Source organism: Streptomyces sp. NPDC055103 (assembly GCF_053607625.1).
In genome coordinates this window covers 1-57671 of the sequence record NZ_JBSGTX010000010.1, presented here as the reverse complement: position 1 = coordinate 57671, position 57671 = coordinate 1, and the positions used below count along the sequence as shown (strand labels likewise).

General features: G+C 71.2%; 51 protein-coding genes, 1 tRNA gene and 1 pseudogene (1 of these 53 running past the window's edge). 39 read left to right on the top strand and 14 right to left on the bottom strand.

The window, feature by feature from the left end; all coding sequences use genetic code 11:
• The 8 genes and pseudogenes from ACWFR1_RS09265 to ACWFR1_RS09230 all read left to right on the top strand — a co-directional run.
• Window positions 1-2585: the 3' portion of a nitrate- and nitrite sensing domain-containing protein gene (locus tag ACWFR1_RS09265; RefSeq protein WP_453548324.1), read on the top strand. Its footprint begins 562 nt before the window's first position; the window shows 2585 of its 3147 coding nt (coding positions 563-3147); its start codon lies beyond the left edge, outside the window; its stop codon occupies window positions 2583-2585.
• Entirely contained in the window at window positions 2582-3076 is a 495-nt protein-coding gene (locus ACWFR1_RS09260; RefSeq protein WP_453548323.1) for a roadblock/LC7 domain-containing protein, read from the top strand. Before ACWFR1_RS09265 ends, ACWFR1_RS09260 begins: the two co-directional genes overlap by 4 nt.
• A gap of 13 nt (window positions 3077-3089) precedes the next feature.
• The gene (locus tag ACWFR1_RS09255) at window positions 3090-3512 is read left to right on the top strand and encodes a DUF742 domain-containing protein (RefSeq protein ID WP_453548321.1); all 423 of its coding nucleotides are present in this window, start codon (window positions 3090-3092) and stop codon (window positions 3510-3512) included.
• Complete coding sequence (locus tag ACWFR1_RS09250) at window positions 3493-4188, top strand: GTP-binding protein (RefSeq protein WP_453548319.1); 696 nt, start codon at window positions 3493-3495, stop codon at window positions 4186-4188. The genes ACWFR1_RS09255 and ACWFR1_RS09250 overlap by 20 nt, the downstream gene beginning before the upstream one ends.
• Window positions 4189-4280: 92 nt before the next feature.
• A complete protein-coding gene (locus ACWFR1_RS09245) occupies window positions 4281-5528 on the top strand; it encodes a styrene monooxygenase/indole monooxygenase family protein (RefSeq protein ID WP_453548317.1) in 1248 nt (415 codons plus the stop codon).
• Window positions 5529-5576: 48 nt separating this feature from the next.
• A pseudogene (locus tag ACWFR1_RS09240) lies at window positions 5577-5929 on the top strand (DUF6584 family protein); the annotation flags it as partial.
• A 71-nt stretch (window positions 5930-6000) separates the two neighbouring features.
• Window positions 6001-6453, top strand: a complete 453-nt coding sequence (locus tag ACWFR1_RS09235) for a helix-turn-helix domain-containing protein (RefSeq protein WP_453548315.1) — start codon at window positions 6001-6003, stop codon at window positions 6451-6453.
• Window positions 6450-7718 (top strand): MFS transporter, encoded by a 1269-nt coding sequence (locus ACWFR1_RS09230; RefSeq protein WP_453548312.1) that lies wholly within the window; start codon window positions 6450-6452, stop codon window positions 7716-7718. The genes ACWFR1_RS09235 and ACWFR1_RS09230 overlap by 4 nt, the downstream gene beginning before the upstream one ends.
• Before the next feature lie 350 nt (window positions 7719-8068).
• On the opposite strand, the gene ACWFR1_RS09225 is transcribed toward ACWFR1_RS09230, so the two are convergent.
• The 5 genes from ACWFR1_RS09225 to ACWFR1_RS09205 form a co-directional block, all read right to left on the bottom strand.
• Window positions 8069-8524 (bottom strand): hypothetical protein, encoded by a 456-nt coding sequence (locus tag ACWFR1_RS09225; protein WP_453548309.1) that lies wholly within the window; start codon window positions 8522-8524, stop codon window positions 8069-8071.
• Between the two features lie 332 nt (window positions 8525-8856).
• Window positions 8857-10299: an NlpC/P60 family protein gene (locus ACWFR1_RS09220; RefSeq protein ID WP_453548307.1), complete on the bottom strand. Its 1443-nt coding sequence runs from the start codon at window positions 10297-10299 to the stop codon at window positions 8857-8859.
• Window positions 10300-10373: 74 nt separating this feature from the next.
• Complete coding sequence (locus ACWFR1_RS09215; protein WP_453548305.1) at window positions 10374-10712, bottom strand: hypothetical protein; 339 nt, start codon at window positions 10710-10712, stop codon at window positions 10374-10376.
• Between the two features lie 27 nt (window positions 10713-10739).
• Window positions 10740-11462: a TetR/AcrR family transcriptional regulator gene (locus ACWFR1_RS09210; RefSeq protein WP_453548302.1), complete on the bottom strand. Its 723-nt coding sequence runs from the start codon at window positions 11460-11462 to the stop codon at window positions 10740-10742.
• Between the two features lie 91 nt (window positions 11463-11553).
• Window positions 11554-12489: an AurF N-oxygenase family protein gene (locus tag ACWFR1_RS09205; protein ID WP_453548299.1), complete on the bottom strand. Its 936-nt coding sequence runs from the start codon at window positions 12487-12489 to the stop codon at window positions 11554-11556.
• 210 nt (window positions 12490-12699) lie between these two features.
• On the opposite strand from ACWFR1_RS09205, the gene ACWFR1_RS09200 reads away from it, so the two are divergent.
• A complete protein-coding gene (locus tag ACWFR1_RS09200) occupies window positions 12700-13821 on the top strand; it encodes a ferritin-like domain-containing protein (protein ID WP_453548296.1) in 1122 nt (373 codons plus the stop codon).
• 150 nt (window positions 13822-13971) lie between these two features.
• Here ACWFR1_RS09200 and ACWFR1_RS09195 read toward each other — a convergent pair whose 3' ends face one another.
• The 7 genes from ACWFR1_RS09195 to ligD form a co-directional block, all read right to left on the bottom strand.
• On the bottom strand, window positions 13972-15447 hold the full coding sequence (locus ACWFR1_RS09195) for a penicillin-binding transpeptidase domain-containing protein (protein WP_453548294.1): 1476 nt from the start codon (window positions 15445-15447) through the stop codon (window positions 13972-13974).
• Window positions 15448-15510: 63 nt separating this feature from the next.
• Entirely contained in the window at window positions 15511-16890 is a 1380-nt protein-coding gene (locus tag ACWFR1_RS09190; RefSeq protein WP_453548292.1) for an FtsW/RodA/SpoVE family cell cycle protein, read from the bottom strand.
• Between the two features lie 81 nt (window positions 16891-16971).
• Entirely contained in the window at window positions 16972-18249 is a 1278-nt protein-coding gene (locus ACWFR1_RS09185) for an ATP-binding protein (RefSeq protein WP_453548290.1), read from the bottom strand.
• A complete protein-coding gene (locus tag ACWFR1_RS09180) occupies window positions 18246-19037 on the bottom strand; it encodes a hypothetical protein (protein ID WP_453548288.1) in 792 nt (263 codons plus the stop codon). The genes ACWFR1_RS09185 and ACWFR1_RS09180 overlap by 4 nt, the downstream gene beginning before the upstream one ends.
• Before the next feature lie 446 nt (window positions 19038-19483).
• Window positions 19484-21703: a PBS lyase gene (locus ACWFR1_RS09175; RefSeq protein WP_453548285.1), complete on the bottom strand. Its 2220-nt coding sequence runs from the start codon at window positions 21701-21703 to the stop codon at window positions 19484-19486.
• 188 nt (window positions 21704-21891) lie between these two features.
• A complete protein-coding gene (locus ACWFR1_RS09170) occupies window positions 21892-22773 on the bottom strand; it encodes an ATP-dependent DNA ligase (protein ID WP_453548283.1) in 882 nt (293 codons plus the stop codon).
• Between the two features lie 154 nt (window positions 22774-22927).
• Window positions 22928-23824: a non-homologous end-joining DNA ligase gene (ligD, locus tag ACWFR1_RS09165; protein WP_453548281.1), complete on the bottom strand. Its 897-nt coding sequence runs from the start codon at window positions 23822-23824 to the stop codon at window positions 22928-22930.
• Between the two features lie 60 nt (window positions 23825-23884).
• On the opposite strand from ligD, the gene ku reads away from it, so the two are divergent.
• Both ku and ACWFR1_RS09155 read left to right on the top strand, forming a co-directional pair.
• Entirely contained in the window at window positions 23885-24847 is a 963-nt protein-coding gene (gene ku, locus ACWFR1_RS09160) for a non-homologous end joining protein Ku (protein ID WP_453548279.1), read from the top strand.
• Window positions 24848-25097: 250 nt separating this feature from the next.
• Window positions 25098-26660 carry a M4 family metallopeptidase gene (locus ACWFR1_RS09155; protein ID WP_453548506.1) on the top strand — a complete coding sequence of 521 codons (1563 nt, stop codon included), beginning with the start codon at window positions 25098-25100 and terminating at the stop codon, window positions 26658-26660.
• Between the two features lie 85 nt (window positions 26661-26745).
• Here the strand turns inward: ACWFR1_RS09155 and ACWFR1_RS09150 are convergent, their stop codons facing one another.
• Complete coding sequence (locus ACWFR1_RS09150; protein WP_453548277.1) at window positions 26746-27339, bottom strand: thermonuclease family protein; 594 nt, start codon at window positions 27337-27339, stop codon at window positions 26746-26748.
• A gap of 599 nt (window positions 27340-27938) precedes the next feature.
• Here ACWFR1_RS09150 and ACWFR1_RS09145 point away from each other — a divergent pair.
• The 4 genes from ACWFR1_RS09145 to ACWFR1_RS09130 all read left to right on the top strand — a co-directional run bounded on the left by ACWFR1_RS09145 (window position 27939) and on the right by ACWFR1_RS09130 (window position 31871).
• Window positions 27939-29111 carry a DUF262 domain-containing protein gene (locus ACWFR1_RS09145; protein ID WP_453548275.1) on the top strand — a complete coding sequence of 391 codons (1173 nt, stop codon included), beginning with the start codon at window positions 27939-27941 and terminating at the stop codon, window positions 29109-29111.
• Window positions 29108-30268, top strand: a complete 1161-nt coding sequence (locus tag ACWFR1_RS09140; RefSeq protein WP_453548272.1) for a DUF3696 domain-containing protein — start codon at window positions 29108-29110, stop codon at window positions 30266-30268. Before ACWFR1_RS09145 ends, ACWFR1_RS09140 begins: the two co-directional genes overlap by 4 nt.
• Window positions 30246-31235, top strand: coding sequence for a hypothetical protein (locus ACWFR1_RS09135; protein WP_453548269.1), 990 nt, complete (start codon window positions 30246-30248; stop codon window positions 31233-31235). Before ACWFR1_RS09140 ends, ACWFR1_RS09135 begins: the two co-directional genes overlap by 23 nt.
• Before the next feature lie 213 nt (window positions 31236-31448).
• Entirely contained in the window at window positions 31449-31871 is a 423-nt protein-coding gene (locus tag ACWFR1_RS09130) for a hypothetical protein (protein WP_453548267.1), read from the top strand.
• Window positions 31872-32081: 210 nt separating this feature from the next.
• Here the strand turns inward: ACWFR1_RS09130 and ACWFR1_RS09125 are convergent.
• Window positions 32082-32153, bottom strand: a tRNA-Arg gene (locus tag ACWFR1_RS09125).
• A gap of 49 nt (window positions 32154-32202) precedes the next feature.
• On the opposite strand from ACWFR1_RS09125, the gene ACWFR1_RS09120 reads away from it, so the two are divergent.
• The 24 genes from ACWFR1_RS09120 to ACWFR1_RS09005 all read left to right on the top strand — a co-directional run bounded on the left by ACWFR1_RS09120 (window position 32203) and on the right by ACWFR1_RS09005 (window position 57613).
• Complete coding sequence (locus tag ACWFR1_RS09120; RefSeq protein WP_453548265.1) at window positions 32203-32892, top strand: response regulator; 690 nt, start codon at window positions 32203-32205, stop codon at window positions 32890-32892.
• Window positions 32893-32973: 81 nt separating this feature from the next.
• A complete protein-coding gene (gene nrtL / locus ACWFR1_RS09115) occupies window positions 32974-33936 on the top strand; it encodes an ArgS-related anticodon-binding protein NrtL (protein WP_453548263.1) in 963 nt (320 codons plus the stop codon).
• Window positions 33937-33954: 18 nt separating this feature from the next.
• Entirely contained in the window at window positions 33955-35346 is a 1392-nt protein-coding gene (lysA, locus tag ACWFR1_RS09110; RefSeq protein ID WP_453548261.1) for a diaminopimelate decarboxylase, read from the top strand.
• Between the two features lie 150 nt (window positions 35347-35496).
• Window positions 35497-36795 (top strand): homoserine dehydrogenase, encoded by a 1299-nt coding sequence (locus ACWFR1_RS09105; protein WP_453548504.1) that lies wholly within the window; start codon window positions 35497-35499, stop codon window positions 36793-36795.
• A 6-nt stretch (window positions 36796-36801) separates the two neighbouring features.
• Window positions 36802-37872 carry a threonine synthase gene (thrC, locus tag ACWFR1_RS09100; protein ID WP_383375590.1) on the top strand — a complete coding sequence of 357 codons (1071 nt, stop codon included), beginning with the start codon at window positions 36802-36804 and terminating at the stop codon, window positions 37870-37872.
• 296 nt (window positions 37873-38168) lie between these two features.
• Entirely contained in the window at window positions 38169-39086 is a 918-nt protein-coding gene (thrB, locus tag ACWFR1_RS09095; protein WP_453548259.1) for a homoserine kinase, read from the top strand.
• Between the two features lie 426 nt (window positions 39087-39512).
• Window positions 39513-41585, top strand: a complete 2073-nt coding sequence (rho, locus tag ACWFR1_RS09090; RefSeq protein ID WP_453548257.1) for a transcription termination factor Rho — start codon at window positions 39513-39515, stop codon at window positions 41583-41585.
• 206 nt (window positions 41586-41791) lie between these two features.
• On the top strand, window positions 41792-42889 hold the full coding sequence (locus tag ACWFR1_RS09085; protein ID WP_453548255.1) for an LCP family protein: 1098 nt from the start codon (window positions 41792-41794) through the stop codon (window positions 42887-42889).
• Window positions 42890-43048: 159 nt separating this feature from the next.
• Window positions 43049-43270, top strand: a complete 222-nt coding sequence (rpmE, locus tag ACWFR1_RS09080; protein ID WP_453548253.1) for a 50S ribosomal protein L31 — start codon at window positions 43049-43051, stop codon at window positions 43268-43270.
• Window positions 43271-43366: 96 nt separating this feature from the next.
• Window positions 43367-44443 carry a peptide chain release factor 1 gene (prfA, locus tag ACWFR1_RS09075; protein ID WP_453548251.1) on the top strand — a complete coding sequence of 359 codons (1077 nt, stop codon included), beginning with the start codon at window positions 43367-43369 and terminating at the stop codon, window positions 44441-44443.
• A 53-nt stretch (window positions 44444-44496) separates the two neighbouring features.
• Entirely contained in the window at window positions 44497-45342 is an 846-nt protein-coding gene (prmC, locus tag ACWFR1_RS09070; RefSeq protein WP_024761922.1) for a peptide chain release factor N(5)-glutamine methyltransferase, read from the top strand.
• 49 nt (window positions 45343-45391) lie between these two features.
• Window positions 45392-46039, top strand: coding sequence for an L-threonylcarbamoyladenylate synthase (locus tag ACWFR1_RS09065; RefSeq protein ID WP_453548248.1), 648 nt, complete (start codon window positions 45392-45394; stop codon window positions 46037-46039).
• A complete protein-coding gene (locus tag ACWFR1_RS09060; protein WP_376400044.1) occupies window positions 46036-46683 on the top strand; it encodes an arsenate reductase/protein-tyrosine-phosphatase family protein in 648 nt (215 codons plus the stop codon). Before ACWFR1_RS09065 ends, ACWFR1_RS09060 begins: the two co-directional genes overlap by 4 nt.
• Window positions 46684-46842: 159 nt before the next feature.
• Complete coding sequence (locus ACWFR1_RS09055; RefSeq protein WP_453548245.1) at window positions 46843-48090, top strand: serine hydroxymethyltransferase; 1248 nt, start codon at window positions 46843-46845, stop codon at window positions 48088-48090.
• A 107-nt stretch (window positions 48091-48197) separates the two neighbouring features.
• A complete protein-coding gene (locus tag ACWFR1_RS09050) occupies window positions 48198-49541 on the top strand; it encodes an MraY family glycosyltransferase (protein ID WP_453548243.1) in 1344 nt (447 codons plus the stop codon).
• 262 nt (window positions 49542-49803) lie between these two features.
• Complete coding sequence (locus ACWFR1_RS09045) at window positions 49804-50217, top strand: hypothetical protein (RefSeq protein WP_024761917.1); 414 nt, start codon at window positions 49804-49806, stop codon at window positions 50215-50217.
• 222 nt (window positions 50218-50439) lie between these two features.
• Window positions 50440-51249 (top strand): F0F1 ATP synthase subunit A, encoded by an 810-nt coding sequence (gene atpB / locus ACWFR1_RS09040; protein WP_453548241.1) that lies wholly within the window; start codon window positions 50440-50442, stop codon window positions 51247-51249.
• A gap of 91 nt (window positions 51250-51340) precedes the next feature.
• Complete coding sequence (gene atpE / locus ACWFR1_RS09035) at window positions 51341-51607, top strand: ATP synthase F0 subunit C (RefSeq protein WP_024761915.1); 267 nt, start codon at window positions 51341-51343, stop codon at window positions 51605-51607.
• A 40-nt stretch (window positions 51608-51647) separates the two neighbouring features.
• Window positions 51648-52193, top strand: a complete 546-nt coding sequence (locus ACWFR1_RS09030) for a F0F1 ATP synthase subunit B (protein WP_024761914.1) — start codon at window positions 51648-51650, stop codon at window positions 52191-52193.
• Window positions 52190-53005: a F0F1 ATP synthase subunit delta gene (locus tag ACWFR1_RS09025; RefSeq protein ID WP_453548237.1), complete on the top strand. Its 816-nt coding sequence runs from the start codon at window positions 52190-52192 to the stop codon at window positions 53003-53005. The genes ACWFR1_RS09030 and ACWFR1_RS09025 overlap by 4 nt, the downstream gene beginning before the upstream one ends.
• A gap of 143 nt (window positions 53006-53148) precedes the next feature.
• Window positions 53149-54747 carry a F0F1 ATP synthase subunit alpha gene (gene atpA / locus ACWFR1_RS09020; protein ID WP_024761912.1) on the top strand — a complete coding sequence of 533 codons (1599 nt, stop codon included), beginning with the start codon at window positions 53149-53151 and terminating at the stop codon, window positions 54745-54747.
• 20 nt (window positions 54748-54767) lie between these two features.
• On the top strand, window positions 54768-55685 hold the full coding sequence (locus ACWFR1_RS09015; RefSeq protein WP_453548234.1) for a F0F1 ATP synthase subunit gamma: 918 nt from the start codon (window positions 54768-54770) through the stop codon (window positions 55683-55685).
• Complete coding sequence (atpD, locus tag ACWFR1_RS09010) at window positions 55685-57127, top strand: F0F1 ATP synthase subunit beta (RefSeq protein ID WP_453548232.1); 1443 nt, start codon at window positions 55685-55687, stop codon at window positions 57125-57127. Before ACWFR1_RS09015 ends, atpD begins: the two co-directional genes overlap by 1 nt.
• A 111-nt stretch (window positions 57128-57238) precedes the next feature.
• Window positions 57239-57613, top strand: coding sequence for a F0F1 ATP synthase subunit epsilon (locus ACWFR1_RS09005; protein WP_453548230.1), 375 nt, complete (start codon window positions 57239-57241; stop codon window positions 57611-57613).
• Window positions 57614-57671: the final 58 nt, after the last annotated feature.

Genomic DNA, 57671 nt, shown 5'->3' with positions numbered 1-57671 from the left:
CGGACGTCATCACCAAACTCCAGGCCCTCTCCGACGAACTCGCCGAGAGGACCCCGCCCCGCGCCGCCGACACCGCGCTCACCGAGGCCACCCGCGCCCCCGCAGCCCTCGGCCGCGCCGTCGAACAGGCCTCCGCCACCCGCGGCCTGCTCCTCGCCGCGCTCGCCGTGCCGCAGCCCGAGCCCACCGGGGACGTCCACTACGACCCCGACACCGGCACCTACGTCCCCGACGTGCCCAAGGGCGCCGACGAGGCCCGGCAGGCCCGCGACACCCTCACCGCCGCCGCCCAACAGGCCCGCGTCCGCGAACTCGCCGCCCTCGGCGACTTCGACCAGGCCGCCGGCGCCACCGCCCGCGACGCGATCGCCGCGACCGTCACGGGACCCGACGTCAAGAGCGCCGAACGCTCCCTCGCCGGCCTCACCGACCAGCCCCGGCTGACCGAGTCCGAGCGCGCGACCGACCCGGCCGCCCTGGATGCCGCGCTGTCCGCCCGTATCGAGCAGATGCGCGGCGTCGAGTCACGGCTCGCCGCCGAGCGGGTCGAGCGGCTGGCCGCCCTCCGGGACGACGACGTCACCGCCCTCGAACTGCGCATCGCCTTCCTCGGCGGCTGCCTCCTCGTCGCGATCGGCATCTCCACCTACGTCGCCCGCACCCTCACCCGGCCGCTCGCCGTGCTCCGCATCGGCGCCGCCCGGCTCGCCGCCGCACCCGGGCCGCACGCCGAGGAGCCGATCCGCTTCACCGGCCGCAACGACGAGTTCGCCCAGGTCGTCCGCTCCCTCAACACCCTCCACGGCAAGCTCTCCGGCCTTGCCGCGCGCAGCGAGCGGCTCAGCGGCGAGCACGCCGAACTCGCCGCCGCCAAGGAGACCCTCGGCGCGGAGATCGCCGCCCAGCGCGCCGATCTCCAGGGCCGGGTCGCTCTCCTCACCGCCGACCTGGAACGCCTCAAGGGCACCGTCCACCACACCTTCGTCAACCTCTCGCTGCGCAGCCTCGGGCTCGTCGAGCGGCAGCTCAGCGTCATCGAGAAGCTGGAGGAGCGCGAGCAGGACCCGGACCGCCTGGCGACGCTCTTCAAGCTCGACCACCTGGCGACCGTCATGCGCCGCCACAGCGAGAACCTCCTCGTCCTCGCCGGCCACGAGCACGTCCACGGTCACGCCGGGCCCGTCCCGCTCGTCGACGTGCTGCGCGCCGCCGTCAGCGAGATCGAGCGGTACGAGCGGGTCACCATCCAGTCCCTGCCGCCGCACGCCCAGATCGCCGGCTTCGCCGCCGACGACCTGAGCCACCTGATCGCCGAGCTCCTGGAGAACGCCACGTCGTTCTCGCCGCCCGACGCCGAGGTCCAGCTCTCCGGCTGGCTCCTGGAGACCGGCGAGGTCATGCTCTCCGTCCAGGACGCGGGCATCGGCATGACCGACTCCCGGCTCACCGAGCTCAACGCCCGCCTCGCCGAGGCCGACCCGGACGCCTTCGAGGGCGAGGGGCTCGGCATGCGGGTGACCGCCCTGCTCGCCGCCCGCCACGGCGTCCGCGTCCAGCTGCGCGAGCAGAAGCCCGGCGGCATCGCGGCCGTCGTGGTCCTTCCGCTGCCCCTGCTGCCCAAGGCCCCGCCGACCGTGGTGTCGCAGCCGGTACGGGTCGCGGGCTCGGCCCCCGCGCTGCACCTGCCCGGCTCGGCGGCGGAGGCCAACTCCAACACCCTGCCGTCCCGGAACCGCGACCCGCTGGTGGAGGCCGCGGAGCGCGCGTTCCGCGCGGCCGAGGAGACGGTCACGACGGACGCCGGGGCGCCGGCGGGGGCGTACGAGCCCGCGCCTGCGGAGGCGTACGAGCCTGCGGAGGCGTACGAGGCGTCGGAGGCGTACGAGCCCACGGAGGCGTACGGGCCCACGGAGGCGTACGAGGCGTCGGAGGCGTACGAGCCCACGGAGGCGTACGAGGTGTCGGAGGCCTACGGGCCCACGGAGACCTACGAGCCGGCCGAGGCGCACGAGCCCGCAGAGGTGTACGCGCAGGCCGAGCCCTACGAGCCGGCCGAGGCCTACGAGCCCGCCGGGTTCGTGGAGTCCGTGTCCGAGACCACGCTCCAGGTCCGGCTGCCCGACCCGCAGCCCGAGCCGGACGCCCACGAGCGCGCCGCCGACGGGGATGCCTTCGCCGCCGGTCACGCCGAGCCCCCGGCCCCGTCGGCTCCCGAACAGACCCCCGTACCGACCCCTGATCCGACCCCTGAACCGGCCGCCGGGTCCGCCCCCGAGCCGGGCGCCGACCAGCCGGTCCCCGGCCCCCGCACCGCCCAGTGGGAGCGGGTCACCGACAAGGGTCTCCCCAAGCGCACCCCGCAGGTCGTCCGCCAGCCCGGCGCCGCCACCACCCCCCGTAAGGGGGGCGTGGACGCCGAGGCCCTGCGCCGCCGGCTCGGCGGGTTCCACCAGGGCGCCAAGGCCGGACGCCGGGACGTGGAGGCGGAGATGGAGAAGGACACGGACACGGGGCGGATAGACGCCGTAGGGCCTGCACGTACAGCGGAGATGACGGGGGACACAGTCGAGGAGGCACGCAGTTGACTGCGACGGGAACGTTCGGACTGAGCACGGAGGCCCGCAACCTGCAATGGCTGCTGGGCAATCTCGTGGAGGAGGTACCGGGAGTCCGCTCGGTCACCGTCGTCTCCTCCGACGGGCTGATGCTGCTCTCGTCCGACCCGGCCACCCAGCAGGCGGCCACGACGGCCGACGCCGACGCCGGCCGTTCCGGCGGCCCGCGCGGCTCCACCGCCGATCTGGCGACCATCGTCTCGGGCATCGGCAGCCTCACCATCGGCGCGGCCCGGCTGATGGACGGCGGCGGCGTCAAGCAGACCATGGTGGCGATGGAGGACGGCAGCGTCTTCGTCATGTCGATCAGCGACGGCTCGCTGCTCGGCGTGCACGCCACCCCCGACTGCGACATGAGCGTCGTGGCGTACCACATGGCGCTCTTCGTGGGCCGCGCCGGACACGTACTCACCCCCGAAGTCCGCAGTGAGCTGCGTAAATCGATGGAGAGCACCCAGTGATGGAGAGCACCCAGTGACGTCTGCGTCGGCGGCCTTTCACGCCCACAAACTGCCGGTACGCGGGGACGGGCGGCGCCCCTCGCGCGTACGCCCGTACTCGCTGACCGGCGGCCGGACCCGCTTCGGTCACGTCCTGCTCGTCGAGACCTTCGTGGCCGCGCTCGAAGCGGCCCCCGCGCGCAAGGTCCTGACGGACGGCGGGCCCGGCGCCCGCGGACTGATGCCGGAGATGCGGGCCATCGTCGAGATCTGCCGTCGGATGCGGACGGTCGCGGAGATCTCGGCACTCCTGAAGATGCCGTTGGGAGTCGTCCGGGTGCTGCTCAGTGACCTGGCCGACCAGGGAAAGATCCGTGTGTACGGGACCGGTCACGGCACCGGCCAGCCCGACCGCGCGCTCCTCGAAAGGGTGCTGAGTGGACTCCGTCGTCTCTGACGCCACCGCCGTCTCCGAATCACCGGTGGATGCTCCGGCGGCCGCCGGCATCCCCGCCCAGCCGCGGTCCGGGGGTCCCCTGCCCGATACCGAGGACGGCGCCCAGGACTGGCAGCTCGACCACACCCGGGCCCCGATCGCGACGAAGATCGTCGTCGCGGGCGGCTTCGGCGTCGGCAAGACCACCTTCGTCCGCGCGGTCTCGGAGATCACCCCGCTCCAGACCGAGGCGCTGATGACCCGGGCGAGCGAGGACACCGACGACCTCACGTCCACGCCGGACAAGCTCACCACCACGGTGGCGATGGACTTCGGCCGGATCACCCTCGACAACGACCTCGTGCTGTACGTCTTCGGTACGCCGGGACAGCAGCGCTTCTGGTTCATGTGGGACGACCTGGTGCGCGGCGCGATCGGGGCGGTCGTGCTCGCCGACACGCGCCGGCTGACCGACTGCTTCCCCGCCCTGGACTACTTCGAGAGCTGCGGCCTGCCGTACATCGTGGCCGTCAACCACTTCGAGGGCACCGAGCGCTTCGAGCCGGAGGACGTCAGGGAGGCCCTGACGGTCTCCCCGGACGTGCCGGTGGTGATCATGGACGCGCGCAAGCGCTACAGCGTCGTCGAGACCCTGCTCTCCATGGTCGCGCACGCGCTCGAAGCCACCCCCGAATAGTTCACGCGTGCAGCTCACGCGAGTAATTCGTGCGTGCGGTTCGCGCGAGTAGTTCTCACGAGAAGTCCTCACAGTCGCCAGGAGCACCACCCATGCGGAAGATACTCATAGTCGGCGCCGGTCAGTCCGGTCTGCAGCTCGCCCTCGGACTGCAGACGCAGGGGTACGAGGTCACCCTCATGTCGAACCGGACGGCGGACGAGATCCGCGCCGGGCGCGTCATGTCCACGCAGTGCATGTTCGACACGGCGCTCCAGCACGAGCGGGACCTCGGTCTCAACTTCTGGGAGTCCCAGGCCCCCCGCATCGAGGGCGTCGGCGTGTCCGTCGCCGCCCCCGACGCGGGCCGCGCGATCGACTGGGTCGGCAGGCTCGACGGCTACGCCCAGTCCGTCGACCAGCGCGTGAAGATGGCCGGCTGGATGGAGACCTTCGCGCAGCGCGGCGGTCAGCTCGTCATACACGGCGCGGCCGTGGGCGACCTCGACTACTTCTCCCGCAACTACGACCTGGTGCTCGTCGCGGCGGGCAAGGGCGAGCTGGTCTCCATGTTCGGCCGGGACGCGTCCCGTTCGCCGTACGCGCAGCCGCAGCGCGCCCTGGCCGTCGCGTACGTCCACGGCCTCGGCCCGCGCCCCGAGCACCCCGACTTCGACGCGGTCCGCTGCAACCTCGTCCCGGGCGTCGGCGAGCTCTTCGTCATGCCGACCCTGACGACCGGCGGTCGCGCCGACATCCTCTTCTGGGAGGGTGTCCCCGGCGGCCCGCTCGACGTCTTCCAGGGCATCAAGGACCCCTCCGAGCACCTGGCGCTGACGCTGGAGCTGATGGAGAGGTTCACGCCCTGGGAGTACGCGCGGGCCACGAAGGTCGAGCTGACCGACGCGGGCGGCACCCTCGCCGGCCGATACGCGCCGACCGTCCGGAACCCGATCGGCCGGCTGCCCGGCGGCGGCCTCGTCCTCGGTGTCGCCGACGTCGTCGTCGCCAACGACCCGATCACGGGTCAGGGTTCCAACTCGGCGTCCAAGTGCGCCGCCGCGTACCTCGCGGCCATCGTCGAGAACGGCGACAAGCCCTTCGACGAGGCCTGGATGCAGGCCACGTTCGACCGCTACTGGGACACCGCGCAGCACGTCACCAAGTGGACGAACGCCATGCTGGGCGTCCCGCCGGAGCACGTCCTCCAGCTGATCGGCGCGGCGGGCGAACTCCCCCCGGTCGCCGACCGCTTCGCGAACGGCTTCAACGACCCGGCCGACTTCGACAACTTCTTCTTCGAGCCGGAGAAGACGTCCGCGTACCTGGCCGAGGTCGCGGGGAGCCAGGCAGGCGCCTGACGCCGAAAAGCGTTCGAGGTTCCGGCCAGGGCGTTCGATGATCGGGCCATGTCCCTCTCGAACACCCTGGCCCGCGTCGACGCCGACCCAGGGCCTGTCCGGCGGATCAGGGCCTGCGCGGCCTCGTCTCGTCCTTCCCGTACGACCTGACCCTCCGCCGCCGCCTGGTCGAGGTGTACCGGCTGTACGGTGACGCGGCGGAGGCGGGGCGCTGGATGTACCTCGAAGAGGACCGGGACGCCGACGAGACCGCCGCCTTCGAGAAGCGGTACGGGTCTCCCTGGCGGCGGATGAGGGCTCTCGCCTGGTGGGGGCCCGAGGCGCTGGCCGCCACCGCCGTGGCCGAGGAGAGGCTGGTGGCGGTGCGGTCCGCCTGCGCCGAGGAGCTGGGGCACCCGGTCTTCTTCCCGAGGCGTTCCACGTCACCACGGACCAACTGCGCGCCGTCTCCAATCTCACCCGTCACCGGATCATGTCCGTGCTCCGCTTCCAGCCCGCGACGATCACGCAGGTCGCCGAACGGGTGGGTCTCGCGAAGGGGAGTTCCAGCTACCACGTACGGCTGCTCGAACGGGCCGGCCTGGTGAAGGTGGTGCGCACGCGGAAGGTCCGCGGCGTCACCGAGCGGTACTACGCCATGGCCGCGCGTTCGATCGTGCTGCCGGATCCGGGCGAGGGCGGGCCGGACGTGCTGATGCGGCACGCGGTGGCCGACCTGGAGGCGTCGCCGGCGGATGGCGAGCGGCACGTGGGCATGGTCCATCTGCGGCTCACCGAGCAACAGTTCGCGGAGCTGGGGGCGCGGCTGGAGGCGCTGGCGAAGGAGTACCGGCAGCTGTCCGACCCGTCGTTGCCGGACGCGTCGCTCGTCTTCGCGTTGTTCCACCCCACGTCGGGCGAGCGGGCCGAGGAGGGCGCCAAGTGACCTCACCCGTAAGAAAGTTGCCGACCGGGTTCGGACGGCTGTGGACCGCGCAGACGGTGTCCTCGCTCGGCGACGGCGTCTCGCACGCCGCGCTGCCGCTGCTCGCGCTGACGCTGACGCGGGACCCGATGGCGCTCGCCGTCGTCACGGCCGCCGGAACGCTCCCGTGGCTGCTCTTCGGGGTGCTCGGCGGTGCGCTGGTCGACCGCTGGGACCGCCGGCGCACGATGTGGGTCACGGACGCGGCGCGTGCGGCGCTGCTCGCGATACCGGCGGCCGCGGCCGCGCTCGACATGCTGAGCATTCCCCTGCTCGCGGCCGTCGCCTTCCTGCTCGGCATCGGCGGACTCTTCTTCGACACGGCCGCCACGGCCTATCTGCCGGATCTGCTCGGCCGTGACGCGGCCCTCCTGGAGCGCGCCAACTCCCGCCTGCGTGGCGCCCAGACCGCCGCGTCCGGCTTCGCCGGGCCGCCTGCGGGCAGCGCCCTGCTCGCGCTCGGGCGGGCGGTTCCGCTGCTTGCCGACGCGCTGTCGTTCGCGCTCTCCGCACTGCTCGTGCGGTCGCTGCCCGCCACGCCCCGGCCCGTACCGCAGGCCCGTGAGTCGCTGCTGCGGCAGGCGCGGGCCGGTGCCTCGTACGTCTTCCGGAACAAGCTGCTGCTCGGACTCGCACTGCGTCCGGCGGTCGGGAACATCGCCTTCGTCGCCGTCGAGACCGTACTCGCCCTCTTCGCGCACGAACGCCTCGGCATCGGCGCCTTCGGCTTCGGCCTGCTCCTCACGGCGGAGGCCACCGGCGGTCTGCTCGGCGCCGCCATCGCCTCCTTCCTCGGCCGGCGACTCGGCACCGGCGCCGCGCTGACCTGCACGGCCGCGGCCGAGGGACTCGCCGTCCTGGGCCTCGCCGTCGCCCCGAACCCGTACGTCGCCGGCCTCGCGCTCGCCGTCTGCGGAGCGGGCATGGGCGCCACGATGGTGCTCGCCCCCTCCCTCCGGCAGACGATCGTCCCCGCCCACCTGATGGGCCGGGTCGCCTCCACCTCCCGCATGCTCGGCATGTGCGCCGCCCCGTTCGGCGCCTTCCTCGGTGGCTGGCTGGCCACCGCCTACGACGTACACACCCCGCTCTACGCCGCCGCCGGCCTGCTCCTCACCATGACCGCCGTCACCGCGACCATGACCAGCAACCGCCAGGTCGAGGCGGCGCTGCGTGCCGCCGCCCCGGCGGAAGGGCTGCCGGAGCCGGTTCAGGAGCGGTCGTAACCCTCGCCCGGGCACCCGTCCAGCGTGGCGCGCCCCCGAGACGCCGGCGGCCGGGGCGACCGGTCGACCGGGACGACCGCGCCTCCTAGGACGAGGACACCGACGACGAGGACACCGGCGACGAGTACGTGCCGGACGGCGAGCCGTGGACGGTCGGCGGGGTGCTCGCGGGCACCGGCCGGGCCGTGGGCGTCATGGCCTTCGTCGCCGTCGCCGTCGCCGCAGCCGCAGCCGCAGCCGCCGTCGCGGCCTCCGCCCGGCGCACCGCGAGGGGGGCAGGAGTCCGGCGACCGCGAAGAGGCCGCCGACGACGAACCAGCCGGGGGTGCCCCAGGTGATGCGGAGGGTGATCAGGAGCCCCGGTCCGAGCGCCTCGGAGAGGCCCGCTCCCAGACCGAAGGCGCCCAGGTACTGGCCGGTGGCATGGGGTGGGGCGAGGGCGAAGGACACCTCGACACCTCGAAGCCTCCTGCGGAGTGCCACAGTTCGCCGACCGTGTGGACCACCACAGCGGTCAGGAGCAGGGCGACGGCCGCCCATGCCGGGACCCCGGCGGAGAGCGAGACCAGACCGCACGAGGCCAGGAAGGCGGCTCCGGCGCGCCGGTAGGCACGGCCGCCGGCCCGGGGCGAGTCGATGCCACGGCTCGCCCGGACCTGGAGTCCGACGACGATGACGGTGTTGACGAGCATCGCGCCCGGCACCAGCCAGTGCGGGGCGGTCGTGGACCCGACCAGCCAGAGCGGGATGGCGACGGTGAGCACCTTGAACTGGATGGCCATGACGCCGTCGAGCGCGGTGACCACGAGGTACGGCCGGTCCCGCAGGGCGATCCAGCGGGGTCCTCCGGCGGCGGGCGCGGGGGCGACGGGCGGCAGGAGGAGCAGGACGGCCGCCGCGGCGGCGAACGCGAGCGCGTTGGTGCACGGCCTGGGTGAAGTACAGGACCCCGGCGGTCAGGAAGAGGCCGCTGTCGACGGTGTAGACGAAGTTCGAGGCGGCCAGGGTGCGTTGGGGTCCAGTGTCCGGCAGCAGCGCGGGCATGGCGGGGCGCCGAGTCCAGACGGAGGAATGTAAGGATCCTAATAGCTTTGCGCTTATTACGTGAGAGGGCAAGGGGTCGACAGGGAGTGGGAGTTCACGAGCGGTCGTACCCTTCGTCCTCTCCGTCCTTCGCCCCCGCCGGCAGCGTCGGCGGGGCGTACGTCTTCAGGGCCTCCCCGCCCGGATCGGGCCGGACGGCCCCGAGCAGCGGGTTCGCCGCGACGGGGGAGACCTTCACCTTCCCGCCGGGCCGCGGCGCCTGCACCACCAGGCCCTCGCCGAGATAGAGCGCCACATGGGTGGCGCCGGGGAAGTAGACCACCAGGTCGCCCGGGCGGAGCTCGGCCAGCGACACCCGCGGCAGCGTCGCCCACTGCTCCTGGCTCGTCCGCGGGATCTCCCGCCCCGCCGCCGCCCACGCCCGCTGGGTCAGCCCCGAGCAGTCGTACGAATCCGGGCCCTCGGCCCCCCACACGTACGGCTTGCCGATCTGCCCCACCGCGAAGCGCAGGGCCTCCGCGCCGGCTCCGGACGGGGTGCGGAGGCCGTCCAGGACGCCGGAGTCGAGGAGTTCGCGCTGGGCACCCGCGGTCTGGACGCGCTCCAGCTCGGTGAGCCGGGTGACCTGCTCGGGCGAGAGGGACGCGAGCAGTTTCTCGACCTCGCGCAGCTTCGCCGTCACCTCGTCACGCCGCTCGCGCTGCCCGGCGGCGAGGGACTGCTGCCGGTCGAGGGCCTTGCGGGACGCGCCCGCGAGCGCGTCGGCCTTCCGCTCGGCCCCTTCGAGCCGCGAGACGGTGCCGGCCCGGTCGCGGGCGGCGCGGGCCAGCAGTCGCCCCTGGTCCAGGGCCGACTGGGGGTCCTGCGCGAAGAGCACCTGGAGGTACGAGGAGAACTCGTTCCGGCCTTGGTACTGCTCCCTGGCGAGCCGCCCGGCCTCGGCCCGGCCCCGGGCGAGATCGGTCCGGGCGGCGCTGAGCCGCGCGGTGACCTTCTTGGTGTCGGCGGCCTGGAGCTTGAGCGCCTCCTCGGCTGCGTTGAACCGCTCGGTGGCCTCCTCGGCCTGCTGGTAGAGCGTCCGCAGCCGGGCGAGGAGCCCGGCGACGGAGTCGCCTCCGGGCGGCGGCATGGCGGCGGCGTCGTCGGCGGGGGTGACGGAGGGGTCGGGGAGGGCGGAGGAGGCAGAGGGATCGACTGGATCTGCTGGATCCGCTGGATCCACGGGATCCGTTCCGGCGGTCGGCTCCACTGGGCCCACTGGGCCCACCGGATCCACCGGATCCACCGGATCCACCGGATCCACCGGATCCACCGGATCCACCGGATCCACTCGGCCCGCCACCGGATCCGCCCCGGCCTCCGGATCCACCGGGCCGACCGGTTCGGCCGCCGGGTCCGCCCAGGCGATCGGGGCCTCCGCCGCCGGGTCCACGGGCGGGTCCGTCGGCCCCGCGCCCGCGGCCGGGACCACCCCCGTGAGGGCCGTCGCCGCGGCCAGCGCCCCCGTGCAGACCGTACGCAGCAGCCTTCGCGACACGTCACCACCTCCAGGGGGATGATGACGCGTCACTTCATCCGATTACCGTACGAATCGGTGCACGCTCGGCGTGGTCACTCGTTCGGCCCAGCGCCCTCTGGCCGCGCCCCGCCGCCCGCCCCGCCGCTCGTCCCGTCGCCCGCCCCGCCGCCCGGCTTGGACCACGGCCACTTCAGCTCGCGCCGCTCGCGGCCCTCGGGGGCGTACGCGTAGACCCAACCGCGCTGGAGCCCGAGCCGTTTCGTGTACCCCGCGGGCTCACGCCGGTACGTGTGCAGCATCGGCGGGCGTCCGTCATGGGCCGGGACCGGCACCTCGTACCACTTCGGCGGGTGGCCGGTCGGACCGACCAGGATCGGGAGGACCCGGCCGTCGAGGGGGCCGCCGCGGAAGGGCGTGTTCTCGCTTCTCACCCCTCCAGTCTCTCCCGGCTTCCCGGTTCACAGCAGGTGGGCCGCCTCGCCCACCACCGGGATCACCTTGCGGGCGAGCGCCGCCACCGGCCCGTCGGCCGTCTCCTGCGCGAGGAGACGGCCGACGACCGCCGCCGTCTCCTCGTCGCTCGCCGTGGTCGCCGCGAGGAGGGCGACGAGGTGGTCGACCAGCCACTCCCGCAGTTCGCGCACCGGGGGCCGCTTCTCCTCGTCGAGCCAGATGAGCGAGGCGGCCTCCACGGCCGCGATCCACGTCCGCACCAGCATGGAGAGCCGGGGACCCGGCCGCGCGACCCCGAGATGGACGAGGATCTGCTCGGCGGCGGCCCGCCGCACCTCGTCCACGATCGCCGTGGTCCGGGACGTCTCGGCGACGCTGCCGCCCCGCAGCAGGGCGCTGAACCCGGCGTCGTGCTCGTCGACGAAGGTCAGATAGCGGTCGAGGACCCGGCCGAGCCGTTCGGTGGGTGCCCCGACCGGCGGTTCGGTGAAGCAGCGGTTCAGGGCGTCGGCAGAGGAACGCAGGGCGGCCTCGTACAGCTGCTGCTTGCCGCCGGGGAAGTAGCGGTAGACGAGGGGCCGCGAGACGCCCGCCGCCTCGGCGACGTCGTCGAGCGAGACGTCCTCGGGCGTCCGGTGGGCGAAGAGCCCCAGGGCGGCGTCGAGGAGCTGCCCGCGCCGCTCTTCGACACTGAGCCTGCGGTACGCGGGTGTGGCGGCGCTCGTCATGCCCCGCAGCGTAGCCGGGCACCCGCCGGGCCGCCCCGCCCGTCGTGGGCGCCCGGCGGCGGGGCGGGGCGCGGTGGGCGCCCGGGGCGCGTCAGGCCAGGAGGCCCGAGGACTTCCACAGGCGGCGGCCCGCACCCCGCAGCACCCCGATGTCGTCGAGGAAGTCCGTCAGCCGCTTGGCGCCGGACTGCATGACCTCGCGGCGGTGCCCGCTCGCCCTCACCTGCGCGACGGCCTCCCGCCGGTCCAGGCCCACGGCGTCGTACACCCCGGGGTTCACGAAACAGGTGGAGAAGACGCGGGCCGCCTCGCCGCAGCTCAGGCGGGTGAACTCCTGCTCCCAGCGCGGAGCGGTCGCCATCTGGCGGCGCAGCTCCTCGCGGGCGTACCGGACGTGCCTGGCCTCCTCGACGACATGGATCCGGGTCACCCCGCGGACGAGCGTCTGCACCCGCTCGTCCGGGAAGGTCAGCCGCTGCATCCAGTCGAGGATCTCCTCGCCGAGCAGTGTGGAGGCGAAGGATCCGGGGGTCGTGGAGACGGTCTTCAGGACGCGCGCGAGGTTGTGGTAGAGCCGGGGGACCGGGTACGCGGGCGTGCCGCCCCGCTGGATCAGCCGGGCGAACATCATCGAGTGCCGGCACTCGTCGGCGATCTCGGTGAGCGCGTACCGGACGTGATGGCTGGTCAGGGACTTGTCGTAGATGTGCCGGACGAGCAGCTGCATCAGGATGATCTCGAACCAGACGCCGAGCGAGGCGAGCGAGGCCGCCTCGTGGCGGGAGAGCGCGATCCGCTGCTCCTCGGACATCCGCCGCCACAGCGGGGTGTCGTAGAGGGAGAGGAGCTCGGGCGGCCAGAACCACTTGCCGTCCTCGAAGGGGGCGTCCCAGTCGAGCTCGGTGTCCGGGTCGTAGGAATGCCTGCGGGAGGACTCCAGAAGCCGCTCGGCGACCTGCTCACGGTCGCGCAGCGGCCCCAGTGCGTCCCGGAGGAGGCTGAAGTCGGGCTCGGTGAAGGGGGTCATGGTGGGGGCACCTCGCTGTGCTCGCCGTCGCGTTACCAGGGGTCACCCTTATGAGACTGCCCGTCAGTAGCGCCGTCAATCCCCTGCGCGCGACTTGTTGACGACCCGTCTACCGCCGTGTGAACTGACCGGTGGAATCACCCGAAGGAATCGCAGGATCGAAGGCATCGCACCGCGGGAACGGCCATCCGACCCCCGAAGGAGACGTCAGTGTCGACGCGCGACCTCTACACCACGGCCCCGCCCACCCTCACCTGGCAGGTGCCCGCCACCGGCGCCGCCCGCTTCTCCTGGGAGTACGAGGAGGGCCGCGAACGCCTCCTCGCCCTCTACCAGAAGGGCAAGGACAAGCAGTGGGACGGCGCCACCCGCATCGACTGGGACATCGACGTCGACCCGTACGACCCCCTCGGCACCCCCGACGAGGTGCTCAACCTCTACGGCACGCGCCACTGGGCGAAGATGACCGAGAAGGACAAGGGCGACCTGCGCCGGCACTACGCCTCCTGGCAGTTCAGCCAGTTCCTCCACGGCGAGCAGGGCGCCATGATCTGCGCCGCCCGGATCGTCGAGTCCGTGCCCGACCTCGACGCCAAGTTCTACTCGGCCACCCAGACCATGGACGAGGCCCGGCACGCCGAGATCTACGGCCGCTTCCTCCACGAGAAGATCGGGATGCTCTACCCGATCAACGACAGCCTCAAGGGCGGCCTGCTCGACGACACCCTGAGCGACTCCCGCTGGGACATGCCCTACCTCGGCATGCAGGTCCTCATCGAAGGACTCGCCCTCGCCGCCTTCGGCATGATCCGCGACACCACCGACAAGCCGCTGCCCAAGCAGATCCTCGCGTACGTGATGCAGGACGAGGCCCGGCACGTGGCCTTCGGGCGGATGGCCCTGCGCGACTACTACGGCCAGCTGTCGGACGCGGAGCTCCGCGAGCGCGAGGAGTTCGTCATCGAGGGCTGCTATCTGATGCGGGACCGGCTGCGCGGCGTCGAGGTCCTGGAGAACTTCGGCATCCCGCGCAAGGAGGCGGAGGAGCTCAGCGAGCAGAGCGAGTTCCTGCACCTCTTCCGCAAGCTCCTCTTCAGCCGGATCGTCCCCTGTGTGAAGGACATCGGCCTCTGGGGCGAGCGTCTCCAGAAGGCCTATCTGGACATGGGCGTCTTCGACCTCGGCGACTCCAGCCTGGACCTGCTCATGACCCAGGACGAGGAGATCGCGGAGCGGCTCGACGCGGAGCGCTTCGCGGCGGAGGAGCGGGCGCGGAAGGCGGAGGTGGCGGACGCGATCGCGGACGGGGCGGCGGCGGAGAGCGGGGCGTAGCGGGACGCGGCGACTGCGCAGGAGCCGGACCACCCTGCGGGGCAGCACCACCCGGCACCACCCGGCCAGCCCTCGCGGAGGCACCACCCGGCACCACCCGGCCCGCCCTCGCGGGGCACCACCCGGCACCCCCGCCGGACAGCCGCCGCCCTACCCCCGCGCCCCCGCCTCCAGCCGTAGCGCCTCCGTCATCACCGCCCGTGCGATCGGCGCCGCGCTGCCGCCCCCGCTGATGTCCGTACGGGACGCCTCGGCGTCCTCGACGACGACCGCCACCGCGACCGCCGGCCGGGCCGTGTCCTCCGCCTGGGCCCAGGCGATGAACCAGGCGTACGGCGTGCCCGTGTTGCCGAAGCCGTGCTGCGCGGTGCCGGTCTTGCCGCCGACCAGGGCCCCCGGGATCGCCGCGTTGGTCCCCGTCCCCTCCTCGACCGCCTTCACCATCAGCCGCTGGAGCTGGAGCGCCGTCGAGGGGTTCATCGCCTGCCGGTAGCTGCGGCGGCCCGTGCGGTCCACCGTCGTCCCGCCGGACGTCGTGGTGCGGTCGACGAGGTACGGCTGGGCGATCTCCCCGTTGTTGGCCACGGCCGCCGCGACCATCGCCATCTGGAGCGGGGTCGCGGTCGTGTCGAACTGCCCGATCGACGAGAGCGCCAGCTGGTCCGGGCTCATCTCCCGGTCGAAGTTGGACTTCGCGACCCAGGACGGCACCCGGAGGCCCGTGTCGTTGAAGCCGAACCGTTCCACCGCGTCGACCATCCCGGTGAGCCCGACCTCCACCCCCAGCCCGGCCATCACCGTGTTGCACGACCACTGGATCGCGTACGCGAGGGACGCGTCCGCGCACCCCCGCGCCTCGTTGGGCAGCACCTGCCGGGTGCCCGGGAGGACGAACGGATCCGGGGTGTCGGTCGGCGCGTCCACGTCCCGCACCACCCCCGCGTCCAGCGCCGCCGCCGCCGTCACGATCTTGAACGTGGAGCCCGGCGGGTACGTCTGGCGCAGCGCCCGGTTCAGCATCGGCTGGTTCGGGGAGGTGTTCAGCCGCTTCCACTCCGTCTTCACCCCCTTGCCCGTGCCCGAGAGGACCCCGGGGTCGTACGAGGGCGAGCTGACGAGCGCCAGGATCCGGCCGCTGGACGGCTCGACCGCGACGACCGCGCCCCGCTTCCCGTCGAGCCCCCGGTAGGCGGCCTCCTGCATCGGGGCGCGGATCGTCGTCAGGACGTCGCCGCCGGGCTGCCGGCCCCGGGTGAGGTCGTTCCAGAGCGGCAGCGGCGCGAGCATCGGGTCCGTCCCGCCGAGGACCGCGTCCTCGGCGTGCTCGACGAGCGTCGTGCCGTACGTCTGCGAGGCGTAGCCGGTCACCGGCGCGTACAACGGCCCCTGCCGGTAGCTCCGTTCCCAGCGCAGCTGCTGTCCGCTGTCCCGGGAGCCGGTCACCGGCTTCCCGTCGACGACGATCTCGCCGCGCGGCTCCGCGTACCGGTCGATGGCGATCCGCCGGTTGGCGGGGTTGTCGTCGAGGTCCTCGGCCTCGAAGACCATCACGCGGGCCGCGTTGACGAGCAGGGCGACGAGCAGGACGAGACAGAGGGCGGCGGCCCGCCGGATGTACCGGATCACCGGCGGTCCTCCCGAAGGCTCCGGTGCGGGCTCACTGGGCTGCGCCCTTCCGGTCGTACGGGCTCACTGGGCGTCCTCCCTGACCGGGGCGAGCGTCCCGGTGTCGGCCGAGTCCGGCTGCGGCGCGCGGGCCGAGTCGCTGACCCGGATGAGGAGCGCCACGATCACCCAGTTGGTGACCACCGACGAGCCGCCCTGCGCCAGGAACGGCATCGCCATGCCGGTGAGCGGGATCAGCCCCATCACCCCGCCGGCGATCACGAAGACCTGGAGCGCGACGATCGAGGCGAGCCCGATCGCGAGCAGCCGCCCGAAGGGGTCGCGCAGCGAGAGGCCGGCGCGGTAGCCGCGGGCGACGAGGAGCGCGTACAGCAGGAAGAGCGCGGTGAGGCCGACGAGTCCGAGCTCCTCGCCCGCCGTCGCGAGAATGAAGTCCGACTTCACGGCGAAGCCGATGAGGACGGAATGGCCGAGACCGAGCCCCGTGCCGAGCATCCCGCCGGCGGCGAAGGAGAAGAGCGACTGCGCGAGCTGCCCCGGTCCCTCGCCCGCCCGGATCGAGGCGAAGGGGTCGAGCCAGTCCTCGACCCTGCTGTGCACGTGCGGTTCGAGCGAGCCGACGAGGAAGGCCCCGGCGGAGGCCAGGAGCAGCCCGACCGCGATCCAGCCGGTCCGGCCGGTCGCCACGTACAGCATGATCACGAAGAGGCCGAAGAAGAGGAGCGAGGTCCCGAGGTCCCGCTCCAGGACGAGGACGCCGACGCTCAGCAGCCAGATCGCCACGATCGGCCCGAGCACCCGCCCCGTGGGGAACTGGATCCGCCAGATCCGGCGGCCGGTGTACGCGAGGGCGTTGCGGTTGGCGGAGAGGTACGCGGCGAAGAAGACCGCGAGCAGGATCTTCGCGAACTCGCCGGGTTGGAAGGAGAGCCCGCCGATCCTGATCCAGATCTTGGCGCCGTTCACGGCGGGGAAGAAGATCGGCAGGATCATCAGGGCGAGCGCGGCGGCGACGGAGACGTACGCGTACTGCTGGAGCGTGCGGTGGTCGCGCAGCAGCAGGACGACCACGATGAAGAGCGCGACCCCGAGCGTCGACCAGACCAGCTGCGTCGCCGCCGCCTGGTCGTGCGGCGTCTCCAGGTCGAGGCGGTAGATCAGTACGAGGCCGAGGCCGTTGAGCAGGACCGCGATCGGCAGCAGCAGCGGGTCGGCGTACGGGGCGCGGAAGCGGACCGCGAGATGGGCGACGAGTGCGAGCAGCCCGAGCCCCGCGCCGTAGCGGGCGGCGTCCGGCGGCACGGCGCCGCTGCGGGCGAGGCCGACCGCTGCGTAGCCGTAGACGGAGATGAGGACGGCGCAGACGAGGAGGGAGAGTTCCACGCCGCGGCGCTTCGGGATGCGTACCCCGGGCGGGGGAGCGTCCGTGCGCGGTGTGGTCATGGTCCGCAACGTAGCAAGCGGTATGCCCTATGTCCCTTTTGTGTGACGGTGTGCCGTGGGGTGCTGTCCGCTCCTCGTGCGTCAGTCCTCGCGTACGGGCTCGGGCTCGGGGTCGGCGAGCCGCACGTACTCCGGCAGTCGCAGCAGGGCGACGGCGCCCCCGCCGTTCCGGAACGTGAGCTCCGCGCCGATCACCTCCGCCTGCCCCACGGCGATCGTCAGACCGAGCCCGTGCCCCTTGCCCCCGCTCTCGGTACGGAACCGCTGCGGCCCCGACTCCAGCAGGTACTGCGGATAGCCCGGGCCGTGGTCCCGCACGGTCACCGTCGGCCCGTCCACCGTCACCACCACCGGAGGAGCCCCGTGCTTGTGCGCGTTGGCGATCAGATTGCCGAGGACCCGCTCAAGGCGCCGCCGGTCCGTCTCCACCGCGGCGTCCCGGACGACCCGCACCTCCGTCGGCGTGCCCGAGACGCGGACCACCCGCGCGGCGAGCGGGCCGAGCTCGTGCACCGCGAGGTCCACGGTCTCGTTGCGGGCGTCGAGCCGGGAGATCTCCAGGAGGTCCTCGGTGAGGTCGCGCATCGCCTTCACCCGGTCCTGTACGAGCTCCGACGGCCGCCCGTCCGGCAGCAGCTCGGCGGCGGCCGAGAGCCCGGTCAGCGGGGTCCGCAGCTCGTGCGCCACATCGGCGGTGAACCGCTGCTCGCTCTGCAGCTTCCGCTGGAGCGAGGAGGCCATCGTGTCGAGCGCGGCGGAGACCGTCGCCACCTCGTCCTGGGGGCGCGAAGCATCCTTGGTACGGGGGGCGTCGACGCGCGCGTCCAGGTCACCGGCGCTGATCCGGCGGGCCACCTGGGCGGTGAGGTGCAGCCGGCGCGTGACCCGGCTGACGGCGAAGGCGCCGACGAGCAGCGTCGCCCCGATCGCGAGGACGGACGAGCCGAGGATCGACCGGTCGAGCGCGTCGATCGTCTCGGCGCTCTGCGTGTAGTCGACCCGGACGGCGAGGGCGCGGCCGTCAGCCGGGCCCGCCGCCCACATCGTCGGCCGGCCCTCGTGGTCCGCGACCATCGTGCCGTGCTCGCCCCGGGCGGCGAGCTCCCGCAGCGGGGCCGGCAGCCCCGGCGGGTCGACGCCGGAGAACCGGGGGAGCGGCTCACCCGCCTCGTAGAGCCGGCTGACCTCGGTGAGCCGCGTGAGGGCCTTCTCCCGCGTGTCGTGGACGGTCTGGCCGGCCACCGAGACGTGGACGAGGACGCCGAGGAGCGCGGCGAGGGCGCAGCACATGACGGTGATGAAGACCGCGGCCTTCCAGGTGAGGGTCGCGGTCCAGGCGGGCAGCCGGGGCGCCCTCACGGGCCCGGCTCCACGGGCGGCGTGGCGGGTGCGGGCGTGGACACGGGCGCGGGCAGCGCGGGCGTGGGCGTCGGGCTCACGAGCCGCGGCGCGGGCGGCACGGGTGACGCGCCGGTGCCGGGTGGCTTCACGCGGATGATCTCGTCCCGGGTGGGCAGCATGCTGTGCTGCTGCTCGTCCCAGGACCAGGCGGTGCGGTACTCGTACCCGGGGATGCCGGCCGAGCTCACCCGCATGATCAGGTCCCGGCCGGCCAGCTCCACGCTGATGACCTGGTCGACGGTGGACATGACGCGGGTGAGCCCGCCGTTCTCGGCGAGGTAGACCCGCACCCCGACCTGCTGGTCGGGCATCCGGATCCCGACGATCAGCTCGTCCCGGCCGTTGCCGGTGAGGTCGTGGTAGTACGGCCGCAGCACGGGACACGCGGCGGGCTTCGCGGTGCACGCCCGGATCGCCCGGGAGGTCTCCTCGTACAGTCCGTCCGCGCCGGAGTACGTGTCGGGGTGCGCGCGCACCTCGGCCTGGACGACGGCGAGGGGGGCGACGCGGCGGACGTCGTTGTCCGGTGCCTTCACGCCGGGGACGCGCTGGGTGTCCGACTCGCCGTAGTCGAACGGCGGGTCGGTGGCGGGCGGCAGCTCGGGCCAGAGCCGGACGGGCCCGACGGCGGTGGGTGTGGGGCCGGCGCTCCTGAGCCCGCCCTCGCCGCCGCCGCAGCCGGTCGCGGTGGCGAGCGCGCAGAGGGCTCCGGCCACTCCCAGGGCGGCTGCGGCGTGCGGTCTCACGCGCTCCTCCTCCCGGTGCTTCTCCTCCGCGGCGGTCCGGTGTCCCGTCCACCGTCCCGTCGACCATATGCGGAGAGATATTCCCTCTGCCTCTCGGCGGGGGAGGGAGTCGTGGTGTGCGGGAATGGCGATCCTCGTCGACCCGGCCGCCCTGCTCGGGGGCGGCGGGATCGACGAGGATGTCGGACGTGCTCCGGGGAGTCGACGGCCTCACGGCCGCGTGCTTCGGGGAGTCGGCGGTTTCACGGCCGCGTGCTTCGGGGAGTCGACGGCCTCACGGCCGCGTGCTTCGGGGAGTCGACGGCCTCACGGCCGCGTGCTTCGGGGAGTCGGTGGCTTCACGGCCGCGTGCTTCGGGGGGTCGACGGCCTCACGGCCGCGTGCTTCGGGGGTTCGGCGGCTTCACGGCCGCGCGCTTCCGGGGGCCTGCGGCCTCACGGCCCTCCTCAGAACGCTCCCCGCTCCATCCGCGCCAGGGCCGCCCGGCACAAGGTCAGGAGCTTCTCGTCCTGGTGGATGTCGTGACTGCCGGAACCACCCTCGCGGGCGTTGTGCCGCCGTCTTCGGGTGAGCTCGGTGAGGATCGTGAGCTGCGCCTCCGAGGCCGCCGGGCCCATCTCCGCCAGACACTCCGCGATGTCCACGCGCGCGTGCCGGTTCTCCTCCCAGGCCGCGAGCAGCACCGGAAGCGCCTGGTCGGCGCGGCCGGAGACCCGCCACAGGGCCGTCGCGCTGCGGACCCGTACCCACAGGTCCCGCGAGGCGAGACCGGGCCGCAGAGCGGTCGCCGAAGCGGCCGCCGCCGGGCCGATCGCCCCCAGGGACAGCGCCGCGCAGCACCAGTCCGGGGCCGAGGAGCCCGGCCGCAGCCACCGTTCGAGCGCCGGCAGCACGTCCCCCCTGTCCCCCTCGGCGGCCCACAGGGCCCGCGCCGCCATCGTGGACACCGAGGCCGACTCCACGGCCAGCAGCCCGCGCAGTTCCGGTACGGCCTCACGGGCGGCAGGGCCGAAGGCCGCCAGGGTCCGCAGGGCCGACTCCCGCACCCAGTCGCGCCGGTGCTCCGGCGCGCCGCGCAGCACCCGCAGCACCTCGGGGAGCGCCTGGGCGCCCCGTACCGCCGCGAGGGCGTACAACAACGGCGCCGCCCGGTCGTACAGCCCCTCGTCGAGCTCGACCTCGGAAAGCCGGCGCCGCAGCAGCGGAGCGAGGCCCGCCGCGGCCGGCCCGAGGCCGTCCATGGCGTACAGCAGCTCGCGCCGCACCTCGGGCTCCTCCAGGGCGCGGGCGAGCAGCGGGACCGCGCGCGTGTCCCCGGCGCGGGCCAGCGCGAGGAGCGCCCCGTCCCGCCCGGACCGTCCACCGAGCCCACCGGAGCCGTCCCGCAGGGCACCCGGCCAGCCGCGCCCGCCGGCCTCAGCCGTCAGCCGGACGGCCAGCGCGTCCGTGGCGGGTCCGCCCAGCTCGAAGAGCCGCTCAAGGAACGAGGTGGCGGCCTCCCGGAGCCGCGGATCCGCGTCGTGGAGCTGTGCGCCGACGAGCCGGACGACCTCCTCGTACCGCCCGCGCCACACCCGGATCAACCCGCCGCACAGCCACATCGCATCCGACCGCTGCCACCGGTCGGGACTGCGCAGCTGCGCGAGGATCAGCGCGATCCGGTCGTCGACACGGTCGTCGAGCGCGGCGTGCAGGGTCCGGAGCAGCTCCTCGGTCCAGGGGGCGGGCCGCCCGGCCCCCTGCTCCTCCAGGATCTCCCGGACCTGCCCGATGAGCGTGGGAGCGCCGGGCAGCCGGCCGTCGACCCCGGACCCGCCGTCGCCACCAGGCCCACCCTCCACACCAGGCCCGTCCTCGACACCCGACCTGCCATCGACACCGGGCCGGCCGTCGGCACCGGGCGCACCGTCGCCGCCGGCCGCCTGCGCGGCGGTCCGGATCTCCTCCAGGAGTTCCGTCACCCACCGCACGATGTCGTCCGGGATCTCAGCCGGCGCGCAGCGCGCCAGCTGGGTGAGGGCCGCGAGCCGGAGCCCGGGATCCTGCGCGGCGCGCGCGAGCCAGTCGAGCCACTCGACGGTCTCGGAGCGCAGCGACGCGTGCCGCAGGGCGATCCGCCCGACCGCGGCCACCAGGGCGAGCCGCACCTCGGTGTCCCGCTCGACGGTGAGCCGCTCCCGCAGCAGGGTCAGGACGCGCGCGGGCTCGGGGTGCAGCGAGGCGAGCGCGCAGGGCGCGGCGAGCCGCACCTCGGGGTCGGGATCCCCGACGAGCCCGAGGAACACGTCGGCCCCGGCGGCGATGGCGGCGGCGGCCATCGCATAGTTGGCCGCCGGTATGAACTCCTCGTCGTCCGGGTCGAATTCGTCCAGTTCCTCGTCGTCGTCGAGCTCGATCCCGCCGATGCTGGTGAGCAACTCGACGATGCCGCCCCGGTCCTGGACGGCGGGGTCGGCGACGAGCTCCAGGAGGAAGGGGATGCAGGCGAGGGTCGAGTCGTAGACGTCGCCCTGGTGGTGCACCGCGCCGTACATGCCGTCGAGGGCGGTCTCCCGCTCCGAGGGATCGGCGGAGGCGAGTCCGCGGAGCAGCGCCGGCACGTCGTCCGCGGGGCCGTAGGCGTGCCCCAACGAGGCCCAGTCGACCTCCTCGATCCCCGTCAGCATTGCCAGGCCGCCTTCCCCGTGAGCGCTGTACCAGTGAGCAAGTGTGCACCACAGGACGGACAACAACGCCGTACCGACGCCACCAGCCCTGCGTGGGCCCCTGGTTGCGCTCTGTTTGCGCCATGTGCGGTGCGGAGCAGGGCGGTTGCGCTGAGTTGCCGCCCCGACGCCCCCTCGTCCGCCCTCCCTCACCCCTCCGACCGGACACGGACGAACGCCGCCGTCTCGTGCCGCCCGGCGACCTGACGCAGCTCGACGGGAACGGGCGGTTCCACCCATCGCACCAGCCCGTGCTCCGGGTCCTCGGCGAGGGCGCCGACGCGGTCGGCCACCAGCTCCCCGACCTGGCGGGACTGCGCGGGGGTGAGCCGGGGCGAGGTCGTGACGGTACGGCCGTCGGGGAGCCGTACGAGCAGGTCCCGGGGCCGGTCGGCCGGGCCGATCACACCGAGCAGCATCCCGTCCCGGGTATCGGCGTGCCGGATCTTGCGCCAGGCCCAGGTGTGCCCGGCCCGGTAGGCCGAGCTCAGCGACTTCGCGACGATCCCCTCGACGCCGGCGTCCCGCAGGTCGCGGAACCACTCCCGGGCGGTCTCCTCGTCCAGGGTGGCGAGGACGCGCTGGAGGGGCGGTTCCGCCTCCCGCAGGGCCGCCCCGAGCAGCTCCCACCGGTCGCGGAGGGGCAGCCCCCGCACGTCGCGCCCCGGTACGGCGAGGAGGTCGAAGGCGATGTACGAGACGGGCACCCCCGCCCGTACCCGGTCGCCGTGCGAGCGGAGCAGGTCGGTGAAGCTGAGCCGCCCGTCCCGGTAGGCGCACAGCTCGCCGTCGAGCACGATCCCGGGCGGCAGCTGCTCGCGCAGGTGGGCGGCGATCTCGGGGAACTCGGGGGCGAGGTCCCGGCGCGAGCGGGACTGGAGGACGACCTTCCCGTCGTCGAGGACGAAGGCGAGGGCGCGGAACCCGTCGAGCTTGAGGGAGTACTGGAGCTCCCGCGGCGGCTCCGCCTGGGCGGGGATCTCGTCGGCGGACCGGGGCCGCATGACGTCGACGGGCGGGGGCAGGGCCACGGCCCCACCGCGCGGGCCGCCGGCGCGACCCCGATTCACGGCGGGCCCCCGCTCACGACGCGCCCCCGCGCGGGGCGGGTCGCCCTCCGCGCAGTGCCGATCGTCCCCCGCGCGGGGCGGGTCGCCCACCGCACAAGGCGAACCGTCCCCGCCTTCACGGCAGGCTCCCGGCGTGCTCGGGCGCGAAAAGGGGCGCCAACAGCTCTCCGTACCGCTCCAGACGTGGCGCGATGTCGTCCATCGACAGAACGAGCTCCTCCGGATCCGCGCCGGGCTCGGCGCAGCCCGCCACCTCCTCCCAGGTGACGGGTGCCGAGACGGTGGGCCGGGCCCGGGCGCGCAGGGTGTAGGGGGTGGCGGTGGTCTTGGCGGCGGCGTTCTGGCTGTGGTCGACGAAGACCTTGCCGGGCCGCAGGGCGCGGGCCATCCGGTGCACGACGAGACCGGGCAGCGCGGCCTCCGCCTCGACGGCGAGCTCCTTCGCGTACGCCGAGACCCGCTCGGAGGGCGTCGGCACCACCGGTACGAGCACATGCAGCCCCTTGGACCCGGAGGTCTTGGCGAAGGCCTCCAGGCCGTCGGCGGCGAGCCGCTCGCGCAGGTGGAGGGCGACCCGGCAGCACTCGACGACCGTCGCGGGCGCCCCGGGGTCGAGGTCGAACACGAGCCGGTCGGCGATGGCGGGGGAGGAGGCCCGCCACTGGGGGGTGTGGAACTCGACGACGAGGTTCGCGGCCCACATCAGGGAGGCGAGGTCCTGGATCACGACCTGCCGCGCCCGGGGGTCGTCGGAGCGGGGCACGGGGGCGGTGCTCACCCAGGAGGGTGTGCCGGGCGGCGGATTCTTGGTGAAGAAGAGCTGCCCGTCCGGACCGTCCGGATAGCGCAGGAAGGAGACGGGCCGATCGCGCAGATGCGGCAGGATCGCGGCCCCGACGGTGGCGTAGTAGTGCAGCACCTCGCCCTTGGTCGTACCGGTGAGCGGGTGGAGCACCTTGTGCAGGTTGCTGAGCGCCAGGCGCCGCCCCTCCACCTCTGTGATGGGCGTCATACGATGAGAATCCCCCGTCGACCGGACATATCTCCGATATACCTCGAAAGAGAAAAAACAGTGCGATCCATCTGGAACGGCGCCATTTCCTTCGGGCTGGTCAGCATCCCGATCAAGCTGGTGAACGCCACCGAGAGCCGGTCCGTCTCCTTCCGTCAGATCCATACGGAGGACGGCGGCCGGGTTCGCTACAAGAAGGTGTGCGAGCTCGACGGCGAGGAGGTCGCCGCGGCGGAGATCGGCAAGGCGTACGAGGAGGCCGACGGGACCATGATCCCGATCACCGACGAGGATCTGGCCGCGCTGCCGCTCCCGACGGCGAAGACGATCGAGATCGTGGCCTTCGTGCCGGCCGGGGAGATCGACCCGCTCCAGATGGAGGCGGCGTACTACCTCTCGGCGAACGGCGTACCGGCCGCGAAGCCGTACACCCTGCTCCGCGAGGCGCTCAAGCGCAGCGACAAGGTGGCGGTGGCGAAGTTCGCGCTGCGGGGGCGGGAGCGGCTCGGCATGCTCCGCGTCGTGGACGACGTGATCGCGATGCACGGGCTGCTCTGGCCGGACGAGATCAGGGCGCCGGAGGGCGTGGCCCCCGAGACGCCGGTGACGGTACGGGAGGCGGAACTCGACCTGGCGGACGCCCTGATGGCGACCCTCGGCGAGGTCGACCTCACCACGCTCCACGACGACTACCGCACCGCCGTGGAGGAGATGATCGCGGCCAAGGCGGAGGGCGGCGAGGCGGTGGCGCCTCCGGTGCCTGGCGAGGAGGGCGGCGGCGGCCAGGTCATCGACCTGATGGCGGCGCTGGAGAACAGCGTGCGGGCGGCGAAGGAGGCGCGGGGGGAGACCGCGGAGGTGACGGAACTCGCGTCGCGGCCGAGGGCGGCGAAGAAGGCCCAGCCGAAGCCGACGGCGACGTCGAAGGCGACGACCGCGAAGAAGGCCGCAGCGAAGAAGTCCGCAGCGAAGACATCGGCGAAGACGCCGGCGAAGAAGCCGCCACGCAAACGCACGGCCTGAACAACGCGAAGCCCCCGCAGAGGCCCCCGGACCACGGTCCGGGGGCCTCTGCGCTGCCCCTCCCTCACCCCCCACACCGAGCCCAAGTCACCGCACACCGGACAGAAGTGACCGACCTTCGGACAACAGCTGGTCAAATTCTTGTTGCAGACCTGTCAAACAGTCGACTTCGCTGGCACGCTCGCACCCGCATCACACCCGCCACCCCCCCCACACGATCCCCACGTGCTTCAGCGAAGGAGCCCGCGTGATCCGCCAGCAGTCCTCGCACCGTCGTACCGTCGTCTCGACCGCCCTCATCGCCTCGGCGGCCATGCTCGTCGTAGGAGTCCAGACCGGCTCCGCCAGCGCCGACGCCCAGCGGGAGGCCGGCGCCACCGCGCTCGTCCTCACCGGTCCGCAGCGCGCCGCCGCCGTCCAGGAGGCGCAGGCAGGGGCCGCCGCCACCGCCAAGGCCATCGGCCTCTCGGGCCAGGAGAAGCTGGTCGTCCGCGACGTGGTCAAGGACGCCGACGGCACGGTCCACACGCGCTACGAGCGCACGTACGAAGGCCTGCCGGTCCTCGGTGGCGACCTGGTCGTCCACCAGAAGAAGGACGGCTCGCGCGCGACGACGAAGGCGACCGGCGCCCGCATATCGGTCCCGACGACCGAGGCCAAGGCCCCCGCGGCGACGGCGAAGAGCACGGCCCGCAAGGTGATCTGGGCGGCCACGGGCAAGCCGACGCTGGCCTGGGAGACGACCGTCACGGGCACGCAGCACGACGGCACTCCGAGCGAGCGCCACGTGATCACCGACGCCGCCACGGGCAAGGAGCTCTACTCCTTCGAGGCGATCGAGACGGGCACCGGCAACACCCAGTACAGCGGCCAGGTCACGCTCGGCACGTCGCCCTCGTACACCCTCACGGACGCCACGCGCGGCGGCCACAAGACGTACGACCTCAACGGCGGCACCAGCGGCACCGGTTCGCTCTTCACCAACAGCACGGACACCTGGGGCAACGGCCTCGCGACGAACCGCGAGACCGCCGCCGCGGACGCGCACTACGGCGCGGCCGTCACCTGGGACTTCTACAAGAACGAGCTGGGCCGCAACGGCATCCGGGGCGACGGCGTCGCCGCGTACTCGCGCGTCCACTACGGCAACGCGTACGTCAACGCCTTCTGGTCGGACTCCTGCTTCTGCATGACGTACGGAGACGGCGCGGGCAACCTCAAGCCACTCACCTCCCTCGACGTCGCGGGCCACGAGATGACCCACGGCCTCACCGCCGCCACCGCGGGCCTCCGCTACAGCAGGGAGTCGGGCGGCCTCAACGAAGCCACCTCCGACATCCTGGGCACCGCGGTCGAGTTCTACGCCGGCAGCACCGCCGACGCGGGCGACTACCTCATCGGCGAGAAGATCGACATCCGCGGCAACGGCACGCCGCTCCGCTACATGGACAAGCCCAGCAAGGACGGCAACTCCGCCGACTACTGGTCCAGCTCGGTCGGCCGCCTCGACGTCCACTACTCCTCGGGCCCGGCGAACCACTTCTTCTACCTGCTCTCCGAGGGCAGCGGCACGAAGACGATCAACGGCGTGGTCCACTCCTCGCCGACCTACGACGGCTCCACCCTCGCGGGCATCGGCCGCCAGAAGGCCTACAAGATCTGGTACAAGGCCCTCTCCACCTACATGACCTCCTCCACCAACTACGCGGGCGCCCGCGTAGCCACCCTCTCGGCAGCCACGGACCTCTACGGCGCCGGCAGCCCGGAGTACACGGCGGTCGCCAACACCTGGACCGCGATCAACGTGAAGTAACCCCGCACGCCACCAGGGGGTCGTTCGGCACCGCACCACCGCCGAACGGCCCCCTCGGCATTCCGGACGGCGGACGTCGCAGCGGTCACGCCGAGTCGCAGCCGATGCCGTCGCCGTCGCGGTCGAGCCGGTGGGGGTCGCTCGGGCCGACCCAGACCGGGCCGGAGAGGTCCGAACAGTCCACGTCCGGGACGCCCGCCGCAGGGCCGGGAGACAGACCCGGGGGTCGGCGGTCCGGCTCCGGGAGCGTCGGGGGCTCCGAGGGCTTCGGTGTCTGCGGAGGAGCGGTCGCCACGGCAGCGCAGGCCGACCAGAGGCCCGCGTCCGCCTGCTGGGCCGCGCCCTGTGCACCGGAAATCCTGGACCAGTAATTGTCGTTGGGCTGGTACAGCACGCTCTTGGCGTGACCGCTTCGCACCAGAGCCTCGTTGACGAAGACGCCGTCGTCGTTCCACACATAGAGCAGGTAGCGCCTGTACCGGTCCTTGAGCTCGTCGTCACGCTCCACCCGGACCGTGCTTCCCGGGGGAAGCAGCGCCCGGGTCCGCGCGGTGGCCTCGCGGCTGAAGCAGGCGCCCTTCTCAGGTGCGTCGATCTCCAGCAGGCGGACCGTGGCCTTCACCCCGGCGGGGATGACCGTGCCGTTCCCGCGCACCTCGATGGTGTCGCCGTCGATCACCCGTGTCACCACCACGGCGTGTGGCGCGGGGGCGGGCCGCTGGGCGGGCGTACTCCGCTCCGCCGTGTCCGCGGCTGCCGGGGGTGCCCCAGGAGCAGGCTCCTTTCCCTGCCCCAGCAGTGCTCCGAGGCCCAACAGCAGAGCGAACGAGACGAGAGTCGCCAAGAACAACGGGTGTTTCGGAAAACGTGTGCGCCGAGTAGGCCGAGGGGGCCGAGACGAAGCCCAGGGCCGGCGGCGCCAGGCATCGGGATCGTGGGAAGGCGAGGGGCACATGGCGCGCCCCTCTCTGCGGGTCCCTCCAGTACACCACCATCGACCGCACGCGGCGCCGCACGCGGGTTCGCGGAGGCCGGCGGTTCGACCGACCAGCCGAGCCGGTGCCGTCCTGCGTCTTGGGACCCGGATCGCGCTCGTCACCCGTGCCGTCGCCGACGTGGACCGTGGCCGGCTCCCTGCGGTAGGGCCTCGTGCGACAGCGGGTCGAGGACTTGGGCGAAGGCCCTGGCCCCACGGGTCCCGGTGGGGAGCGTCGTCGCACGTGACCGACCCGAAGGTCGGCGGCCTCGGCCCCCGGCCTCCCGGATACGATCGACCGCATGACGAGCTCGGAGACCCCGGCGCCGCCGGCCATTCAGGAGGAGCACTTCCTCGACCTGCCCACGGGCGTCGAGACCGAGGCGGAGGACGAAGAGGTCCCCGAGATCGAGCGTCCGTGGAATCCGGAGCAGATCAGGGTCAACAGCAAACAGTTCTCCCTGCGCAACGCCCTCGACATGATCGACGACGAGTCGCTGGAGCTCGCTCCCGACTTCCAGCGCGGCCGTGTCTGGAAGCACGTGCAGAAGTCTCGTCTGATCGAATCCGTGCTCCTTCAGATTCCGCTGCCCGCGTTCTACTTCGCTGAGGACACGGACGGGTTCATGCGGGTTGTCGACGGGCTCCAGAGGCTTTCCACGATCCACGACTTCGTACGCGGCAAGGACGAGGCGGCCTTCGTCCTCAAGGGGCTCGAGTATCTGGGCGAGGCAGTGGAGGGGAAGCGGTTCGAGGATCTGCCCGCACCGTGGAAGCGACGGATCAACAACGCGCAGATCATGGCCCATGTCATCGATCCGACGACCCCGCCGGATGTCATGTACGACATCTTCAAGCGCATCAACACGGGTGGGACTCCGCTCAACGCGCAGGAGATCCGACACTGCATGAGCAAGGACCGCAGCCGGCAGATCCTCAAGATGATGACCTCTTCCGTCGAGTTCAACGCGGCCACGAACGGCTTGGGCGGGCATGTCCGCATGAACGACCGGGAGATGGCGCTGCGCTTCGCCGCCTTCTGGCTCCACGGGCCGGGGGGATACGTCACGTTCGCGGCGATGGACCCGTTCCTCCAGCGCACCACCGCGATGCTGGACGACCCGAACGAGGTGGACGACGCCAAGGCCCATCGGCTCATGTCCGATTTCCGGCGAGCCATGGAGAACGCACGCGTCGTCTTCGGGGACCAGGCGTTCCGGAAGTGGCCGAAGGGGCCCGAGGGTATGGGCAAGTACCCCATCAACCGGGCGCTCTTCGAGGCGTGGGCGATCACCCTGGTCGACTACGAAGCCGGAGACCTTGAGGAGCGGGCCGACTTCATCGTCGAGAGCGCTCGATCGCTGATGACGCGTGACTACCGCTATCTGGAGTCCATCACCTCTTCCACCGGTGATACCAAGCGCGTGATCTACCGCTTCCGCGCCACTGCCGAGGCCGCAGAGGCCAGCCGGTGATCACTTCACTGGGCATCAGCCACTTCAAGCGATTCGCCGAGGCCGAGTTCGACCTGCGCCCGCTCACCGTCCTCACCGGCCTCAACGGAACCGGCAAGAGCACGGTCATCCAGACCCTGCTCCTCGCCCGCCAGCTCGCCGACGCCCCTGGCACCCGTGTGGTGCGGCTCAACGGCCCGTACGGTCTGTCCCTCGGTGAGGCGCACGAGTTGCTGCACCCCGACGCGCCGGACTCGGTCATCGGAGTCAGGCTCGAAAGCGACGGTGACGGGGGCCGTGTTGCCGACACCGGCGACGGCAGCAGCAACGGCGGTGGCGAGCTGGTGAGTGACCTCGTCTTCGCCGTCCCTGACGAGCAGGCGCTGTACCTCGACGTCCCGCCGTACGCCGACGCGCCGCCGCCCGAGCTGGCCGGCCAGGGGGGCGCCTTCACCTACCTGTGCGCCGAACGCCTCGGACCCCGGGACCAGCTCGACGTCTCCGCGGAGCACCCCGACCTCCTCGGAGTCGGCGTGCGGGGCGAGTACACGGCCCAGGTGCTCGCCCTGCACGAGAGCAGGTCGGTACGGGCGGAGCTGCGTCACCCGGACACGGAGGCCACCCACGGGGTCACGGTCCTGCGGACGCAGGTCGAGATGTGGGCGTCCGACATCATCCGGCCCATCGAGATCAGTGCGCAGTGGCCGCCCGGCATCACGGCGAGCACGATCCGATTCCGGGAGCCGGGGCTGCTGAGCGAGGCGATCCGCCCCACCAATATGGGGTTCGGTTTCTCCTACGCACTGCCGGTCATCGTGGCAGGTCTGCTCACCCGGCCCGGCGACATGCTGATCGTGGAGAATCCCGAAGCCCATCTGCATCCTGGTGGCCAGTCCCAGCTGGGACGCTTCCTGGCGAGGGTCGCGGGGGCGGGGGCGCAGGTCATCGTGGAGACCCACAGCGACCATGTGATCAACGGGGTACGGCTCGCGGTGGCCGAGGACCGGGTCATCGACCCGGAGTCATCACTGATCCACTTCTTCGGCACGGACGCGGCCGGTTCCGTGCCCATCGAGCTCACCGGTACGGGTGAGCTGACCGACTGGCCGGAGGGCTTCTTCGACCAGATCGAGCGGGACCTGGGGAGGCTGGCACGTGCCAGGCGCAGGGGGAGGTGAGCCGGCCCGGTTCGTCGTCGACGAGTCGTCGTTCGACTTCCGGGGGCTCACCGAAGGGCAACTGACCGATGCGATGGATGAGTTCAGTGACGCTCTCGAAGGGCTGGCGGAGAGTCACGTCGTCGCCGTCTCGCCCTGGTGGTTCGACGCGGAGTGCGCGGACGGGCGTGACCTCCATGACGTCCTGTACGAGGGCGAGACACCGAAGGCGGGGCGGGACGCGCGGCTGCGGATGGCGAGGATGATGGACCGTTGCCCGTCCTGGGACCCGGATCTTCCGGGCCTGCCCGACGAGGTGGCGGTCGCCGAGGAAGCGTCATCACTGGCCCTGTCGGTTGCGTACGCCTGGTGGCACGCGGGACGTGGCCACCGCGCCGGGTGCCTCGTCTTCCCTGTGTCCGGCCGGCGCGGCTGGCACCCGGTCTCGGTCTCGGCCTTGGCGCCGGACGGGGGGACGGTGGAGCATGTCGAGCGGGACGTGTATTTCCTCGCTGGACCGCCTGGCCTTCCGGAGTTCTGGCGTTCGCTGTTCGCCCGCGAGAACGTGGGTGAGCATGAGTTCTTCGACAGAGCGAAGGAGGCCTTTCCGGGGCTGGTCTTCGCGGATTCGCTCACCTTCCGGAAGTTCGACGGCGGTTACGCGCAACTACGGGACTGGGTCGTTCACGTCCTGACCGTGGTGAACGACCATTTCGCGGATGCCATGACCAAGCACTCGGGAGTGGCGGCGGACGTCAAGGCGGAACTCGGCCACCACAGACTCAACCTTTCTCCGGAGAGCCCCAACACGCGTTCCAAGCCGAGTGTCATGAAGCAGCGGGACGTCGTACATGAGAAGCGGGAATATCGCTGTGAGTGGCACGCCAAGAAGGAGGCGCACCGCAACCGCGTCCACTTCAGCCTGCCCGATCAGCGTCTGGACGATCGCATTTTGATCGGGATCTTCGTGGATCACCTGGACACGTAGTGACGTCAGCCCCGTTGGCGAGTCCCGCCGCGGTGAGCGACTTCTCGGTAGGTGCCGGACGGTGTTGCACCGTCCGGCACCGCCCGGTCAGAGGTCAATCGGCGATACGCCCGTTCACTCTCCTGCCCGTACGAGCACCGCGCCAGGTGCGCTGTCGGTGACTTCCCTTACGCTGCGCCTTCGCTACGACGACTCAAAAGGGAGGGGACAAGGGTGGGCGGTAACGCGTGGACTCAGACGGTCCCGTATCAGCGTGATCTGGCAGCCGCGTTCCGGCAGGCCAGGGAAGAGGAGCTCGCGCGGGACGACCACGGCTTCGAAGGGCGATCCATCGAGGAGCTGTGGCGGGACCCTGCATGGCACGAGTACATCTTCACCGGTGGCACGGCCACCGTGCTGGACTTCCCCCGCATGATCGACGCCACGGACACGGACGACGGTCCGTTCATGCGTCCGCTGACCGATGACGAGGTGCGCGCCTGGTCTACCGCCGGCCAGCCCACCTACGAGGAATGGGACGAGGCTCTCGACGCAGGGCGGTTGGACTTCCCCGATCGCGCCCAGGGCAACTGCACCGTTCTCTATCGCGATGGCGAGCCCGCTCAGATCGGCTACTGGGGAGTCACTGCCGACTAGGGAGGCACCCCGCACGAGGCCCCTGGCACCCGTCCCGGGGCCTGCGCGTTGCTGCGTCCTCACCCGGGCTCCGCCCTGCGGCCCAGGCCGTGAATAGGTCGCAACTCCTGTCATACGGCCGCTTTGCCCGGCAACCGCCTGCACATACAACAAGACCCCGCGCTCAGCGTTTCCGCTGATCACGGGGTCTGTTTGGCACTTCCTGCGAAGTGCCCCCGGCAGGATTCGAACCTGCGCACACGGCTCCGGAGGCCGTTGCTCTATCCCCTGAGCTACGGGGGCGTGCGCCGCGTTCGGCGGCGACGGGTTGAACACTACCAGCTCGTGGGGCGTGCCTGTGAACAGGTATTTCCGGGGCGTCATCAGGCGCTGGGTCCCCCGCACGGGTCGGAAGTGGGCAAAACCCGGACGCAGCCTCTCGGGGCGTCCTACTCTCATTGGTGTGTCAGGCGTGTCCGGTCGGGTGCTCGTTGTCGACGACAACAAGGTGATCCGGCAGTTGATCAGGGTCAATCTCGAACTCGAGGGGTTCGAGGTCGTGACCGCGGCCGATGGTGCCGAGTGTCTGGATGTCGTACATCAGGTCTGTCCCGATGTCGTCACCCTGGATGTCGTCATGCCCCGCTTGGACGGGATCAAGACGGCCGAGCGGCTGCGCGCCGATCCGCGGACCAGACATCTGCCGGTGGCGATCATCAGTGCCTGCGGTGAGCACGAGGTGGCCGGTGGGAGCGGTTCCGGTGTCGACGCCTTTCTTGCCAAGCCCTTCGAGCCCTCCGAGCTCGTCCGTGTCGTGCGTCAGCTGATGCACCACGAGCGTCGGGAGCACCGGGAGGCCCCCGGGCAGGACGGGGGAGAGGAGCCGCCCGCAGCCGAAGGACGGCAGGACTCTCGGCAGGCTTCTCGGCAGGACCTCCGACCGGATCCCCGCCAGGACTCCCGGCCGGCCCTCCGACCCGACCCCCGGCAAGACACTCTCGACGAATCCCGGCGCCTCGGAAGTGCCCCCGGCGCTCTCTGAGGAGCGGACGGGTGGGATCCGGGTGCCCGCATGGCGAAACCGGTTCGCGTTCGGACCCCCCTCCTCCCCTAGGCTTGTCCCGTGACCCCCGCGGACCTCTCCCTCACCGTGCTGCACGCCGTGCGCCGTGCGGTCGACGACGGTGCGCTGCGGGTCGAGGTGCCCCCGCGGGTCAAGGTCGAGCGGGCGCGGCCCGGCGGTGTCGGGGAGTACGCCAGTAACGTCGCCCTCACGCTCGCCAGGCCCGCCGGCCGCAGCGCGCGCGAGGTCGCCGCCATCATCGAGGAGCGGCTCCGTGACGCCCCCGGACTCCGCGGTGTCGAGATCACCGGGCCCGGGTTCCTGAACTTCACCCTCCGCGGTGACGCGGGGAGCGAGCTCGTCCGGACGGTTCTCGCCGGCGGAGCCGCGTACGGGCACGGCACCGCCCTCGCCGGGACCTCCGTCCGCTTCGCCGACGTGACGGAGTCGCGGGCCGTCCTCGTGACCGAGGTCGTCGTCCGGCTGCTGCGTTCTCAGGGGGCCGATGCCGGGTTCGGTGGCTGTGAGCGGGTGTACGTACATCCCGGGGCCCATGCAGAGGAGAGGCTCGGGCGCGATGCCGCCCGGTGGGCCCTCCTGCGGCCCGCGCCCCACGACCGGCCCCTCGACGGCGCGCCCCTCCTCGCCCAGCACGAGCGCAACCCTCTCTTCCGGGTGCGGTACGCGTACTCCCGGGTGCGGCGGCTCCTCGTCAACGGCGAGCAGCTCCACATCACTCCCTCGTACGAGACGCCCGTCGACGCACCCGAACTTCTCGGTGTGCTCGGCGACCACCCCCTCGTTCTCCTCGCCGCCGCCCGCCACCGTGCCCCCGACCGGGTCGCCCGGCACCTCGAAGCCGTCGCCGACGCGCTGCTCGCGTTCCAGCACACCGTCCTGCCGCTCGGCGACGAGAAACCCTCGGCCGCCCATCGCTCCCGGCTGGCGCTCGCCGAAGCCGCCGGGACGGTGCTCGCCGGTGGCCTCTCCGTGCTCGGCATCAGCGCACCCGACCGGATCTGAAAGAGCAGAAGAACAGACATGAGCCGTTCCGCCCACCCCGCAGGCCCCCGTCACGCCGACGTCCTCACCGAGGGGCACTACTCCGCGCCGCCCGCCGACCTCAACGTCCTCGACCCGAAGGTGTGGGCCCGGACCGTCGCGAGGGACGAGCGAGGGGTCGTCACCGTCGGCGGGCTGAGCGTCGACGCGCTTGCCGAGGAGTTCGGTACGCCCGCCTACTTCCTCGACGAGACCGACTTCCGCACCCGCTGCCGCGCCTGGGCCGACGCCTTCGGCAAGGACGCCGACGTGTTCTACGCCGGGAAGGCGTTCCTCTCCCGGGCGGTCGTCCGGTGGCTCAAGGAGGAGGGGCTGAACCTCGACGTGTGTTCCGGGGGCGAGCTGACCACGGCCCTCTCCGCCGGCATGCCCGCCGAGCGCATCGCCTTCCACGGCAACAACAAGAGCGAGGACGAGATCCGTACGGCCGTCGAGGCCGGCGTCGGGCGCATCGTGCTCGACTCCTTCCAGGAGATCGTCCGGGTCGCGCACGTCGCCCAGTCGCTCGGCAAGCGGCAGCGCGTGCAGATCCGCGTCACCGTCGGCGTCGAGGCCCACACGCACGAGTTCATCGCCACCGCGCACGAGGACCAGAAGTTCGGCATCGCGCTCGCCGGTGGGCAGGCCGCCGAGGCCGTGCGCCGCGCCCTGAAGCTCGACGGGCTCGAGCTCATCGGCATCCACTCGCACATCGGGTCGCAGATCTTCGACATGGCCGGGTTCGAGGTGTCGGCGCGCCGCGTCGTGCAACTGCTCGCCGAGGTGCGGGACGAGCACGGCGTCGAGCTGCCCGAGATCGACCTCGGCGGCGGCCTCGGCATCGCGTACACCTCCGAGGACGACCCGCGCGAACCGCACGAGATCGCCAAGGCGCTCGGCGAGATCGTGACGAGGGAGTGCGAGGCCGCCGGGCTCGCCACGCCGCGCATCTCCGTCGAGCCGGGGCGCGCCATCGTCGGGCCGACCGCCTTCACGCTCTACCGGGTCGGCACCGTCAAGCCCCTCGAAGGGCTGCGGACGTACGTGAGCGTCGACGGCGGCATGTCGGACAACATCCGCACCGCCCTGTACGACGCCGAGTACAGCGTCAGCCTCGTCTCCCGGACCAGTGACGCCGAGCCGATGCTCTCCCGGGTCGTCGGCAAGCACTGCGAGAGCGGTGACATCGTCGTACGGGACGCCTTCCTGCCCGCCGACCTGGCCCCCGGCGACCTCGTCGCCGTGCCCGCCACCGGCGCGTACTGCCGCTCCATGGCCAGCAACTACAACCACGCGCTCCGGCCGCCCGTCGTCGCCGTGCGCGACGGCGAGGCCCGGGTGATCGTCCGGCGTGAGACGGAGGAAGATCTCCTGCGCCTCGACGTCGGGTGATGAAATAGTCGAGTAATAGTCGAGTGATGAAATAGATGTCTCAGGATCCGGACAGGGGGCTGAAACCCCCGTCCGGTGAGTGAGACTGGTTCCACCGTAGAAATACGACCGTAGAGATACGAAGCAGAAGTACGAGAAAGAGGTCGGATGATGCGTACGCGTCCGCTGAAGGTGGCGCTGCTGGGCTGTGGAGTGGTCGGCTCAGAGGTGGCGCGCATCATGACGACGCACGCCGACGACCTCGCCGCGCGCATCGGCGCCCCGGTCGAGCTCGCCGGCGTCGCCGTCCGCCGCCCGGACAAGGTCCGCGGGGGCATCCCGGCCGAGCTGATCACCACCGACGCGACCGCCCTGGTCAAACGGGGCGACATCGACGTCGTCGTCGAGGTCATCGGCGGGATCGAGCCGGCCCGCACGCTCATCACCACCGCCTTCGAGCACGGTGCCTCCGTCGTCTCCGCGAACAAGGCGCTCCTCGCCCAGGACGGCGCGACGCTCTACGCCGCCGCCCAGCAGCAGGGGCAGGACCTCTACTACGAGGCCGCCGTCGCCGGCGCCATCCCGCTGATCCGGCCGCTGCGCGAGTCCCTCGCCGGCGACAAGATCAACCGCGTGATGGGCATCGTCAACGGCACGACGAACTTCATCCTCGACAAGATGGACAACTCCGGCGCCGGGTACTCCGAGGCACTCGACGAGGCCACCGCCCTCGGGTACGCCGAGGCCGACCCGACCGCCGACGTCGAGGGCTTCGACGCCGCCGCCAAGGCCGCCATCCTCGCCGGGATCGCCTTCCACACGCGCGTGCGTCTCGACGACGTCTACCGCGAGGGCATGACCGAGGTCACCGCCGCCGACTTCGCCTCGGCGAAGCGGATGGGCTGCACCATCAAGCTGCTCGCGATCTGCGAGCGGGCCGCCGACGGCGAGTCCGTCACCGCGCGCGTGCACCCGGCGATGATCCCGCTGAGCCACCCGCTGGCCTCCGTCCGCGAGGCGTACAACGCGGTCTTCGTCGAGGCCGACGCCGCCGGGCAGCTCATGTTCTACGGCCCCGGCGCCGGCGGTGCCCCGACGGCCTCGGCCGTCCTCGGCGACCTGGTCGCCGTGTGCCGCAACAAACTCAACGAGGCCAACGGCCCCGGCGAGTCCGCGTACACCCAGCTGCCCGTGAGCCCCATGGGCGACGTGGTGACGCGGTACCACATCAGCCTCGACGTGGCCGACAAGCCGGGCGTCCTCGCCCAGGTCGCGACGGTCTTCGCCGAGCACGGCGTGTCGATCGACACGGTACGACAGCAAGGACGACAGGACGGAGGCGGCGAGGCCTCCCTCGTCGTCGTCACCCACCGAGCGCCCGACGCCGCCCTCTCCGGGACCGTCGACGCGCTGCGGAAGCTCGACACCGTGCGCGGTGTCGCCAGCATCATGCGTGTTGAAGGGGAGTAAGGACCCATGACCAGCAAGGGCACCCACCAGTGGCGCGGCATCATCGAGGAGTACCGGGACCGCCTTCCGGTCACGGACACGACGCCGGTCGTCACGCTCCGTGAGGGCGGTACGCCGCTCGTCCCCGCTCAGGTCCTCTCCGAGCGCACGGGCTGCGAGGTGCACCTCAAGGTCGAGGGCGCCAACCCCACCGGCTCCTTCAAGGACCGGGGCATGACCATGGCCATCACCAAGGCCAAGGAGGAGGGCGCGCAGGCCGTCATCTGCGCCTCCACCGGCAACACCTCCGCCTCGGCCGCGGCCTACGCGGTACGGGCCGGCATGGTGTCGGCCGTCCTCGTGCCCCAGGGCAAGATCGCGCTCGGCAAGATGGGCCAGGCGCTCATCCACGGTGCGAAGATCCTCCAGGTCGACGGCAACTTCGACGACTGCCTGACGCTGGCCCGCAGCCTCTCCGAGAACTACCCGGTGGCGCTGGTCAATTCGGTCAACCCGGTCCGCATCGAGGGTCAGAAGACCGCCGCTTTCGAGATCGTGGACATGCTGGGCGACGCCCCCGACATCCACGTGCTGCCCGTCGGCAACGCCGGCAACATCACGGCGTACTGGAAGGGCTACACCGAGTACGCCGCCGACGCGATGTCCACGCACCGGCCGCGCATGTGGGGCTTCCAGGCCTCCGGTTCCGCGCCGCTCGTGCGCGGCGAGGTCGTCAAGGACCCGTCGACGATCGCCACCGCGATCCGCATCGGCAACCCGGCCTCGTGGGACTACGCGATCGCCGCGCGCGACGAGTCGGGTGGCTTCATCGACGAGGTGACGGACCGTGAGATCCTCCGCGCCTACCGTCTGTTGGCCGCCCAGGAGGGCGTCTTCGTCGAGCCCGCCTCGGCCGCCTCGGTCGCCGGTCTGCTGAAGGCCGCCGAGCAGGGCAAGGTCGACCCGGGCCAGACGATCGTCTGCACCGTCACGGGCAACGGCCTGAAGGACCCCGACTGGGCCGTGGCCGGCGCGCCGCAGCCCGTGACCGTCCCGGTCGACGCCGCGGCCGCCGCCGAGCGCCTCGGCCTGGCCTGATCCCATCGCTTCGCCCCGCCCCTCGTGCGGGGTGAAGCGCTGATCGAAACCCGATCAGGAACGTACATAGGCGCACAGGTTGGCCCGCGACACGCATCGTGCGCCTCCTGTGCGCCCTATGTCGCCACAGAACCTTCCTTCGATAGGCTGTGCCGAACCCGCCCCGACGCATATGCGCGGTGTCGTTGCCGTTGTCGCCTTCGTGGCCGAAACGGCCCCCGGGTTTCCGAGTACCTCTCGAGCCACGCCTGTTGAGTGAACTACCCGTTGTCGCAATCAAGGAGAGTCATCGAGCGATGGCCGGTCCAGCGTTCCGCGCCGCCGCCGTACGGGTGCGCGTCCCCGCCACCAGCGCCAATCTCGGCCCGGGCTTCGACGCCTTCGGCCTGTCGCTGGGGCTCTACGACGACGTCGTCGTCCGTGTCGCCGACTCCGGGCTGCACGTCGACATCGCCGGCGAGGGGGCGGAGACCCTTCCACGCGACGAGAGCCACCTGCTCGTACGTTCCCTGCGCACGGCCTTCGACCTGCTCGGCGGACAGCCGCGCGGTCTTGAGGTCGTCTGCGCCAACCGCATCCCGCACGGCCGCGGCCTCGGCTCCTCCTCCGCCGCCATCTGCGCCGGCATCGTCGCCGCCCGCGCCGTGACCATAGGCGGGGACACGAAGCTCGACGAGGCGGCCCTGCTCGAGCTCGCCACCGAGATCGAGGGCCACCCCGACAACGTCGCCGCCTGTCTCCTCGGCGGCTTCACGCTCGCCTGGACCGAGTCCGGCGCCGCGCGGGCGATCAGGATGGATCCCTCGGATTCCATCGTTCCGGTGGTTTTCGTCCCCGGAAAGCCCGTACTGACCGAGACCGCCCGCGGACTTCTGCCGCGCACCGTCCCGCATGTGGACGCCGCGGCCAACGCCGGGCGCGCCGCCCTCCTCGTCGAGGCCCTGACCCGTCGCCCCGAGCTGCTGCTCTCGGCCACCGAGGACCGGCTGCACCAGGAGTACCGGGCCCCCGCGATGCCGGAGAGCCTGGCCCTCGTGAACCGACTGCGCGCGGACGGCGTCCCCGCGGTCATCTCCGGCGCGGGCCCCACGGTGCTCGCGCTGGCCGAACACGGGACGGCCGACAAGGTCGCCCGGCTGGCGGGCGAGGGCTGGGCCGCGAACCGGCTCGACCTCGACGCGTCCGGTGCGAGCGTGCTGCCGCTGGCCCCCTAGGGCCGCGGCGGCGGGGGCGCCGGGCAGCGCCCCCGCAGTGCTCCGGACACGAGATTGCCGGTGAGGGAGAGGGGGAATGTTTGTTGGAGCCGGTAGTGTTAACCTCAAGTCAGCATCTGGCGCCTTTGTGGCGCGGTGCTGAGTGTCCCCATCAGGGACCACCGATTCTTCCGGGAGCCTCCCCAACTGCCTGAGCAGCCTGCCTGAGCAGTTTTGAGCACGCTCCGGAACCGGCACGACACCCCTCGCTCTTTCACAGTGAGGGCCGAGCAGGGGGCGCTCGGGCCGGACCCCAGCACGTTTCTCTCTCCGCCGTACCCGGCGGGACCACCGCCCCGGACACGGTCCACAAGCCAGGACCCTGCCGGACAGCACAACCGGTCGCCGAGCCAGATGGCCGACGTCCGCTCCAGGGAAGGACCCTTCGTGAGCGACACCACCGATCTGATGGGCGTGACTGCCGACAACAGTGTCGACACCGCCGCGCCCGCCGCAGGTGCTGCCACCGGCGGCACCGCACGGCGCCGCCGCTCCGGCACCGGCCTCGACGGCATGGTCCTGGCCGAGCTGCAGCAGGTCGCGTCCGGCCTCGGCATCAGGGGCACCGCGCGTATGCGCAAGAGCCAGCTGATCGAGGTCATCAAGGAGGCGCAGGCCGGTGGCGGTTCCGCCGCCCCCGCCAAGACCGCCGAGGCTGCCGAGACCAAGCCGAAGCGCCGCGCCACCTCCAAGTCCCGTACGGGCGAGACCGCGGCCGAGACCGCCGCGCCCCAGGCGGAGAAGGCCGAGAAGGCCGTCGCCCAGCAGCAGATCGACATCCCCGGTCAGCCCGCCAGTGACGACCAGCCGACCGGTGAGCGCCGTCGTCGTCGCGCCACCGCGCCCGCCGGTTCGCCGGAGGGCGAGGCCAAGGCCGAGGCCGCCACGGTCGTCAAGACCGAGGCCCGCACCGAGACCCGTACCGACGTCAAGGCCGACACGCAGGCCGACGCCAAGGCCGAGGGTGCCGTCGACGGCGCCGAGGGCCGTGGCCGCCGTGACCGCGGCGAGCGCGGGGAGCGCGGGGAGCGCGGCGAGCGCCGTGACCGCCGTGACCGTCAGCGCGACCGCGGCAAGGGCGACGAGCAGCAGGGCGGTGGCCAGGGCGGCCAGCGCCAGCGCCAGGGCGGCCAGGGTCAGGGCCAGGGCCAGCAGGGTCAGGGCCAGGGCCAGGGTCAGCAGGGTGGCCAGCAGTCCGGCCCCCAGGACGACTACGACGACGAGGGCGGCCGTCGTGGCCGTCGCGGTCGCTACCGCGACCGTCGTGGCCGTCGTGGCCGTGACGACTTCCAGGCCGGCGAGCCGCAGGTCTCCGACGACGACGTCCTGATCCCCGTCGCGGGCATCCTGGACATCCTCGACAACTACGCGTTCATCCGGACCTCCGGCTACCTGCCCGGCCCGAACGACGTGTACGTCTCCCTCGCCCAGGTCCGCAAGAACGGCCTGCGCAAGGGTGACCACGTCACCGGTGCCGTGCGTCAGCCGAAGGACGGCGAGCGCCGCGAGAAGTTCAACGCGCTGGTCCGCCTCGACTCCGCGAACGGCATGGCCGCCGACTCCGGTCGCGGTCGCCCGGAGTTCAACAAGCTGACCCCGCTCTACCCGCAGGACCGGCTCCGTCTGGAGACCGACCCGGGCGTGCTGACCACGCGGATCATCGACCTCGTGTCGCCGATCGGCAAGGGCCAGCGCGGTCTGATCGTGGCCCCGCCGAAGACCGGCAAGACCATGATCATGCAGGCGATCGCCAACGCGATCACGCACAACAACCCCGAGTGCCACCTGATGGTCGTCCTGGTCGACGAGCGTCCGGAAGAGGTCACCGACATGCAGCGGTCGGTCAAGGGCGAGGTCATCTCCTCGACCTTCGACCGTCCGGCCGAGGACCACACCACGGTCGCCGAGCTCGCCATCGAGCGTGCCAAGCGTCTCGTGGAGCTGGGTCACGACGTCGTCGTCCTGCTCGACTCGATCACCCGCCTGGGCCGCGCGTACAACCTCGCGGCGCCGGCCTCCGGCCGCATCCTGTCCGGTGGTGTCGACTCGACCGCGCTCTACCCGCCGAAGCGCTTCTTCGGTGCGGCGCGCAACATCGAGGACGGCGGCTCGCTGACCATCCTCGCCACCGCGCTCGTCGACACCGGTTCGCGCATGGACGAGGTGATCTTCGAGGAGTTCAAGGGCACCGGCAACATGGAGCTCAAGCTCGACCGGAAGCTCGCCGACAAGCGCATCTTCCCGGCGGTGGACGTCGACGCGTCCGGCACCCGTAAGGAAGAGATCCTGCTCGGCGCCGACGAGCTCGCCGTCACCTGGAAGCTGCGCCGTGTGCTGCACGCGCTCGACCAGCAGCAGGCGATCGAGCTGCTCCTCGACAAGATGAAGCAGACGAAGTCGAACGGCGAGTTCCTGCTCCAGATCCAGAAGACGACGCCTGGCGGCAAGAACGACGACTGACGTGTGACCTGCGTCACGCGAAGGTCGCGCGACCAGGGCGAGGCCTCGGCCTCGTAACCTGCTCGTGACCTGCGTAAACCACTGCGCCCACCGTGCCCCGCACGGTGGGCGCAGTGCGTTGCTCTCCGAAACCTCACAGGTCCGTATGCAACCCTTTCGGGTGCTTCGCCGTCACACATGGTGAACCGAGGGCCCGAGGGAAGACGATGACCGAGCAGAACAGCAACGGCCGAATACCCGGCACCGGGAGCGGCCGCCGCCGCAAGCCGCCCGCGAGGGGGCGCCGCCGCCTGGCGATCCTCCTGTCGGGGGCCGCCGCGGTCCTCGTCCTGGGCGGGGCCGGTCTCGGGTACGTGTACGTCAAGCTCGACGGCAACATCAAGGGCGTCGACATCAACGCCCAGCTCGGCGCCGAGCGCCCCGACGACGTCGACAACGGCTCCCTGGACATCCTCGTCCTCGGCTCCGACTCCCGTGCCGGCGACAACGCCGCGTACGGCAAGGACGAGGGCGGCGCCCGCTCCGACACCGCGATGGTCGTGCACGTCTACGAGGGCCACAAGAAGGCCGCCGTGGTCTCCATCCCCCGTGACACCCTCGTCGACCGGCCGCGGTGCACCGACGGGCAGGGCGCGACCGTCCCAGGCGAGCGGCGCGCGATGTTCAACACGGCGTACGAGGCCGGCGGCCCGGCCTGCGCCGTCAAGACCGTCGAGGCGATGTCCGGCATCCGCATGGACCACTACATCGAGGTCGACTTCACCGGCTTCAAGAAGCTCATCGACGAACTCGGCGGCGTGGAGATCACCACCACCCAGCCGATCCAGGACTCCAAGAGCCACCTCGACCTCGCCCCGGGCACCCACACCCTCGACGGCGAGCAGTCCCTCGGCCTCGTCCGCACCCGCAAGAGCGTCGGCGACGGCAGCGACCTCGGCCGCATCCAGCTCCAGCAGGCCTTCATGAAGGCCTTCATCGACCAGGTCAAGGACGTCGGCGTCTTCACCAGCCCGGCGAAGCTCCTCGCCCTCGCCGACGCGGCCACCAAGGCCGTCACCCCGGACTCCGAACTCGACTCGGTGCAGGAGCTGATGGGCTTCGCCAAGAGCCTGTCCGGCATCGGCCCCGACCACGTCCACATGATCACGCTGCCGGTCGAGTACGACCCCGCCGACCCCAACCGCGTCGTCCCGCTGGAGGCGCAGTCCCAGCAGGTCTGGAAGGCCCTCAAGAACGACGCGGCGATCCCCGCGTCGGCGACGAAGGGCGCCGCCACGGGCAAGGCCGACGGCGTCGTGGAGTAACCCCTCCGGACCACTCTTCGGACAGTTCAGGAATACTTTCGGCCGGACCCCGGTTTGGGGAGATGCGGCCGGTCCTGGCAGACTGGTACGTCGGCCCCGGTTCACGTTGCCCGCAACCCGCGGCGGCGACCCGGTGCCCTCCCGAAACTAGGAGACACCTTGAAGCGCGACATCCACCCCGAGTACGTCGAGACCCAGGTCAGCTGCACCTGTGGCGCGTCGTTCACCACCCGTAGCACCCTCACCGACGGCACCATCCGTGCCGAGGTCTGCTCCGAGTGCCACCCGTTCTACACGGGCAAGCAGAAGATCCTCGACACCGGCGGCCGCGTGGCCCGCTTCGAGGCCCGCTTCGGCAAGGCCGGCTCCGCCGCGAAGTAGCGAGCCCCTGCGCCGGTCCACGGTCGCCCCGCGCGGGTGGCCGGGACCGGCGCTTTGCCGTCCCCGTAGCAACTGACGAAAACCCAGGAGCCCCCGATGTTCGAGGCGGTCGAGGAACTGGTCGGCGAACACGCCGATCTCGAGACGAAGCTCGCGGACCCTTCGGTCCACGCCGATCAGGCGAACGCGCGCAAGCTCAACAAGCGCTACGCCGAGCTGACCCCGATCGTCTCCACCTACCGCGCCTGGAAGCAGACCGGTGAGGACATCGAGACCGCCCGCGAGTTCGCGCACGACGACCCCGACTTCGCCGCCGAGGTCAAGCTGCTGGACAAGCAGCGGGAGGAGCTCACCGAGAAGCTCCGCCTCCTGCTCGTCCCGCGCGACCCCAGCGACGACAAGGACGTCATCCTGGAGATCAAGGCGGGCGCCGGCGGCGACGAGTCCGCGCTCTTCGCCGGCGACCTGCTCCGCATGTACCTCCGGTACGCCGAGCGCGTCGGCTGGAAGACCGAGATCATCGACGCCACCGAGTCCGAGCTGGGCGGCTACAAGGACGTCCAGGTCGCCGTGAAGACCAAGGGCGGCAACGGCGCCACCGAGCCCGGCCAGGGCGTCTGGGCGCGCCTGAAGTACGAGGGCGGTGTGCACCGCGTGCAGCGCGTGCCCGCGACCGAGTCCGCCGGCCGCATCCACACCTCCGCCGCCGGTGTGCTCGTCACGCCCGAGGCCGAGGAGGTCGAGGTCGAGATCGTCGCGAACGACCTGCGCATCGACGTGTACCGCTCGTCGGGCCCCGGCGGCCAGTCGGTCAACACCACCGACTCCGCCGTCCGCATCACCCACCTGCCGACCGGCATCGTCGCCTCCTGCCAGAACGAGAAGAGCCAGCTCCAGAACAAGGAGCAGGCCATGCGTATCCTGCGTTCCCGGCTGCTCGCCGCCGCGCAGGAGGAGGCCGAGTCCAAGGCCGCCGACGCCCGTCGCAGCCAGGTCCGTACCGTCGACCGCTCCGAGAAGATCCGGACGTACAACTTCCCGGAGAACCGCATCTCGGACCACCGCGTCGGCTTCAAGGCGTACAACTTGGACCAGGTGCTCGACGGCGATCTGGACGCGATGATCCAGGCATGCGTCGACGCCGACTCGGCCGCGAAGCTCGCCGCGGCGTAAGGCCGGTCGGTCTCAGTTCCGTAAGCCCCACCCCCGCACCACGGAGGACCAGCGTGAACCTGCTGCTTGCCGAGGTGGCCCAGGCCACCCAGCGGCTGGCCGACGCCGGCGTTCCCTCACCGCGTTTCGACGCCGAGGAGCTCGCCGCGTTCGTGCACGGCGTCAAGCGGGGGGAGCTGCACAACGTCAAGGACGCGGACTTCGACGCCCGCTACTGGGAGACGATCGCCCGCCGCGAGGCCCGCGAACCGCTCCAGCACATCACCGGCCGGGCGTTCTTCCGCTACCTGGAGCTCCAGGTGGGGCCCGGTGTCTTCGTGCCCCGCCCGGAGACCGAGTCGGTCGTCGGCTGGGCCATAGACGCCGTACGCGCCATGGACGTCGTCGAACCGCTCATCGTCGACCTCTGCACCGGCTCCGGGGCCATCGCCCTCGCCATGGCCCAGGAGGTCCCGCGCTCGCGCGTGCACGCCGTGGAACTCTCCGACGACGCCCTCGTCTGGACCCGGAAGAACGCCGAGGGCTCCCGCGTCACCGTCCACCAGGGCAACGCGCTGACCGCCCTCCCGGAGCTGGACGGCCAGGTCGACCTGGTCATCTCCAACCCCCCGTACATCCCGCTCACCGAGTGGGAGTACGTGGCACCCGAGGCCCGTGACCACGACCCGGAGATGGCCCTCTTCTCCGGCGAGGACGGCCTCGACACCATCCGCGGCATCGAGCGCACCGCCCACCGGCTGCTGCGCCCCGGCGGTCTCGTCGTCATCGAGCACGCGGACACCCAGGGCGGGCAGGTGCCGTGGATCTTCAACGAAGAGGCCGGCTGGGCCGACGCCGCCGACCACCCGGACCTGAACAACCGGCCGCGCTTCGCGACCGCCCGCAAGGCCATGCCATGACCGGCATGACCGCCATGACGAACCACGTGTACGAGGAGGCCGGGAACTGATGGCACGGCGATACGACTGCAACGAGGCGACCGATCGTGTGACCGGTCTGCGTGAGGCCGCGTCCGCCGTCCGTCGGGGCGAGCTGGTCGTGCTGCCCACCGACACCGTGTACGGGATCGGGGCGGACGCCTTCAGCAGCGAGGCCGTCGCGGACCTCCTGGCCGCCAAGGGCCGGGGCCGCAACATGCCCACGCCCGTGCTCATCGGCTCCCCGAACACCCTCCACGGCCTGGTCACGGACTTCTCCGAGCAGGCCTGGGAGCTCGTCGACGCCTTCTGGCCCGGCGCGCTGACCCTCGTCGCCCGTCACCAGCCCTCCCTCCAGTGGGACCTGGGCGACACCCGGGGCACCGTCGCCATCCGCATGCCGCTGCACCCGGTCGCGATCGAGCTGCTCACCGAGGTCGGCCCGATGGCCGTCTCCTCGGCCAACCTGACGGGTCACCCGGCTCCCGAGGACTGCGACGCGGCCCAGCAGATGCTGGGGGACTCCGTCTCCGTCTACCTCGACGGCGGCCCGACGCCCGGCATCGTCCCCTCGTCCATCGTCGACGTCACGGGCAAGGTGCCGGTGCTGCTGCGCGAGGGCGCGCTGTCCCCGGAGGAGCTCCGGAAGGTCGTACCCGACCTCGAGGTGGCACATTGACCGCCCCTGAGGGGCGTGGCATAGCGGGGTTCGACGACAGCAGCACCTTCCGCATCCTCCACGTCAGCACCGGCAACGTCTGCCGCTCGCCGATCACCGAGCGGCTGACCCGCCATGCCCTGTGCGACCGCCTGGGCGACCCTCTCGGCGGCGGCCTGATCGTGGAGAGCGCGGGCACCTGGGGCCACGAGGGCGCCCCCATGGAGGCCAACGCCGAACTGGTCCTCGCCGACTTCGGCGCGGACTACAGCGGCTTCGTGGGCCGCGAGCTCCTCGACGAGCACGTCATCCGCGCGGACCTGGTCCTCACGGCGACCCGCGACCACCGCGCCCAGGTCATCTCGATGGGCCACTCGGCGGGCCTGCGCACCTTCACCCTGAAGGAGTTCACCCGCCTGGTCCGCGCGATCGACCCCGCCACGCTCCCGGACCCGCGCGACGAGGGCATGGTCGAACGCGCCCGCGCCCTGGTCCGCGCTGCCGCGGCTCTACGCGGGTGGCTCCTCGCCCCCTCGGTGGACGCGGACGAGGTCAACGACCCGTACGGCGCCCCGATCACCTTCTTCCGTTCGATCGGCGACGAGATCAACCAGGCCCTGGAGCCTGTGGTGACGGCCCTGACGGGTGTCTCGGCGCGCGACTGACGGCCCTGACGGGTGTCTCGGCGCGCGACTGACAGCCGTGGCGGGTGTCGCGGCGCGCGACTGACGGCCGTGGCGGGGGCACGGAGGACGTCTGGACGCGCGCGGTGGGGGGTGCGTGCCTACATTGGTGCTGACATCCCTCCACGCCCGGAGTCAGCCATGCCGGTCACCGCGCCCACCGCTGAGGATCTCGACGTCCTGCGCCGGCAGGACCCGGAGATCGCCGACGTGCTGCTCGGCGAGGTGCGGCGGCAGAGCGACAGTCTGCAGCTGATCGCGGCCGAGAACTTCACCTCGTCCGCCGTCCTCGCCGCCCTCGGTTCCCCGCTCGCCAACAAGTACGCCGAGGGCTACCCCGGCGCCCGCCACCACGGCGGCTGCGAGTACGCCGACGCCGCCGAGCGGATCGCCGTCGAGCGGGCCACCGCGCTCTTCGGAGCCGAGCACGCCAACGTCCAGGCACACTCCGGCTCCTCGGCCGTCCTGGCGGCCTACGCGGCCCTCCTGAGGCCCGGTGACACGGTCCTGGCCATGGGCCTCGAGCACGGCGGGCACCTCACGCACGGCTCGCCCGCCAACTTCTCCGGCCGCTGGTTCGACTTCGTCCCGTACGGGGTCGACGCCGACACCGGCCTCGTCGACTACGAGCAGGTCGCCGCCCTCGCCCGGCACCACCGCCCCAAGGCGATCGTCTGCGGCTCCATCTCCTACCCCCGCCACCTCGACTACCGGATCTTCCGGGAGATCGCCGACGAGGTCGGCGCGTATCTCATCGCGGACGCGGCCCACCCCATCGGTCTGGTCGCCGGGGGAGCGGCCCCCAACCCCGTCCCGTACGCCGACGTCGTCTGCGCCACCACCCACAAGGTCCTGCGCGGACCGCGCGGCGGGATGATCCTGTGCGGCGCCGAGCTCGCGGGCCGCGTCGACCGGGCGGTGTTCCCGTTCACGCAGGGCGGCGCCCAGATGCACACGATCGCGGCCAAGGCGGTGGCGTTCGGCGAGGCGTCCACTCCGGCGTTCGCCACGTACGCCCATCAGGTGGTGGAACACGCGAGGGTGCTCGCCGCCGCGCTCGCCGCCGAGGGCTTCGCGCTCACCACCGGCGGCACCGACACCCACCTCATCACCGCCGACCCCGCGCCTCTCGGCCTCGACGGCCGCACCGCCCGCGCCCGGCTCGCCGCCGCCGGCATGGTGCTCGACACCTGCGCCCTCCCGTACGGGGAGGGGCGCGGCATCCGGCTCGGGACGGCCGCCGTCACGACCCAGGGCATGGGCGCCCCGGAGATGGCGAGAATTGCGGGACTGTTCACCGCCGCGCTGCGAGATGATCCCGCCGAGACCGCCCGGGTAAGGGCGGAAGTACGCGCTCTGACCGGGCGGTTTCCCCCGTATGGACGCTGAGTAGAGCCCGAGCGCAACCGTTCGGGTGGCCCGCGTGTCTCCAAGCACATGGACGGCACGGCTAGGGTGTGGGGCTGAGATGGCCAGCGATTCCTGTGGGGCAGCCCGTGCGTGATTACCTGCTGACGCTCTGTGTCACGGCCGCGGTGACCTATCTGCTCACCGGTCCGGTGCGGAAGTTCGCCATCGCGACCGGGGCGATGCCGGAGATCCGCGCCCGCGACGTACACCGAGAACCGACACCGCGGCTCGGTGGCATCGCCATGTTCTTCGGGCTGTGCACGGGCTTGCTCGTCGCCGACCACCTGCAGAACCTGAACGGTGTCTTCGAGCAGTCCAACGAACCGCGCGCGCTGCTCTCCGGCGCCGCCCTGATCTGGCTGATCGGCGTCCTCGACGACAAGTTCGAGCTGGACGCGCTCATCAAGCTGGGCGCGCAGATGATCTCGGCGGGCGTGATGGTCGCGCAGGGTCTGACGATCCTGTGGCTGCCGATCCCCGGCGTCGGCGTGGTCTCCCTGACTCCGTGGCAGGGCACGCTCCTGACGGTCGCCCTGGTCGTGGTCACCATCAACGCCGTCAACTTCGTCGACGGTCTCGACGGCCTCGCCGCCGGCATGGTCTGCATCGCCGCCGCGGCCTTCTTCCTGTACGCGTACCGGCTCTGGTACGGCTACACGATCGAGGCCGCCGCCCCCGCGACGCTCTTCACCGCCATCCTCATGGGCATGTGCCTGGGCTTCCTGCCGCACAACATGCATCCGGCACGGATCTTCATGGGTGACTCGGGCTCGATGCTGATCGGTCTGATCCTGGCCGCCTCGGCGATCTCGATCACCGGCCAGGTCGACCCGGACGCGCTGAAGATCTTCGAGGGCTCGACCCGGCAGGCCACCCACGCCGCCCTGCCCGTCTTCATCCCGCTCGTGCTGCCGCTGACGATCATCGCGATCCCGATGGCGGACCTGGTCCTCGCGATCGTGCGCCGTACGTGGAAGGGCCAGTCGCCGTTCGCGGCCGACCGCGGGCACCTGCACCACCGGCTCCTGGAGATCGGCCACTCGCACAGCCGCGCGGTGCTGATCATGTACTTCTGGTCGGCGCTGATCGCCTTCGGGACGCTGGCGTACTCGGTCCACTCGACGTCGATGTGGATCGTCCTCGGCATCACCGTGCTCAGCGCGATCGGTCTGGTGCTGCTCCTGCTGCCGCGGTTCACGCCGCGCGCCCCGCGCTGGGCCGAGGCCGTCGTGCCGCCGCGCTACCGGCGCCGCAAGCCGGCCCTCGTACCGGCGTCCGCCGTGCGCGTGGACGTCGACGCGAACGACGTCGACGGGGACCCGGCCCTGACGGAAGAGCGCGTTCCGGTGCCCGCGGGGCTCCACGGTTCCACCGCCATCGGCAACCGCGGGCGCTTCACCGATCGGCGGAAGGCCGGAACGCCGAGTTGACGAAAGCCGCTTCCGCGGCCATTAGCAGACAACTCGCCCTCATGTCGCGCCCACACGCGCGGAGTAACTCTCATGTGTGACAGTTGGCACACCTAACGGGTAAAGAACTACTCAAATAGTTTGTGATACCGTTCACGAGACCCGGCGACAGTGCCGAAAGACCGTAGTGCGACGGTCCGTTGGCCCCGAGACCCACCTCGGACCGGGCTTACGCTCGTCCATGACGACACCATCGCCCCCTCCAGCAAGCGGAGACACCGCCATGCCGTCCAACGACGCACGCATCCTTCTGCACACCATCGTTCCCACCGCTGTCGTCGGCGCTGTCGCCACGGTCATCAGCGGCGTGCTCGCGGGTGGCAAGGGGGCCATCGGCGCCGTCGTCGGCACTCTGGTCGTGATCCTCTTCATGGGTATCGGGCAGTTGGTTCTGCAGCGGACGGCGAAGTCGCTTCCGCACCTCTTCCAGGCCATGGGGCTGATGCTCTACACGGCCCAGTTGCTGGTGCTCTTCATCTTTCTCGCCTTGCTCAAGAACACCACGCTGTTCGACTTCAAGGCCTTCGCCTTCACGCTGCTCGCGACGACCGTGGTGTGGGTCGCCGCGCAGGCCCGTGCCTACATGAAGGCCAAGATCACGTACATCGACCCCGGAAACACGGGGTCGAAGTCGTGAAGGGTAGGGCCGGGATAAAGCCACGTTCGGCTTCCTGCTATCGTCCGGTGCCAACTGCGGCACTGCGGGCGCGGGCATCCGAGACGCCTGTCCCAGCGCGAGGCTCGATGCCGAACCGCCGCCCCCTTATCCGTAAGACCAGTCCAGTGCCGACCCGCGGCTGCGTGCCGCGCCGACACAACGAGGTTGCCGTACCTATGCGCCACGCTGAAGGAGCCCGCGGTGAGTGCTGACCAGACGCTTGCCTTCGACCCGGATTGCCACATCTTCAGTGGATGCGGCTTCCCGGCTCCGGGCCTGCACACGTTCATGTACGAGCCCATCGCCACGGTGGCCGGCATCGAGATCACGAAGCCGATGCTGCTCGCCGTGCTCGGGTCGATCGTGGTCGTCGGGTTCTTCTGGGCCGCCTTCAACAAGCCCAAGCTGATCCCCGGCAAGATGCAGATGGTCGGCGAGGCCGGTTATGACTTCGTGCGCCGCGGCATCGTCTACGAGATCATCGGCAAGAAGGACGGCGAGAAGTACGTCCCCTTCATGGTGTCGTTGTTCTTCTTCGTCTGGATCATGAACCTCTGGTCGATCGTTCCGCTCGCCCAGTTCCCGGTCACGTCGCTGATCGCCTTCCCGGCCGGTCTCGCGCTGATCGTGTACGTGATGTGGATCTCGCTCACCTTCAAGAAGCACGGCTTCGTGGGCGGCTGGAAGAACATCGTCGGCTACGACAAGTCCCTCGGCGCGATCCTCCCGATGGTCGTCGTACTCGAGTTCTTCTCGAACCTCATCATCCGGCCCTTCACGCACGCGGTGCGACTGTTCGCGAACATGTTCGCCGGTCACCTGCTCATCGTGATGTTCACGCTGGCCACCTGGTACCTCATGAACGGCCTGGGCTTCGTCTACGCCGGCGCCTCGTTCGTGATGGTCCTCGTGATGACGGCGTTCGAGCTCTTCATCCAGGCCGTCCAGGCGTACGTCTTCGTGCTCCTGGCCTGCAGCTACATCCAGGGCGCGCTCTCCGAGCACCACTGAGCCGTTCCGGCCCCGTAGCTGCACCCCCGAATCCATCAGTCGTCCGGTGGCCAACCCCCACCGGGTCATTGAAAGAGAAGGAAGTAACGGCATGTCCGCTGCTCTCGACATGATCAACCTTGCCGCCGAAGGTGGCAGCGCCAAGACCAACGTCGTCGGCAACGTCGCCTCGATCGGTTACGGCCTCGCCGCGATCGGCCCCGGCGTCGGCGTCGGCATCATCTTCGGTAACGGCACGCAGGCCCTCGCCCGCCAGCCCGAGGCCGCCGGTCTGATCCGCACCAACCAGATCATGGGCTTCGCCTTCTGTGAGGCGCTCGCCCTCATCGGCATCGTCATGGGCTTCGTCTACCAGTAAGCCGGACCGACTGCCCGATTCTTTTACGGAAGGCACTGATGTGAACGCGCTTCTTCTTGCGCAGGCGGAGGAGCCCCAGCCTCCTCTGATCCCGCATCTTGACGAGCTCGTCATCGGCCTGATCGCCTTCGTCATCGTCTTCGGCTTCCTCGCCAAGAAGCTCCTCCCGAACATCAACAAGGTTCTGGACGAGCGTCGCGAGGCCATCGAGGGCGGCATCGAGAAGGCCGAGTCGGCCCAGATCGAGGCCCAGAGCGTGCTGGAGCAGTACAAGGCCCAGCTCGCCGAGGCCCGCCACGAGGCCGCGCGTCTTCGCCAGGAGGCGACGGAGCAGGGCACCGCGATCATCCAGGAGATGAAGGCGGAAGGCCAGCGCCAGCGCGAGGAGATCATCGCGGCCGGCCACTCGCAGATCGAGGCCGACCGCAAGGCCGCGTCCGCGTCGCTGCGCCAGGACGTGGGCAAGCTCGCCACCGACCTGGCCGGCAAGCTGGTCGGCGAGTCCCTCGAGGACACCGCCCGCCAGAGCCGGACGATCGACCGCTTCCTCGATGAGCTCGAGGAGAAGGCGGAGGCCGTCCGATGAACGGAGCGAGCCGCGAGGCACTGTCCGCCGCCCGCGAGTCCCTCGACGCGCTGACCGACAACACCCCGGTCGACGCGACGAAGCTCTCGGACGAGCTGACCGCCGTCACCGCGCTCCTCGACCGCGAGGTGTCGCTGCGCCGGGTCCTGACCGACCCCGCACAGTCGGGCGAGGCCAAGGCCGAGCTCGCGCAGCGACTCCTGAGCGGTCAGGTGGGCGGCGAGACCGTCGACCTGGTCTCGGGCATGGTGCGCAACCGCTGGTCGCGTTCGCGCGACCTCGTCGACGCGACCGAGGAGCTGGCGAACATCGCCGACCTCACCGCGGCGCAGAAGGCGGGCGCGCTCGATGGCGTCGAGGACGAGCTGTTCCGGTTCGGCCGGATCGTGTCCTCCAGCCCCGAGCTCCGCTCGGCGCTGACGGACAAGGCCGCCACGGCCACCGCCAAGGGCGCGCTGCTCCGCAGCCTGCTCGGCGGCAAGGCCCACGCGACCACCGAGCGTCTGGTCGTCCGTCTGGTGACCCAGCCCCGGGGACGTAGCCTGGAAGCGGGACTCGAGTCCCTCTCCAAGCTCGCCGCGGCGCGCCGGAACCGGATGGTCGCCGTCGTCACCTCGGCGGTGCCGCTGTCCGACCAGCAGAAGCAGCGCCTCGGTGTCGTACTGGCCAAGCTGTACGGCCGGGACATGCACCTGAACCTCGACGTGGACCCGACGGTCCTCGGCGGGATCACGGTGCAGGTCGGCGACGAGGTCATCAACGGGACCATCGCGGAGCGCCTCGGCGAGGCGACCCGACGACTGGCCGGCTGACGGCTGCTGCCACCACAGCAACAAGCATCACAGCATCACCAGCGGCCCGGTTGGGCCGTGCAGAGATTGCAGAAGATTCCTGGGGGTCGGCCCCCAGACCCCTTAAGAAACTTCGGGCCCAACAAGGAGAGCAGGGAACCCAGATGGCGGAGCTCACGATCCGGCCGGAGGAGATCCGGGACGCACTGGAGAACTTTGTCCAGTCGTACCAGCCGGACGCGGCCTCGCGCGAGGAGGTCGGCACGGTCAGCCTGGCCGGCGACGGCATCGCGAAGGTCGAGGGTCTTCCCTCGGCCATGGCGAACGAGCTGCTGAAGTTCGAGGACGGCACCCTCGGCCTCGCGCTGAACCTCGAAGAGCGCGAGATCGGTGCGATCGTCCTCGGCGAGTTCAGCGGCATCGAGGAGGGGCAGTCGGTGCAGCGCACCGGCGAGGTCCTGTCCGTCGGTGTCGGTGAGGGCTACCTCGGCCGCGTTGTCGACCCGCTCGGCAACCCGATCGACGGTCTCGGCGAGATCGCGACCGAGGGCCGCCGCGCCCTCGAGCTGCAGGCCCCGGGCGTTATGGCCCGTAAGTCGGTGCACGAGCCGATGGAGACCGGCTACAAGGCCGTCGACGCCATGACGCCGGTCGGCCGTGGTCAGCGTCAGCTGATCATCGGTGACCGTCAGACCGGCAAGACCGCGCTGTGTGTCGACACGATCATCAACCAGCGCGACAACTGGCGCTCGGGCGACGTGAACAAGCAGGTTCGCTGCATCTACGTCGCCGTCGGCCAGAAGGGCTCGACCATCGCGTCCGTTCGCGGCGCCCTGGAAGAGGCCGGAGCGCTCGAGTACACGACGATCGTCGCCGCCCCGGCGTCCGACCCGGCCGGCTTCAAGTACCTGGCGCCGTACACCGGTTCCGCCATCGGTCAGCACTGGATGTACCAGGGCAAGCACGTCCTGATCGTCTTCGACGACCTGTCGAAGCAGGCCGACGCCTACCGCGCCGTGTCGCTGCTGCTGCGCCGCCCGCCGGGCCGTGAGGCCTACCCGGGTGACGTCTTCTACCTGCACTCGCGTCTGCTCGAGCGCTGCGCGAAGCTCTCGGACGAGCTGGGTGCCGGTTCGATGACCGGTCTTCCGATCGTCGAGACCAAGGCGAACGACGTGTCGGCGTTCATCCCGACCAACGTCATCTCCATCACCGACGGCCAGTGCTTCCTGGAGTCCGACCTGTTCAACGCCGGCCAGCGCCCGGCTCTGAACGTCGGTATCTCGGTCTCCCGTGTCGGTGGCTCCGCCCAGCACAAGGCGATGAAGCAGATCTCCGGTCGCCTCCGTGTGGACCTCGCCCAGTTCCGTGAGCTCGAGGCGTTCGCCGCCTTCGGTTCCGACCTGGACGCGGCCTCCAAGGCGCAGCTGGAGCGTGGACAGCGCATGGTCGAGCTGCTCAAGCAGGCTCAGTACCAGCCGATGCCCACCGAGAACCAGGTCGTCTCCGTCTGGGCCGGTACCACCGGCAAGATGGACGACGTCCCGGTCGTCGACATCCGTCGCTTCGAGGCCGAGCTCCTGGCGTACCTCCGCCAGAACCACTCGGGTCTCATGACCTCCATCCGTGAGGGCGGCAAGATGTCCGACGACACCCTGCAGTCCGTCGGTGACGCCATCGCGGAGTTCAAGAAGCAGTTCGAGACCTCTGACGGCAAGCTGCTGGGCGAGGACGCTCCTGCCGCCGTCAACGTCTCGAAGTGACGACGGAAGGGACCTGACTCATGGGAGCGCAGCTCCGGGTCTACAAGCGTCGCATCAAATCCGTCACCGCGACGAAGAAGATCACCAAGGCGATGGAGATGATCGCCGCCTCGCGTGTCGTCAAGGCGCAGCGCAAGGTGCAGGCGTCGACTCCGTACGCGACCGAGCTGACGCGCGCGGTCACGGCGGTGGCCACGGGTGCGAATGACAAGCACCCGCTGACCACCGAGGTGGAGAACCCCGTCCGCGCCGCGGTACTGCTCCTCTCGAGCGACCGCGGTCTGGCCGGCGCCTTCAACTCCAACGCCATCAAGGCGGCGGAGAAGCTGACGGCGAAGCTGGAGGGCGAGGGCCGCGAGGTCACCGTCTACGTCGTCGGCCGTCGTGGCATCGCGCACTACAACTTCCGCGAGCGGAAGCTGGCCGGTACGTGGACCGGGTTCACGGACCAGCCGTCGTACGGCGACGCCAAGACGATCGCGGCCCCGCTGATCGAGGCGATCGAGAAGGACACGGCGGAGGGTGGTGTGGACGAGCTCCACATCGTCTACACCGAGTTCGTCTCGATGATGACGCAGACCGCGGTCGAGGCCCGGCTGCTGCCCCTCAGCCTCGACGAGGTGGCGAAGGAGGCAGGCGAGTCGGACACGCTCCGCCCGCTGTACGACTTCGAGCCGTCGGCGGAGGACGTCCTCGACGCCCTGCTGCCCCGGTACGTCGAGAGCCGTATCTACAACGCGCTGCTCCAGTCGGCTGCTTCCAAGCACGCCGCCACGCGCCGCGCGATGAAGTCGGCGACCGACAACGCGGGAGACTTGATCAACAATCTCTCCCGACTTGCCAACGCGGCCCGCCAGGCCGAAATCACCCAGGAAATCAGCGAGATCGTCGGTGGCACCGCAGCCCTGGCCGACGCGACCGCGGGGAGTGACAAGTAATGACGACCACTGTTGAGACGGCCGCCGCCACGGGCCGCGTCGCCCGGGTCATCGGCCCGGTCGTCGACGTGGAGTTCCCCGTCGACGCGATGCCGGCGATCTACAACGCGCTGCACGTCGAGGTCATGGACCCGACCGAGGAGGGCGCGACCAAGACGCTGACCCTCGAGGTCGCCCAGCACCTCGGTGACGGCGTCGTCCGCGCCATCTCCATGCAGCCCACCGACGGCCTGGTTCGCCAGGCTCCGGTGACCGACACCGGCACGGGCATCACCGTCCCCGTCGGCGACGTCACCAAGGGCCGTGTGTTCAACACGCTCGGTGAGGTGCTGAACGACGACGCCTCCACCGTGGCCGACGCGCCGCGCTGGACGATCCACCGCAAGGCCCCGGCCTTCGACCAGCTCGAGTCCAAGACCGAGATGTTCGAGACCGGCCTGAAGGTCGTCGACCTTCTCACCCCGTACGTCAAGGGTGGAAAGATCGGTCTGTTCGGTGGTGCCGGTGTCGGCAAGACCGTTCTGATCCAGGAAATGATCGTCCGTGTGGCCAAGCTGCACGACGGTGTTTCGGTCTTCGCGGGCGTCGGCGAGCGCACCCGTGAGGGCAACGACCTCATGGTCGAGATGGAAGAAGCGGGCGTTCTGGACAAGACCGCGCTCGTCTTCGGCCAGATGGACGAGCCGCCGGGCACGCGTCTCCGCGTCGCCCTTGCCGGTCTGACCATGGCGGAGTACTTCCGCGATGTGCAGAAGCAGGATGTTCTCTTCTTCATCGACAACATCTTCCGCTTCACCCAGGCCGGTTCCGAGGTGTCGACCCTGCTCGGCCGTATGCCCTCCGCGGTGGGTTACCAGCCGAACCTGGCCGACGAGATGGGTCTCCTCCAGGAGCGCATCACCTCGACCCGTGGTCACTCGATCACCTCGATGCAGGCGATCTACGTCCCCGCGGACGACCTGACCGACCCGGCTCCGGCCACCACCTTCGCCCACCTCGACGCGACGACGGTTCTCTCCCGTCCGATCTCCGAGAAGGGCATCTACCCGGCCGTGGACCCGCTGGACTCCACGTCCCGGATCCTGGACCCGCGCTACATCGCGCAGGACCACTACGACGCCGCCACGCGCGTCAAGGGAATCCTGCAGAAGTACAAGGACCTCCAGGACATCATCGCGATTCTCGGTATCGACGAGCTGAGCGAGGAGGACAAGCTCGTTGTCCACCGCGCCCGCCGTGTCGAGCGCTTCCTGTCCCAGAACACCCACGCGGCGAAGCAGTTCACCGGTGTGGACGGTTCGGACGTTCCGCTCGACGAGTCGATCGCCGCGTTCAACGCGATCTGCGACGGTGAGTACGACCACTTCCCCGAGCAGGCCTTCTTCATGTGTGGTGGCATCGAGGACCTCAAGAAGAACGCCAAGGAGCTTGGCGTTTCCTGAGCCCCGTGCTCCCGAGGGGGGCGGGATCCCGTCCCGCCCCCCTCACCACGCCCATTAGAATTGACCCCAACACCCGGCACGACCGCCGGGTGGTGACCCGAGGAGCCACCCTTGGCTGCTGAGCTGCACGTCGAGCTGGTCGCCGCGGACCGGAGTGTCTGGTCCGGCGAGGCCACCCTGGTCATCGCGCGTACCACCTCCGGCGACATCGGCGTCATGCCCGGCCACCAGCCGCTGCTCGGTGTGCTGGAGTCGGGCCCGGTGACCATCCGTACGAGTGAGGGCGCGACCGTCGTCGCCGCCGTTCACGGCGGATTCATCTCGTTCGCCGACGACAAGCTGTCTCTGCTCGCGGAGATCTGCGAGCTGGCGGACGAGATCGACGCCCAGCGTGCCGAGCGCGCGCTGGAGCGTGCGAAGACGGAGTCGGACGCCGCCGCCGAGCGGCGCGCCGAGGTCCGGCTGCGCGCGGTAGCGGTCCGCTGACGGTCCGCGCCGAGCAGGAGTGCCCTCAGCCGCGGCACGGTCCGGAATCTTCCGGACC

What these genes read in the sequence shown, in the direction of transcription:
- ACWFR1_RS09175 (WP_453548285.1), bottom strand. Translation starts at nt 21,703, where the DNA reads ATGCTGACGGGGATCGAGGAGGTCGACTGGGCCTCGTTGGGGCACGCC.
- thrB (WP_453548259.1), top strand. Translation starts at nt 38,169, where the DNA reads ATGGCCGGTCCAGCGTTCCGCGCCGCCGCCGTACGGGTGCGCGTCCCC.
- ACWFR1_RS09190 (WP_453548292.1), bottom strand. Translation starts at nt 16,890, where the DNA reads ATGACCACACCGCGCACGGACGCTCCCCCGCCCGGGGTACGCATCCCG.
- ACWFR1_RS09055 (WP_453548245.1), top strand. Translation starts at nt 46,843, where the DNA reads ATGCCGGTCACCGCGCCCACCGCTGAGGATCTCGACGTCCTGCGCCGG.
- atpD (WP_453548232.1), top strand. Translation starts at nt 55,685, where the DNA reads ATGACGACCACTGTTGAGACGGCCGCCGCCACGGGCCGCGTCGCCCGG.
- ACWFR1_RS09210 (WP_453548302.1), bottom strand. Translation starts at nt 11,462, where the DNA reads ATGACGAGCGCCGCCACACCCGCGTACCGCAGGCTCAGTGTCGAAGAG.
- atpE (WP_024761915.1), top strand. Translation starts at nt 51,341, where the DNA reads ATGTCCGCTGCTCTCGACATGATCAACCTTGCCGCCGAAGGTGGCAGC.
- ACWFR1_RS09245 (WP_453548317.1), top strand. Translation starts at nt 4,281, where the DNA reads ATGCGGAAGATACTCATAGTCGGCGCCGGTCAGTCCGGTCTGCAGCTC.
- ligD (WP_453548281.1), bottom strand. Translation starts at nt 23,824, where the DNA reads ATGACGCCCATCACAGAGGTGGAGGGGCGGCGCCTGGCGCTCAGCAAC.
- thrC (WP_383375590.1), top strand. Translation starts at nt 36,802, where the DNA reads ATGACCAGCAAGGGCACCCACCAGTGGCGCGGCATCATCGAGGAGTAC.
- ACWFR1_RS09105 (WP_453548504.1), top strand. Translation starts at nt 35,497, where the DNA reads ATGCGTACGCGTCCGCTGAAGGTGGCGCTGCTGGGCTGTGGAGTGGTC.
- lysA (WP_453548261.1), top strand. Translation starts at nt 33,955, where the DNA reads ATGAGCCGTTCCGCCCACCCCGCAGGCCCCCGTCACGCCGACGTCCTC.
- ACWFR1_RS09065 (WP_453548248.1), top strand. Translation starts at nt 45,392, where the DNA reads ATGGCACGGCGATACGACTGCAACGAGGCGACCGATCGTGTGACCGGT.
- prfA (WP_453548251.1), top strand. Translation starts at nt 43,367, where the DNA reads ATGTTCGAGGCGGTCGAGGAACTGGTCGGCGAACACGCCGATCTCGAG.
- ACWFR1_RS09015 (WP_453548234.1), top strand. Translation starts at nt 54,768, where the DNA reads ATGGGAGCGCAGCTCCGGGTCTACAAGCGTCGCATCAAATCCGTCACC.
- ACWFR1_RS09045 (WP_024761917.1), top strand. Translation starts at nt 49,804, where the DNA reads ATGCCGTCCAACGACGCACGCATCCTTCTGCACACCATCGTTCCCACC.
- ACWFR1_RS09235 (WP_453548315.1), top strand. Translation starts at nt 6,001, where the DNA reads ATGTCCGTGCTCCGCTTCCAGCCCGCGACGATCACGCAGGTCGCCGAA.
- ACWFR1_RS09205 (WP_453548299.1), bottom strand. Translation starts at nt 12,489, where the DNA reads ATGACCCCCTTCACCGAGCCCGACTTCAGCCTCCTCCGGGACGCACTG.
- ACWFR1_RS09145 (WP_453548275.1), top strand. Translation starts at nt 27,939, where the DNA reads ATGACGAGCTCGGAGACCCCGGCGCCGCCGGCCATTCAGGAGGAGCAC.
- ACWFR1_RS09085 (WP_453548255.1), top strand. Translation starts at nt 41,792, where the DNA reads ATGACCGAGCAGAACAGCAACGGCCGAATACCCGGCACCGGGAGCGGC.
- ACWFR1_RS09025 (WP_453548237.1), top strand. Translation starts at nt 52,190, where the DNA reads ATGAACGGAGCGAGCCGCGAGGCACTGTCCGCCGCCCGCGAGTCCCTC.
- atpA (WP_024761912.1), top strand. Translation starts at nt 53,149, where the DNA reads ATGGCGGAGCTCACGATCCGGCCGGAGGAGATCCGGGACGCACTGGAG.